The 57,671-nt window shown below is 33.8% G+C and carries 56 protein-coding genes and 2 pseudogenes (1 of these 58 running past the window's edge); 46 read left to right on the top strand and 12 right to left on the bottom strand.

What is annotated here, in order from left to right; all coding sequences use genetic code 11:
* Nucleotides 1-1,037: the 3' portion of an arsenic transporter gene (locus MKY29_RS10795; RefSeq protein WP_340879754.1), read on the top strand. 259 nt of this gene lie to the left of the window's left edge; only the last 1,037 of its 1,296 coding nucleotides appear in the window; the start codon falls outside the window, past its left edge; it ends in the stop codon at nucleotides 1,035-1,037.
* A gap of 11 nt (nucleotides 1,038-1,048) precedes the next feature.
* A complete protein-coding gene (arsC, locus tag MKY29_RS10790) occupies nucleotides 1,049-1,471 on the top strand; it encodes an arsenate reductase (thioredoxin) (RefSeq protein ID WP_340879753.1) in 423 nt (140 codons plus the stop codon).
* 53 nt (nucleotides 1,472-1,524) lie between these two features.
* Here the strand turns inward: arsC and MKY29_RS10785 are convergent, their stop codons facing one another.
* On the bottom strand, nucleotides 1,525-1,749 hold the full coding sequence (locus MKY29_RS10785; protein ID WP_241599626.1) for a hypothetical protein: 225 nt from the start codon (nucleotides 1,747-1,749) through the stop codon (nucleotides 1,525-1,527).
* A gap of 600 nt (nucleotides 1,750-2,349) precedes the next feature.
* On the opposite strand from MKY29_RS10785, the gene MKY29_RS10780 reads away from it, so the two are divergent.
* Nucleotides 2,350-2,652 (top strand): hypothetical protein, encoded by a 303-nt coding sequence (locus tag MKY29_RS10780; protein ID WP_340879752.1) that lies wholly within the window; start codon nucleotides 2,350-2,352, stop codon nucleotides 2,650-2,652.
* Between the two features lie 510 nt (nucleotides 2,653-3,162).
* On the opposite strand, the gene MKY29_RS10775 is transcribed toward MKY29_RS10780, so the two are convergent.
* Nucleotides 3,163-4,020 carry a manganese catalase family protein gene (locus MKY29_RS10775; protein WP_340879751.1) on the bottom strand — a complete coding sequence of 286 codons (858 nt, stop codon included), beginning with the start codon at nucleotides 4,018-4,020 and terminating at the stop codon, nucleotides 3,163-3,165.
* 155 nt (nucleotides 4,021-4,175) lie between these two features.
* Here MKY29_RS10775 and MKY29_RS10770 point away from each other — a divergent pair, with 155 nt between their 5' ends.
* Nucleotides 4,176-6,176, top strand: a complete 2,001-nt coding sequence (locus MKY29_RS10770; protein WP_340879750.1) for an ABC1 kinase family protein — start codon at nucleotides 4,176-4,178, stop codon at nucleotides 6,174-6,176.
* Between the two features lie 42 nt (nucleotides 6,177-6,218).
* Here MKY29_RS10770 and MKY29_RS10765 read toward each other — a convergent pair whose 3' ends face one another.
* Nucleotides 6,219-6,362 carry a hypothetical protein gene (locus tag MKY29_RS10765; protein ID WP_340879749.1) on the bottom strand — a complete coding sequence of 48 codons (144 nt, stop codon included), beginning with the start codon at nucleotides 6,360-6,362 and terminating at the stop codon, nucleotides 6,219-6,221.
* 147 nt (nucleotides 6,363-6,509) lie between these two features.
* On the opposite strand from MKY29_RS10765, the gene MKY29_RS10760 reads away from it, so the two are divergent.
* The 3 genes from MKY29_RS10760 to MKY29_RS10750 are packed head-to-tail and all read left to right on the top strand — an operon-like array spanning nucleotide 6,510 to nucleotide 10,049.
* A complete protein-coding gene (locus MKY29_RS10760) occupies nucleotides 6,510-7,826 on the top strand; it encodes a spore germination protein (RefSeq protein ID WP_241599623.1) in 1,317 nt (438 codons plus the stop codon).
* A 19-nt stretch (nucleotides 7,827-7,845) separates the two neighbouring features.
* Nucleotides 7,846-8,928 (top strand): GerAB/ArcD/ProY family transporter, encoded by a 1,083-nt coding sequence (locus MKY29_RS10755; protein WP_241599621.1) that lies wholly within the window; start codon nucleotides 7,846-7,848, stop codon nucleotides 8,926-8,928.
* Entirely contained in the window at nucleotides 8,928-10,049 is a 1,122-nt protein-coding gene (locus MKY29_RS10750; RefSeq protein ID WP_340879748.1) for a Ger(x)C family spore germination protein, read from the top strand. Before MKY29_RS10755 ends, MKY29_RS10750 begins: the two co-directional genes overlap by 1 nt.
* A gap of 55 nt (nucleotides 10,050-10,104) precedes the next feature.
* Here MKY29_RS10750 and MKY29_RS10745 read toward each other — a convergent pair whose 3' ends face one another.
* On the bottom strand, nucleotides 10,105-10,707 hold the full coding sequence (locus MKY29_RS10745; RefSeq protein ID WP_340879747.1) for a hypothetical protein: 603 nt from the start codon (nucleotides 10,705-10,707) through the stop codon (nucleotides 10,105-10,107).
* Between the two features lie 164 nt (nucleotides 10,708-10,871).
* Here MKY29_RS10745 and MKY29_RS10740 point away from each other — a divergent pair, with 164 nt between their 5' ends.
* The 5 genes and pseudogenes from MKY29_RS10740 (at nucleotide 10,872) to MKY29_RS10720 (ending at nucleotide 14,191) form a co-directional block, all read left to right on the top strand.
* Nucleotides 10,872-11,348 carry a DinB family protein gene (locus tag MKY29_RS10740; RefSeq protein ID WP_241599615.1) on the top strand — a complete coding sequence of 159 codons (477 nt, stop codon included), beginning with the start codon at nucleotides 10,872-10,874 and terminating at the stop codon, nucleotides 11,346-11,348.
* Nucleotides 11,349-11,944: 596 nt separating this feature from the next.
* Nucleotides 11,945-12,510, top strand: a pseudogene (locus MKY29_RS10735) (DUF5694 domain-containing protein).
* 101 nt (nucleotides 12,511-12,611) lie between these two features.
* Nucleotides 12,612-13,079, top strand: coding sequence for a GNAT family N-acetyltransferase (locus MKY29_RS10730; RefSeq protein WP_340879745.1), 468 nt, complete (start codon nucleotides 12,612-12,614; stop codon nucleotides 13,077-13,079).
* Between the two features lie 101 nt (nucleotides 13,080-13,180).
* Nucleotides 13,181-13,657, top strand: a complete 477-nt coding sequence (locus MKY29_RS10725) for a DUF6886 family protein (protein ID WP_340880846.1) — start codon at nucleotides 13,181-13,183, stop codon at nucleotides 13,655-13,657.
* Nucleotides 13,658-13,660: 3 nt separating this feature from the next.
* Entirely contained in the window at nucleotides 13,661-14,191 is a 531-nt protein-coding gene (locus MKY29_RS10720; RefSeq protein ID WP_241599607.1) for a GNAT family N-acetyltransferase, read from the top strand.
* Nucleotides 14,192-14,244: 53 nt separating this feature from the next.
* Here MKY29_RS10720 and MKY29_RS10715 read toward each other — a convergent pair whose 3' ends face one another.
* Nucleotides 14,245-16,032 carry a S9 family peptidase gene (locus MKY29_RS10715; protein ID WP_340879744.1) on the bottom strand — a complete coding sequence of 596 codons (1,788 nt, stop codon included), beginning with the start codon at nucleotides 16,030-16,032 and terminating at the stop codon, nucleotides 14,245-14,247.
* A gap of 431 nt (nucleotides 16,033-16,463) precedes the next feature.
* Between MKY29_RS10715 and MKY29_RS10710 the strand changes: the two genes are divergently transcribed.
* The 7 genes from MKY29_RS10710 (at nucleotide 16,464) to MKY29_RS10680 (ending at nucleotide 23,114) form a co-directional block, all read left to right on the top strand.
* Nucleotides 16,464-16,781: a hypothetical protein gene (locus tag MKY29_RS10710; RefSeq protein ID WP_340879743.1), complete on the top strand. Its 318-nt coding sequence runs from the start codon at nucleotides 16,464-16,466 to the stop codon at nucleotides 16,779-16,781.
* Nucleotides 16,782-16,928: 147 nt separating this feature from the next.
* Nucleotides 16,929-19,409: an ABC transporter permease subunit gene (locus tag MKY29_RS10705; RefSeq protein ID WP_340879742.1), complete on the top strand. Its 2,481-nt coding sequence runs from the start codon at nucleotides 16,929-16,931 to the stop codon at nucleotides 19,407-19,409.
* The gene (locus tag MKY29_RS10700) at nucleotides 19,409-20,302 is read left to right on the top strand and encodes an ABC transporter ATP-binding protein (protein WP_340879741.1); all 894 of its coding nucleotides are present in this window, start codon (nucleotides 19,409-19,411) and stop codon (nucleotides 20,300-20,302) included. Before MKY29_RS10705 ends, MKY29_RS10700 begins: the two co-directional genes overlap by 1 nt.
* Nucleotides 20,303-20,698: 396 nt before the next feature.
* Nucleotides 20,699-21,019 (top strand): PadR family transcriptional regulator, encoded by a 321-nt coding sequence (locus MKY29_RS10695; RefSeq protein WP_340879740.1) that lies wholly within the window; start codon nucleotides 20,699-20,701, stop codon nucleotides 21,017-21,019.
* 71 nt (nucleotides 21,020-21,090) lie between these two features.
* The gene (locus tag MKY29_RS10690) at nucleotides 21,091-21,432 is read left to right on the top strand and encodes a DUF1048 domain-containing protein (protein ID WP_093495832.1); all 342 of its coding nucleotides are present in this window, start codon (nucleotides 21,091-21,093) and stop codon (nucleotides 21,430-21,432) included.
* A gap of 171 nt (nucleotides 21,433-21,603) precedes the next feature.
* The gene (locus tag MKY29_RS10685; protein WP_340879739.1) at nucleotides 21,604-22,368 is read left to right on the top strand and encodes an ABC transporter ATP-binding protein; all 765 of its coding nucleotides are present in this window, start codon (nucleotides 21,604-21,606) and stop codon (nucleotides 22,366-22,368) included.
* Nucleotides 22,365-23,114: an ABC transporter permease gene (locus MKY29_RS10680; RefSeq protein WP_340879738.1), complete on the top strand. Its 750-nt coding sequence runs from the start codon at nucleotides 22,365-22,367 to the stop codon at nucleotides 23,112-23,114. The genes MKY29_RS10685 and MKY29_RS10680 overlap by 4 nt, the downstream gene beginning before the upstream one ends.
* Before the next feature lie 191 nt (nucleotides 23,115-23,305).
* Here the strand turns inward: MKY29_RS10680 and MKY29_RS10675 are convergent, their stop codons facing one another.
* The gene (locus MKY29_RS10675) at nucleotides 23,306-24,070 is read right to left on the bottom strand and encodes a zinc transporter family protein (RefSeq protein ID WP_340879737.1); all 765 of its coding nucleotides are present in this window, start codon (nucleotides 24,068-24,070) and stop codon (nucleotides 23,306-23,308) included.
* Between the two features lie 197 nt (nucleotides 24,071-24,267).
* Here MKY29_RS10675 and MKY29_RS10670 point away from each other — a divergent pair, with 197 nt between their 5' ends.
* Genes MKY29_RS10670 through MKY29_RS10655 form a run of 4 tightly spaced genes read left to right on the top strand, consistent with a single transcriptional unit; the run spans nucleotide 24,268 to nucleotide 29,640 of the window.
* A complete protein-coding gene (locus MKY29_RS10670; protein ID WP_340879736.1) occupies nucleotides 24,268-25,917 on the top strand; it encodes a methylmalonyl-CoA mutase family protein in 1,650 nt (549 codons plus the stop codon).
* Nucleotides 25,904-28,063 carry a methylmalonyl-CoA mutase gene (gene scpA / locus MKY29_RS10665; RefSeq protein ID WP_090569560.1) on the top strand — a complete coding sequence of 720 codons (2,160 nt, stop codon included), beginning with the start codon at nucleotides 25,904-25,906 and terminating at the stop codon, nucleotides 28,061-28,063. Before MKY29_RS10670 ends, scpA begins: the two co-directional genes overlap by 14 nt.
* Nucleotides 28,063-29,157, top strand: a complete 1,095-nt coding sequence (meaB, locus tag MKY29_RS10660) for a methylmalonyl Co-A mutase-associated GTPase MeaB (RefSeq protein ID WP_340879735.1) — start codon at nucleotides 28,063-28,065, stop codon at nucleotides 29,155-29,157. Before scpA ends, meaB begins: the two co-directional genes overlap by 1 nt.
* A 42-nt stretch (nucleotides 29,158-29,199) precedes the next feature.
* Nucleotides 29,200-29,640 (top strand): BrxA/BrxB family bacilliredoxin, encoded by a 441-nt coding sequence (locus MKY29_RS10655; RefSeq protein WP_090569557.1) that lies wholly within the window; start codon nucleotides 29,200-29,202, stop codon nucleotides 29,638-29,640.
* 465 nt (nucleotides 29,641-30,105) lie between these two features.
* Here MKY29_RS10655 and prli42 read toward each other — a convergent pair whose 3' ends face one another.
* The gene (gene prli42, locus MKY29_RS10650; RefSeq protein ID WP_241599582.1) at nucleotides 30,106-30,201 is read right to left on the bottom strand and encodes a stressosome-associated protein Prli42; all 96 of its coding nucleotides are present in this window, start codon (nucleotides 30,199-30,201) and stop codon (nucleotides 30,106-30,108) included.
* Between the two features lie 124 nt (nucleotides 30,202-30,325).
* On the opposite strand from prli42, the gene mce reads away from it, so the two are divergent.
* The 4 genes from mce to MKY29_RS10630 are packed head-to-tail and all read left to right on the top strand — an operon-like array spanning nucleotide 30,326 to nucleotide 33,915.
* A complete protein-coding gene (gene mce, locus MKY29_RS10645) occupies nucleotides 30,326-30,736 on the top strand; it encodes a methylmalonyl-CoA epimerase (RefSeq protein WP_090569554.1) in 411 nt (136 codons plus the stop codon).
* A gap of 2 nt (nucleotides 30,737-30,738) precedes the next feature.
* Complete coding sequence (locus MKY29_RS10640) at nucleotides 30,739-32,286, top strand: acyl-CoA carboxylase subunit beta (protein ID WP_340879734.1); 1,548 nt, start codon at nucleotides 30,739-30,741, stop codon at nucleotides 32,284-32,286.
* Between the two features lie 14 nt (nucleotides 32,287-32,300).
* Nucleotides 32,301-33,413: a M20/M25/M40 family metallo-hydrolase gene (locus tag MKY29_RS10635; protein ID WP_340879733.1), complete on the top strand. Its 1,113-nt coding sequence runs from the start codon at nucleotides 32,301-32,303 to the stop codon at nucleotides 33,411-33,413.
* 16 nt (nucleotides 33,414-33,429) lie between these two features.
* A complete protein-coding gene (locus tag MKY29_RS10630; RefSeq protein WP_340879732.1) occupies nucleotides 33,430-33,915 on the top strand; it encodes a chemotaxis protein CheW in 486 nt (161 codons plus the stop codon).
* 316 nt (nucleotides 33,916-34,231) lie between these two features.
* On the opposite strand, the gene MKY29_RS10625 is transcribed toward MKY29_RS10630, so the two are convergent.
* From MKY29_RS10625 to MKY29_RS10615, 3 genes are read right to left on the bottom strand one after another with little or no spacing between them, the layout of a single operon-like run.
* Complete coding sequence (locus tag MKY29_RS10625; RefSeq protein WP_241599577.1) at nucleotides 34,232-35,101, bottom strand: TIGR03943 family putative permease subunit; 870 nt, start codon at nucleotides 35,099-35,101, stop codon at nucleotides 34,232-34,234.
* An 8-nt stretch (nucleotides 35,102-35,109) separates the two neighbouring features.
* Nucleotides 35,110-36,114, bottom strand: a complete 1,005-nt coding sequence (locus MKY29_RS10620) for a permease (protein ID WP_340879731.1) — start codon at nucleotides 36,112-36,114, stop codon at nucleotides 35,110-35,112.
* A 58-nt stretch (nucleotides 36,115-36,172) separates the two neighbouring features.
* Nucleotides 36,173-37,147: a CobW family GTP-binding protein gene (locus MKY29_RS10615; RefSeq protein ID WP_340879730.1), complete on the bottom strand. Its 975-nt coding sequence runs from the start codon at nucleotides 37,145-37,147 to the stop codon at nucleotides 36,173-36,175.
* Between the two features lie 476 nt (nucleotides 37,148-37,623).
* Between MKY29_RS10615 and MKY29_RS10610 the strand changes: the two are divergent.
* The 10 genes and pseudogenes from MKY29_RS10610 to MKY29_RS10565 form a co-directional block, all read left to right on the top strand.
* A pseudogene (locus MKY29_RS10610) lies at nucleotides 37,624-37,881 on the top strand (Y-family DNA polymerase); the annotation flags it as partial.
* 200 nt (nucleotides 37,882-38,081) lie between these two features.
* Entirely contained in the window at nucleotides 38,082-39,311 is a 1,230-nt protein-coding gene (locus MKY29_RS10605) for a phage integrase N-terminal SAM-like domain-containing protein (RefSeq protein ID WP_241599571.1), read from the top strand.
* Nucleotides 39,312-39,336: 25 nt separating this feature from the next.
* Nucleotides 39,337-40,500 (top strand): helix-turn-helix domain-containing protein, encoded by a 1,164-nt coding sequence (locus MKY29_RS10600; protein WP_340879729.1) that lies wholly within the window; start codon nucleotides 39,337-39,339, stop codon nucleotides 40,498-40,500.
* 73 nt (nucleotides 40,501-40,573) lie between these two features.
* Nucleotides 40,574-41,709 (top strand): IS3 family transposase gene (locus MKY29_RS10595; RefSeq protein ID WP_340879647.1). Its coding sequence is split into 2 segments (ribosomal slippage): nucleotides 40,574-40,799 and nucleotides 40,799-41,709, totalling 1,137 coding nucleotides; the frame shifts between segments, so codons are not numbered across the junction.
* 270 nt (nucleotides 41,710-41,979) lie between these two features.
* Entirely contained in the window at nucleotides 41,980-44,247 is a 2,268-nt protein-coding gene (locus MKY29_RS10590) for a hypothetical protein (RefSeq protein ID WP_340879728.1), read from the top strand.
* Nucleotides 44,248-44,421: 174 nt separating this feature from the next.
* On the top strand, nucleotides 44,422-45,891 hold the full coding sequence (locus MKY29_RS10585) for a tyrosine-type recombinase/integrase (protein WP_340879727.1): 1,470 nt from the start codon (nucleotides 44,422-44,424) through the stop codon (nucleotides 45,889-45,891).
* Complete coding sequence (locus tag MKY29_RS10580; protein ID WP_340879726.1) at nucleotides 45,872-46,510, top strand: hypothetical protein; 639 nt, start codon at nucleotides 45,872-45,874, stop codon at nucleotides 46,508-46,510. Before MKY29_RS10585 ends, MKY29_RS10580 begins: the two co-directional genes overlap by 20 nt.
* Before the next feature lie 642 nt (nucleotides 46,511-47,152).
* Nucleotides 47,153-47,512, top strand: coding sequence for a hypothetical protein (locus MKY29_RS10575; RefSeq protein WP_241599564.1), 360 nt, complete (start codon nucleotides 47,153-47,155; stop codon nucleotides 47,510-47,512).
* 212 nt (nucleotides 47,513-47,724) lie between these two features.
* Entirely contained in the window at nucleotides 47,725-48,192 is a 468-nt protein-coding gene (locus MKY29_RS10570; RefSeq protein ID WP_241599563.1) for a hypothetical protein, read from the top strand.
* 164 nt (nucleotides 48,193-48,356) lie between these two features.
* Complete coding sequence (locus MKY29_RS10565; protein ID WP_241599562.1) at nucleotides 48,357-48,689, top strand: hypothetical protein; 333 nt, start codon at nucleotides 48,357-48,359, stop codon at nucleotides 48,687-48,689.
* Between the two features lie 129 nt (nucleotides 48,690-48,818).
* Here MKY29_RS10565 and MKY29_RS10560 read toward each other — a convergent pair whose 3' ends face one another.
* Entirely contained in the window at nucleotides 48,819-50,042 is a 1,224-nt protein-coding gene (locus tag MKY29_RS10560) for an IS110 family transposase (protein ID WP_340879725.1), read from the bottom strand.
* A 313-nt stretch (nucleotides 50,043-50,355) separates the two neighbouring features.
* Between MKY29_RS10560 and MKY29_RS10555 the strand changes: the two genes are divergently transcribed.
* The 6 genes from MKY29_RS10555 to MKY29_RS10530 all read left to right on the top strand — a co-directional run bounded on the left by MKY29_RS10555 (nucleotide 50,356) and on the right by MKY29_RS10530 (nucleotide 54,606).
* Nucleotides 50,356-50,694, top strand: a complete 339-nt coding sequence (locus tag MKY29_RS10555; RefSeq protein ID WP_241599550.1) for a hypothetical protein — start codon at nucleotides 50,356-50,358, stop codon at nucleotides 50,692-50,694.
* A 298-nt stretch (nucleotides 50,695-50,992) separates the two neighbouring features.
* Nucleotides 50,993-51,124 carry a hypothetical protein gene (locus MKY29_RS10550; RefSeq protein ID WP_276517612.1) on the top strand — a complete coding sequence of 44 codons (132 nt, stop codon included), beginning with the start codon at nucleotides 50,993-50,995 and terminating at the stop codon, nucleotides 51,122-51,124.
* 205 nt (nucleotides 51,125-51,329) lie between these two features.
* Nucleotides 51,330-51,809, top strand: a complete 480-nt coding sequence (locus MKY29_RS10545; protein WP_241599548.1) for a hypothetical protein — start codon at nucleotides 51,330-51,332, stop codon at nucleotides 51,807-51,809.
* A 218-nt stretch (nucleotides 51,810-52,027) separates the two neighbouring features.
* Nucleotides 52,028-52,603 (top strand): hypothetical protein, encoded by a 576-nt coding sequence (locus MKY29_RS10540; RefSeq protein WP_241600803.1) that lies wholly within the window; start codon nucleotides 52,028-52,030, stop codon nucleotides 52,601-52,603.
* A 125-nt stretch (nucleotides 52,604-52,728) separates the two neighbouring features.
* Complete coding sequence (locus MKY29_RS10535) at nucleotides 52,729-53,148, top strand: hypothetical protein (RefSeq protein ID WP_241600799.1); 420 nt, start codon at nucleotides 52,729-52,731, stop codon at nucleotides 53,146-53,148.
* 109 nt (nucleotides 53,149-53,257) lie between these two features.
* Nucleotides 53,258-54,606, top strand: a protein-coding gene (locus MKY29_RS10530) for an IS3 family transposase (protein ID WP_340878759.1) whose coding sequence is annotated in 2 segments (ribosomal slippage) — nucleotides 53,258-53,711 and nucleotides 53,711-54,606 — 1,350 coding nt in all. Because the reading frame shifts where the segments join, the coding sequence is not laid out codon by codon here.
* 57 nt (nucleotides 54,607-54,663) lie between these two features.
* Here MKY29_RS10530 and xerA read toward each other — a convergent pair.
* Nucleotides 54,664-55,503, bottom strand: coding sequence for a site-specific tyrosine recombinase/integron integrase (xerA, locus tag MKY29_RS10525; protein ID WP_340879724.1), 840 nt, complete (start codon nucleotides 55,501-55,503; stop codon nucleotides 54,664-54,666).
* A 232-nt stretch (nucleotides 55,504-55,735) separates the two neighbouring features.
* Here xerA and MKY29_RS10520 point away from each other — a divergent pair, with 232 nt between their 5' ends.
* The 3 genes from MKY29_RS10520 (at nucleotide 55,736) to MKY29_RS10510 (ending at nucleotide 57,427) form a co-directional block, all read left to right on the top strand.
* Nucleotides 55,736-55,957 (top strand): hypothetical protein, encoded by a 222-nt coding sequence (locus MKY29_RS10520; protein ID WP_241600675.1) that lies wholly within the window; start codon nucleotides 55,736-55,738, stop codon nucleotides 55,955-55,957.
* 540 nt (nucleotides 55,958-56,497) lie between these two features.
* Nucleotides 56,498-56,914, top strand: coding sequence for a hypothetical protein (locus MKY29_RS10515; RefSeq protein ID WP_340879723.1), 417 nt, complete (start codon nucleotides 56,498-56,500; stop codon nucleotides 56,912-56,914).
* A gap of 369 nt (nucleotides 56,915-57,283) precedes the next feature.
* The gene (locus MKY29_RS10510) at nucleotides 57,284-57,427 is read left to right on the top strand and encodes a hypothetical protein (RefSeq protein WP_241600776.1); all 144 of its coding nucleotides are present in this window, start codon (nucleotides 57,284-57,286) and stop codon (nucleotides 57,425-57,427) included.
* Nucleotides 57,428-57,671: the final 244 nt, after the last annotated feature.

Genomic DNA, 57,671 nt, shown 5'->3' with positions numbered 1-57,671 from the left:
CAAAAGCAGCGAAAAGTAATGGAGTCAAGATGTTCATTTATGTAAGTATATTAGGGGCAATAGTCGCAGCGTTTTTTGCAAATGATGGAGCAGCATTAATATTGACCCCTATTGTATTGGCAATGGTACGTCATTTGAATTTTAAAGAAGCAATGATCTTTCCATTTATTATGGCAAGCGGATTCATTGCAGATACGACTTCGCTACCATTTGTAGTTAGTAATTTAGTTAATATCGTTTCGGCAGACTTTTTCCAAATTGGTTTTGTGGAATATGCTTCAAAAATGATTATTCCGAACTTATTCTCGTTAATTGCAACGATTAGTGTGTTATTTATATATTTCAGAAAAAGCATTCCAAAAACATATGATTTATCCAGATTAAAAGAACCGAAAGAAGCTATTAAAGATTTAAAAATGTTCCATCTTTCCTGGTACGTATTATTAATACTACTTGTTGGTTATTTTACTAGTGAATTCATAAATCTGCCTGTTTCAATTGTAGCAGGAGTTGTTGCCATATTTTTCATATTAATGGCGAAAAAGAGTCATGTTGTGAATACTAGTAGTGTAATAAAAAATGCACCATGGAATATAGTGTTTTTCTCGATTGGTATGTATGTCGTTGTATATGGATTAGGGAATGCATGGCTTACACATTCGTTAGCAGGTGTAATTCAGTTTGTGTCAGAACAAGGATTATTTGTGGCAACCATGTCCATGGGATTCATTGCAGCCTTTCTATCATCTATTATGAATAATATGCCTACAGTTATGATTGATGCACTTGCGATTGCTGAAACGAATACTTCGGGAGTAATACGAGAAGCACTTATATATGCAAATGTAATTGGTTCCGATCTTGGCCCAAAAATTACGCCAATTGGTTCACTTGCGACATTAGTATGGCTACATGTCCTATCTCAAAAAGGGGTGAAAGTATCCTGGGGCGTATATTTTAAAACAGGCATAATTTTAACGTTACCTATTTTGTTCATAACTTTGTTTGGACTTTACTTAACGTTATTAATTTTTTAAAGGAGAATTTTATGACAAAACAAACGATTTACTTTCTATGTACAGGTAATTCCTGCCGTAGCCAAATAGCTGAGGGGTGGGCAAAGAAATACTTAGGTGATAAATGGATTGTATTTAGTGCTGGGATTGAGGCGCATGGACTTAATCCGAATGCCGTAAAGGCTATGAATGAGGTCGAAATTGATATTTCTAGACAAACTTCTAATATTATTGACTTAGAAATTCTAAACCATGCAGATTTAGTCGTAACGCTTTGTGGAGATGCAGCAGACAAATGCCCGATAACACCACCAAATGTTAAAAGAGAACATTGGGGCTTCGAAGACCCAGCGAAAGCTACTGGAACTGCAGAGGAAAAGTGGAGTGTATTCCAACGAATTCGTGATGAAATCGGAATTAAAATTCAACATTTTGCTTTAGAGAGTACTAAATAGGTCTAATATTAAAAGCACTTTTCACTAATTCGGAGTGAAAAGTGCTTTTTTATTTATTCGTTTGAATCATCCGATGAATCATCTGTGGTATCATCATTCTGTATTTTTTCTTCTTCATCATTCGCTTCGTTTTCAATTCCTGCGTCATTTTCTCCATCATCTTCTATCAATGGATCATTTACTTCAATTTCATCCACATCTGTATCGTCATCACCACATGCTCCGAGAATAAGTAATGAAGATAACGCTAAAGGTAATGCAATCATTTTTCTTTTCATCCTATTTGCCTCCAGTTTATAAGAAATTATTTTATAGACTTAGTTTCTATGTACCTCTTTTTCTAAAACATAAACTTTTAAAATCTGTTTAACAACTAAAAAAGTAGATGGAGAATATTATTCAACTCCATCTACTTTTTAGCAGAAATCTTTATTATACTTTGCTTTTTAAAGCTTATACTTGATTTAAATACCAAAATAATCTTCACTTAAAGTAAAATCAATAAGTAGGTTAAATACTTTCATATAATAGGCCTAGTGTAAAAGGGAGTGGTCGGAATGTTAGTGAGAGAAGTGAGAAGCAAAGGTTTCTGAAGCAATTGGGATAGCTTTAGTGCATGTAGAAAGCAGGAGGACTACCTATAAAAATATTCTTCCTAATAACTTCTTAATGAACTTATCCTATAAAAGGCGAGAAGCATTCTGGGAAGCAAATTGCGGGTGAGAAATTAAATGAACTCATATATGGATGGGATAATATTAACAATATAGTTCATTGAAAGTACTGACTAAAATAAACCACTGTTTTACAAGTTCTAAAAGGGCATTTGCGATATTAAGCTAATAGAATTTGTATTGATGACAAGATAGGAGATTTACATGAGAGTGGTATTTGAGTTAATCCGAATTATTATTATGTTTGCTATTGTGGGAAGTGCTTTAGGTTATTTATTGAAAAACATATATTTAGAAATGGGCATTCATCCAGAAAAGTTAGGTTCGATTGGATTTATTGCTATTTTTGTTTTGTTTTTTGTTCTATATAGAAATAAGTTGCAATTCAGTGGTTGGTACAAGGGGAAAGGGAGAGAAAAACTTCCGAGAAAAGTCTCGCAATTACTTATTTTAAGTTCTATTGTTTTACTATTAATACCACCGGTTTTGAAATTGTTATTAGGGTAAAGCTGGTTGGTCTATGAAAAATTGACAATTACATTACGGAATTCCCTGTCAGAGTATATAAACCTTATAAGTTTACTCTTCTCTCATTTATTTTTACTCTAATTAGAACTAGAAAAATTTTGTTGCATAATATTTATATACAATTGGATACTAAGCAGGAATGTAAAAGGAGAGATACTACTTATGGCCATATGTCCTTTATGTAATTCATTAAAAGTACTCAACATAAATTGTCCCAAATGTAAAACTCAGTTGGAGGACTCAGGAAAAGTATCTGATTTTTTGGATCCATACGGTCATTATAATGATGAAGAGACCGTGAAAATGGGAGATGGGTATCCGAACACAGCTAAAGATAAGATTTGTCCACATTTAATGGTTTGCCAAAATTGTCAATATGATGTGGTAAAGTTTATACAGGAGGAGTAGGGGAGAATTCGCTCATCTAGTCGTGTCTCCGAAAAAAACTCAAGTAATAACTACTTGAGTTTTTTTGTTTCTACTTGATCATTAGAATTGCATATCATTTAGGCCAGGACTGTGTTCATTTGGCATTTCTGGCATCAAGGGAACCGGAAAACCAGCGGGTGGATCAGTGACAGTTAGGTCACCATGATTACGACTAGGGCTAGTACCATTAATGATTTCAGCAATTCTAGTAGGATCTAAACGGAAGTTGAATGTGGAATTATGATAACCCATATCTATATATTTCTTACACTCGGGGTATTTGTTTATATCGTAATTTGGGACAGGGAACAGTTTTCCCCACTGTACACCAAGTGTTTCTAATGCCTTAGCAAACGCATTTTGGTGGGAGTTATCTCTTACGATAAGGAAGGCAAGCGTTTCTCTGAATGTTTTGTTGGAACTCATTTCATAAATTCTAGTTTTTTGGAGGACTCCTGTTGACTCAAGAACAAGGTTGTCAAGTAAATCTCCTATTAAATTTCCGTGACTATAAACCCATGAGCCATTCCAGGGATTTCCTACCGCATCGACAGGTAAGGAAGCTTGCGCACCAATAATGAAATGGTGAGGGTTTGCATGTTTTATTGCTTCATCGAGAGGAGCCCCATCTATACCAGCATTTCCCGGCACTGCGGATTCACCTGACCCATTTAATAACTGATTAATCGTATTTTGTACTAATTCTACATGAGCAATTTCCTCTAGAAACACTCCTCTAAGTAAATCTCTAAATTGTGTTTCCTTTCCTCTAAAGTTAGAGCTTTGAAAAAAATACTGCATCATTGTACGCATCTCACCAAAATGGCCACCTAATATTTCTTGTAATACCTTTGCAGCAGCAGGATCTGGCTGGTCTGGGACTATTTGATTTATCAATTCTTCCTTATAATAATACATTCCTCATCCTCATTTCATTCTTTATTGATACCTAGTATTTGAATCGTAATCACCTTTATACATTAAATATAGTAGATGTTTTTATTTGTGTAAGAAACTGAAGATTAATAAAATGAAAGAAAGGGAATAGTCTTAGTGTGAAAGGGGAGTGCTATATGATTTATTTGAAGATATTAGTTCAAATTTTAGTTATCTCATTCTTCATCTTTTTCGTGAGTGGACGATTAATGGGCTCGCAGATCAACTTTGTAAAACGTATTATGGCGGTTGTCATTAGTGTGTTTTTTACTTCCTTTGTCTATTGGTATGCCTATTTACGTGGAACAGATTTCTTATCAGAAAGTTTTGTGTATACGTATATGGATGTAAGCACAATTATATGGATAGGAAGTATGTTGTTAATATCAATGTTGCTGTATCTTTTCTTTGAATTATTTGATCCAATGGCGATTGGTGAAAAGGGGCAAAGAGTATCTGGGAATAAATCATTATTAATTCGCTTAAGAAATAATTGGCGTAGTCAGAGAAGACTGAGACAGGTTGTCCAAATTGCTATGAAAAATGGTATATCTCGGACGATTAAATATTCGAAGTTCAAGGAAAGTGAGCGAGAACTAGCTAAAGCATTAAAAGATACATTGGAGCAATCTGGTGGTGTTTTTGTGAAGTTTGGTCAAGTTCTTTCTACAAGAGGGGATATATTGCCTGCTGCTTTCGTAAAAGAATTAGAATTTCTACAGCAACATGTTAAGCCTCTAACAAATGAACAAGTGAATTCTATTTTAGTGTCCTTTTTACCTTATAAAATGGAGGATATGTTCGTTGAATTCGATTTAACACCTATTGCTTCGGCATCGATAGGTCAAGTACATAAAGCAATACTTCGTACAAATAATAAAGAAGTAGTAGTGAAAATCCTACGACCCGATATTAAAGATATGATGCGAGATGATTTAAATATATTAGTAGATTTCGCTACATGGTTCTCGGATAAATCTTCATGGGCTGAGAAGCTTGGTTTCCGTGAACTTGCGCTAGGATTCGCGGAAAATCTAAGAGAAGAAGTTGATTTTGAGATTGAAATGCGAAATGCTTTACAAGTAACAACAGCCTTGAAAGATAGTTCGTATACAGTGAAGATACCACATATTTATACGGAACTAAGTAATGATCATTTGATTATTTTCGAGTATGTTCATGGTCAAAGTGTAGCGTATGGGGATACGCTTTTCAGGACACTCGGAGTGGACAGAGAACAGTTTGCCCGTACTGTTCTATATTCATTTTTTGATCAGCTGCTGTATTCTGGAATTTTCCATGCGGATCCACATCCAGGTAATATCTTTATAGATGATGTCGACGGAACCCCGATTTTCTTAGACTTTGGGGCAGTTGGTCGCTTAGCACAGCCCCAGCAAGAGGGAATGAAGTTGTTTTTATTGGGTATTCAACAGAATGATTCGGATATTTTATACGATGCACTATCTCTATTGGTAGAGGATGTAGATCATATTGAGCGGGAGAAATTAGAACATGCTATGGCTCAATTATTGTTAAGAATCTCTTATATTTCTCATATTCCAACGGAGGAATTGATTCAAGCATTTTTTGAAGTCGTTAAGAAATTCGGCTTATCTTTCTATCCATCCGTAGGTATTGCGCTAAGAGCTTTAGTTACACTCGACGGGACATTACACATGATAAAAAGTGATTTTGATATTTTTAATGAGGCAAAAGAGTATTCTACAGAATATATGGCATCGTTATGGAAAAAACCATTTAAAAAACCAAAGCAGACCTTTGAACGTTTAGAAGAAGAATTTGCTTTGCTGTTACCAACGATTCGTAAAATTCCAAGGCGAGTAGATCATCTTATTCAGCGTGTGGAAAGTGGGAAAATAACATTACACCATGATATTTTTTCCGATAAAAGTAATTCTATGTTTATCACACAATTATTCTCTCGCTTCATTCTATTAATGGTAGGCATTACATTTGGAATAATATCGGTTGCATTATTAGCAATAGGGCAGTTTATAGAGGCAGAATTTGCAATATATTTAAACACAGCAGCGTATGTAGGTTTGTTTTTATGCGCTGTGTTACTAGTTAGATTATCTATACAGGCTATAAGATTGATGAAAAGTGATAGGTAAGCTTTTGCTGATAAGATTGCTAAATAGCAGAAAGCCCTTAAATTATACAATTGATCCTTTTACTGCAGATAAATAGCTCATAACTAAACAATTGGGAATTAAAAACGTGAGAAAGCCCATAAGTTCTCCGATATAGCTTATATTCAATGCAATATAGCCCATAAGCAACGTTGTCTTATCTTTCAACGTTAAAAAACCATTTCATTTTTGAAATGGTTTTTTGATCTGAAGGATAAAAACTAGTACATTCGGTAACCCTATGTATATTCAATTTTTTCCTAAAATGGGGTGTATACATTGTGTGCGAACGAGAAGCCGAGTACTCCTAAGCTGATGAAAGAAGTAGTTGAAAAAATGAATAATTCTGAGGATATTTTGACAATACCTTTGCAGCTTGGTGATAATTATGCTTTTGTGCTCTACTTAAAGACAGTTGTAGATGGATTAAAACTACAAAATATAATTATAAAACCCTTTTTTGAGCTCAAATCTACAGAATTTTTCTCTTCTTATATACAGTCCCTCCCAGATATTGCAAAGATGAAAACGGGGGATGAACTTTTAATACAGTTGACGAAAGGGCATGTATTAATAGCGATACAAGAACAATTTTTTCTAGTAGATATAAAAATGATTACTGCAAGTTCACCTCAACCCGCTTTAATGGAGCCCACTATATATGGCCCCCAGCTAGCACTAAGTGAAGCTATTGAATCCAATTTAAATATGATTAGACATCGTTATCTTGAACCTTCACTTACAATTGAAACGGTTCAATTAAAAGATAAATCCCACCAATCAATAGCGCTTATTTATGATAAAAAAATTGTTAAACAATCTGTATTAGATGAAATTCAAAAAAAAATCAAAGAACTGGACAATCCTCTTATAGAATCTTCAGGAGACTTACAACTTTTTTTGAATAGCACGAGATTTTCTCTATTTCCAGTATTACTTTTAACGGAACGACCAGATCGAATTACTTATAATTTGGCAAATGGAAAAGTAGTGATTATGATGGACGGTAGTCCCCAGGCAATAGTGGCACCAGTTGTTTTCTATGACTTTATGGTGTCAATGGAGGATAACTATCATTCATTTTGGATTTCTATTTTTACATTGATCTTACGTTATGTTGGGATATTAACTTGTATACTACTCCCAGCTATGTATGTAGCAATCACTTCTTATACACCAGATATTTTTCGTGTGGAACTTGCACTATCAGTAGCTGGGAGTAGGCTGGGAGTACCGTATCCATCATTTATTGAAGTACTTTTCATGCTGCTTTTTATGGAGTTTTTAATAGAGGCGAGTATCCGATTACCAAAAGCAATAAGTGCGACAGCTACAACCGTTGGGGGATTAATACTAGGTACTGCAGCCACTGAGGCTGCTCTTACATCCAATATAATGATCATCATCGTATCAGCCGTTGCAATAACTAGTTTTGTTATTCCAATAAGTGAAATGAGCTTTGCCATAAGAATATGCAGGTACCTATTATTAGCATTCACGACTCTATTCGGCACGGTTGGTTTAATGCTTGGATTTTTAGGCATCATAATGTTTTTAACAAACAAAGAAAGCTTTGGTGAACCATTTTTAAAGATAAATTGGAAAAGTACGAAGAGGGAAAAAGAGGTGTAAATTTCCGTTGAGCCGCTATATGTATTATTTAATTTTTGTAACTATGGTAGCAAATATAATCGCAACAGTCCCTCGAATATTAGTGATTGAAAGTAAAAATGGAGTAATATTTTCTATGATTGCTGCGCTTTTTGTAGGTGTATTATTTACTTATTTTGTAATTTTATTTTTCAATAAATTCAGCGGACAAAGTTTTCCTGAAATATTGAAAAAACACACCTCAAAGTGGTTTTATATTCCTGTAATAGTTTATTTTGGAATTTCTTGGTTTTTAGCAGGGGCTATTACGCTTATTACTTATGTATTTTTATTTACAACTTTTGTTTCACTAGAAACTCCTTTAATTACAACTACTCTTGCGTTTGTCATAATAGTTTCTTTTGGTATGTTGATGAAGTCTGAAAGTGTATTATTTACTCTTGAAATAGTATTTGTTTTACTGTTGCCGATCCTAATATTTTTATTCGTAAAGATAATTACTGATAATAATTTAGAGTGGAATTTTGTCCAAGTAGCTATGATGAATATTAATATTTCTCCAAGCTATAGGTCTTTTTCAGCGGCATCCTACATTTTTATTGGAGTTGTTAATATTGTTATCTTTAATAGTTTCTTTAAAGAAAAGCTCAAATTTGGATTTAAGCAAATATCTATCATCAGTACTGTAGGCGCAGTTGTACTATTTATAACTTACTTCATACCCATTGGATTTAATGGTTTTGAACAAATTGAACATATGAATTTTCCATGGGTATCTACAAGTGATTCCGTAAGGATGAAATATGGGGTTATTGAGCGTTTGGTTTTCATATTTATTATTATCTTTTTAGGGATTTCTTTCTTGAGTCTATTAGTTCATTGGCATGTGTCGTTAAAGTTATTTGAGAGTATTTTTCATTTTAATAAATTGAAGTGGAAAAATAAAAATCTGACATCCTACTTTTTTGTTGTTCTCTTCGGTGCAATCTCTATTTATTTGGTTACAAAAATAGACGAATTTGAACTGTTCAAATACTCAAGTTATTTCTATAATATTTTTCCACTATTTTATTTTATTTTATTCCTTTCTTTGTTTGTAGCAAAAAGGAGGGCAAAAGTATAATGTACATTCTTGGCAGAAAAAAAGTGGTTTTTCTGTGTATTATTTTCATCCAATGCATAGTTCTAATGGCTGGTTGTGGATTTAAAGATATTGATAATAGATTGTTTATAATTGGAATTGGTGTTGATCCTTCTGAAAAAGAGGAAGGTCATTATAAAGTTACACTTAAATTATCCATTCCAGTAGCTTCGATTAAGCAAGAAAAAAAACCGAGCTATCAGTACCTAGTACATGAAGGAGAAAACATTGAAGAAGCAATACGCATACTAGAAACTCACACAGACAAAACGTTAGAATTTGGGCATACTAAAATCATTATGGTAAATGAAGCATTACTCGAGAATAATATTAAAGACGTGATGGATTATTTTGTTCGAAGAGGTGATATGCAACTAATTTCCTGGATTGGGGTTGCTAAAGAATCCGCAGAAGAGGTTTTAAGAGCTGAGCCTAAAGCGGAAGAAGCTGTGTCTACATCTCTAACAAGGTTTTTCGATAATACTGGAACGGAAAGCCCTTATATTGTTTCCACTTTTTTGTTTGAATTTAGGCGAAACTCCCATAGTTTAGGTATTGATTCTGTTTTACCAATTGTTGAGACAAACGATGATGGCTCTCAGTTAATAGTAAATAAATCATTAATCGTTAAGGAAGGTAGAGCTCCTTTTGAATTGTCGTCTAGGATGACGAGGGAATACAACACTCTTGCAAATGATCTTGGAGGATATAGTTATAAAATTGAGTATGAAGGAAATAATATTGTAGTGAATATTGGAAAAACAAATGTGAAATTTAAAATAGTTACGGAGAATAAAAAGCCAACTATTATAAATATGAAAATCGAAATGGCTGGTGAAATTATTGAGTCCGATAAAGACGTATTATTAAATAATTTAGAAAAATATAATAAACTTGCTGAAGATGAAGTGAAAAAACATGTGTTGGAATTTTTAACGACTGTCCAAAAGGAAAATTTAGATCCAATTGGTTTTGGGTTAAAGTATAGAACAATGCACATAAATAATAAAGATACTATGAGTAAGTGGAATGAAGCTTACCAAGAGCTGCCATTTGATCTTAAAGTGGAAGTAAATCTAAAAAGCACTGGGACAATAGAATGATGAGTCTACCTATTCTTTATTTTTGAAGAGGTATTTAATATTTTATATACTTTGTCTATTCTGAGGACAATGCAGGGTGCTCCCAATAGCTATCTGCCACTGCCGAGAGATTTTCTGCTTTAAAATTGTTGAAGTTAATTTTATTTAATGTTTCTCTACTCATTAGGACTATCATTACATCCCCATTTTTAACATTGCCGTACCGATCTGTAAGTGGGGCTTGTACTATCAAGGTTGCTTGAGTAACTTCTTCTTGTGATTTCATCACTTTCATAAATTCTACTGTGTTGTATAAAAAGGAATGTTTTGTAGATTGTGCAGATATAATTCTTTCTTCTAATGCAATAGTTTCCAATATCCCACTTTCAAATCTAGATGATACCACAGCGTTTTCCTTTTCGATGTATGTTGTTCCGAAGTTCTTCATAATTATTTCCGCAGCAATCACTTCGGGATTCTTATGGTTTTGCATCATTTTTTCTTTTAGTTCTTCTTTTTCCATTTTCTTGTAAAACATAGTATCGGCAACATCTATGCTAACTATTTCTGTTATTTCTGTATGGATTACTGAATATAAAATGATTCCTATACCCAAAAATACTATGAACAAAATGAACCACCATCGCTGATAAATAGGTTTCTGCGTCTCATCTATCAAAGTAAATCTCCTTTCATACTTGAAATGTATTCTACTATTTTATGCAAACTTAAAAGGAAATTATGTCTAGTAGCTTATAATTTCTCGGTTTACAAAAGTTGAATATGCCAATGATAATATTTACAATGAAAAAGAAACTAATAATGAAGTGGAGTCGTTGTAGAATGTATAGAACGGTAAATGATTTTATAGTAGATTGGTCTGTAGCAGCAGAGGGTACACTTCGAGTACTACAATCTTTATCTGATGAAAAATTAGATCAGGCAATTGTAGAAGGACATAGTACTCTTGGGTGGCTAGGATGGCACTTAGCGACGAGTCCAGCATTTTTCTCTGGATTAGTGGGTTTAAATGTTGAATCAGCTATTGGTGGAAATAAAGAAGAAATTAAAGTTAGAGAAATTGTGGAAACGTATAAAAAAGTCGTTGAAGCTGTAAAGAGTGAAGCAGAAAGCAATCTAACAGATGAGAAATTGGTTGAGAAGATAGAAAGCTTTGCTGGAGAGACAACAAGAGGAACATTGCTACGTAAATTAATCGATCATCAAACTCACCACCGTGGTCAAATGACTGTTCTTCTACGACAAGCAGGACTGCCTGTACCTGGTGTAATGGGACCAACAAAAGAAGAGCAGTTATAAAGTTGTCCCTGTGTGAGACACAACTTGGAAACAATTCTGAATAGTGTCTGATAAAAGATTTTTAAATACCATACTTGAAATAGAATGAAATATACATAATAAGACTGCTTATTATAAAATCTTCTGATTAAAGTATGATGACAGCAAGAATAAAACAATAAAAAACAATGCCTGATACCCTGTTAGTTAGGGTTTTAGGTATTGTTTTTCATTTTCAATGAAGTTAAGTTTCATAAACTAGAAACAAAAGGGGTGGAATTATACAAGGAATTATAAATGTATGCACGTATGTGAAGTTTGAAATCCACGAATGTCTGTTTCGAGTTGAAGAGGGGATTGAACTACCAGCTGTCTAAACAAAGAATAGAAGTTAGCTTTCTCGTTTTAAAGGTTATAATACAAAATCCAAAAAGGATTTTAAGAGCGTAGTGAAGAATATTATATGAATGAAATATAGTTTGTAAGTAAATATGTATTAAGAGGAAATAGAAATGGGGTGTTATTTAATATGAAGCCGAAGATCCTACTAGTTGGAATTAGAAGATGTCATTCGAAAACTAAAAGCATTTAAACCGAATAAGATTGCTGTCGAAGCAGTGAAAGAAGCTGATAGGGAGATAAATAATACATATCATCAATATATAAATAATTCCTTGAAATTAAATAAGAACGAAATACAACAGATTGGATTTCGACTTAGTGCAGTGATGGAGAATGAGAGAATTTATCCTGTCGATTGGATGGGGGATGTAGGTCAAAGAAATATTGAAGAAGTCTTAGAATGGGCAAAAACCAATCAATACGAATTATATAGTTCGATTATGGAAGAATATATTCCGAAAATAGTGGAACCTCCAACAACCGGGCATACAATTGGTGACATGTTAATCCATCTTAATCAAGAAAAAAAGTACAGCAAGACCATGCACTTTATATGCAAATCGCACGTATTGGGACAGGAACCGATTATATCGGGGTGGATTGGGTGAGATGGTGGTATCAGCGAAATTTAACCATTTTCTCTAATCTTTCAGGTTTAGTCTCAGATTCAAATGATCGAATAATATTGCTGATCGGAGCAGCGCATATATATTTAGTTAGGCAATTTCTGCTGGAAAGCGGGGTTTTTGAAGTGGAATCTACATTACACTATTTGCAGTAGAGGAAAATAGCTGGATTTAGTTATTAATTCAAAAACCACCAACAAATGATGCGCTCTTTCATTTAATAGAAAAATTGTGAATTTTATGAGGGGGATTAAAGATGCAATTTAGGCTAGCAGAAAATAAAGATATTGACCAGTTAATTCAAATGAGATGGAATTTCACGCTTGAAGATAATCAATCAAAAACGTATACAGAGGATGATTTAAAAACATTTAAATTAGAATGTCGATCTTTTTTAGAGACTGCCACCAAAAGTGAAAGTTGGTTTATTTGGGTTGCAGAGAAAGAAGGGGAAATCGTATCTCACATTTATATACAATTAATACATAAGGTACCGCGTCCTGGTAGAATAACTAAACCATTTGCATATATGACCAATGTCTTTACTATAGAAAAATACAGAAACCGAGGTATCGGCAGTCAATTAATCACTACTATTAATAAATGGGTGAAAAGTAAAAGTTATGAATTTATAATCGTTTGGCCGAGTGAAGATAGTGTCGATTACTATAAAAAGAATGGTTATATACATTGCAAGGAACCTATGGAATTTTTCCCATCTTAGAAGAAAATAAACAAAATGCAGAGAGGAGCTTTAATATAAGACTCTTTCATGTTAGCGAAGAATCTAATATAGAATCATTTGTACCTAGAATACCAACACGGATGGATTTAGATCCGTCAAAAAAACTTGTATGGTCCATTAATGAAAAGTGCCTCCCGAACTTTTTAACTCCCAGAAACTGTCCACGTGTTTGCTATCATATTGGAGTCAATACTTCCGAGGTAGATAAGAGGACTTATTTTTCATCCAAATTTAGCTCTCATGTAGTAGTAATAGAACGTAACTGGTTTGATGTGATGCAAAATACGACATTATATTTATATGAATTTAACACTACTCATTTTACTCTTATAGATGAAAATGCAGGTTATTACATAAGCGAACAAAAGCAGAATCCTATTAAGAAAATTGTAATATCTAACCCATCTAAAGAGCTAAGCAGAAGGAATGTCGAATTACTGCTGGTCGACAACTTATGGGATATATCTGATGAAATTCAACAGACATCATTGAATTGGTCCATGTGTAGAATGAGCTTTGCGCAGCATAGGGATTCCTTTAATGAAAAAAGGAGGTAAATAATGTATTCGTATAACCTTGAAGGTCTTGTCATTAAAATTGCAACTAGTAGTGATACCCCAAGAATAATTAATATGTTAAAAGGGTTAGCTATATGGATGAGAGATAATGAAATTAATCAATGGGGATTTCTTTTAGAGGGTGGTGATGACGAGGAAATTGAACAAGCAATATCTGATCAGGAAACGTATATTATCTTGAGGGATGATGAACTAATAGCCACATTCACACTTTTATCTAAACAAAGTGAGTGGGATAAACATATCTGGGGAGATGATTTAACTTCCAATACTTATTACTTACATAGACTAGCAATTATTCCTTCTTATATGAATAAAGGAGTAGGTAGTAGTATATTGACCTGGATACAAAACAATCATAGCTACCCTAAAGATTATTTAAAGCTAGATTGTGTTGCAAACAATAGAAAGTTAAATGCTTTTTATATAAACAATAACTTTGAATTTATCAATTTACATGATGGACATAATAAATATCAAAAAAGCTTGCGTCCCTGTGTAAGAAACAATTAAACTCTATTCGGAATACTTCCGGAACTTCTTCTAACACAGGGATCGCTTATTATTTAGATAAACCGGTCTAAGAATTCCAACATTTTTCCATAAACTAATATTTCATTTTGCTTTTTAGAAAAGCCATGGCCTTCGTCTGGTAGAACAATATATTCTACGTCTCTACCTTTTTCCTTTAAAGCTGCGACAATTTGGTCAGATTCTTTTTGTACAACCCGTGGATCATTAGCCCCTTGAATAACTAGCATAGGTTTCGTCATTCCATCTAAATAAGTAATTGGGGAATCTTCTATAAACTTTTCTTTATCTTTTACTGGATCACCTACCCATTGAATCATGAAAGACTTCCAAAACTCTGGTACTGATTCCACAAAGGAAAATAGATTACTCGGACCAAATATATCTACGACTGCTTTAAAATACTCTGCATGCCGTCCGTGAAGTAAGAGGGACATATAGCCTCCATAGCTGCCGCCTAAGAGTAGAATTTTATCTCTTTCAACATATCCTTCTTTAATCAACCATTCTAAACCCTCCAAATTATCAAGTCGAGGGCCGTGACCCCAGTCTCCTTCAACTAGTTTCATGAACTTTAAGCCATAGTTTGAAGAACCCCGGAAGTTGGGAGCGAATATGGAATACCCTCTATTGAGCAGGAATTGGAACATCGAACGGAACCATTTTCTTTCCAACGATTGAGGACCTCCATGTGGCCATAAAATGACATGCCCATTGGAGTATTCTTCTTTTGCTTTGAAAAGTAGTGCTTCAATCTCTAGTCCATCAAAAGAAGGGTAAGTTAGTATGGTAGGTTCTACCAGCATTTCATCTGGAACGCCTGGAATTCGGAATTTAGTTAATTCCTCCCATGATTCACCATTATTTTTTGAAACAAAGACATTGTTTGGTCTTGTAGAAGACCGCCCTTGAATATATAGATTACCGGATGGCATCACGATTACTTTTTCTATTACATTTGTTGGTGTTTTCACTTTGTTAATTTTTTCACTTTTTAAATGGTATTCATAAAGACGATCTTCTACACCGTATGATCCAATTAAATAAAGACTTTGGCTTTTCTTAGAAAAATATATACTAGAAAAATCCTCTTTATTAATTTCTAAAACTTTTTTAAATTCCTTCGCTTCTAAATCGAACTTCGCCAAATAAGTCAAATCTGAATTATAGTTTGTTAAAAAATATATATCTGTTTCCGAAGTATATAGGGTGTCTGTAACTGTATGTTGTTCCTTTGTCTCAGGAGTTAATAATATAGTCTCGTCACCGAGATGAACATAGGCAAGAGAGTAAGTATTTCCAAATTGTTTACCGGAAACAAAAGATTTTTCAGCTGGGGAGACAGCTTCTATAGATGTCGGTGCAATGCTACCTTCCAGTAAGAGTTTATCTTCACCAGTTTCAATGTCATATATATAGTTATTAAGGAAGGTTGCATTACCTGCTGTTGTAGAATAATAAAGACGTTTTCCATCTTTAGTCAAGTAGTTGAAGAAATGCCGTTCTCCTTCATTTCTTCTGATCGAGACAAGTTTTCCACCTTTAGGAGCAAGAGCATATATTTGTGTATTCTCATCTCCGTCTTGATCAAAACCAGCAACCATAAACTCACCAGTTTTTGCATAGGTTAAAAAATCTACACTCTGATTATTAAATGTAAGTGGATAAGGAAACTGATTAGGCAAATCCATTGCCCAAATATTAAAGTGACCGTTCAGGTTTGAACTAATTACCAGTTGTTTTTCATCAGGACTAACAGTGAAATTCTCCACAGTTAATGTTTGAAAAAATTGTTCTACTTCTGGTTTATCAAATTTGACCATTTAAACTCCCCAATTCTTGTAAGATACTTTCATTTTATCATAATAATTTGTTAGTTTAAGATGTTTTAACTTAATATTAAATATAATCAAAATATTAAGTGTTCTATTAAAATATATCCTATGATAAATGGGTAAGAATTAGAATTTTTTTTGTGTAGAGGTAATAAAAATAAAAAGGTCTCTTTAAAAGAACTAACAGGTTTCTTAAGTGTACAATTCCAACGGATCTAGAAATATAAACTTACACAAGTCAATCATGAAAACATGAGAAAAATAGGGAGTTTCTTTAAGTAAATGTGTAACAAAAAGAGTTGGACAAAGCTATATGGATATGAAAAAATTTAATAGTAAGAATTATCGGCCGATTTTCTTCGTAAGTATTTAATTTTCCTGTTAAATAAAATAATTATGGATACGGAGGAACTTTCTATATGAAAAAAATTATTATTTTAACATTAAGTTTAGTTGTTGTTTTAAGTTTAGGATTCGCAGTTCAAGTTGAAAATGTACAAGCGGCTCAAAGCAAAGAAACAATGATTAGTGTAGCTTCTGAAGAAATATTTGTTACAAAAGTAGTTCCTTTTACAAGGCAACAATCTATGTGGGTTACTGAAACTAGAAATGGCAAAACTTATTCAGGATATATTTATAATAGAGGTTTTTCAGATGGGACTGGAAACTATTCATTTTTCTCAGGTTATTTAAAAACAGGACCTTATGCGCCAACTGTACTTCAAGTTGAAGACTAATAAAATATAATAGAGTAGATGAAATAATGGCCAAGTTTGACCCCTTCCCTTTAAGTAGTTGTTTAAACTGCAGTTTTCTGTAGATTTCACTATTTAAAGGGTTGTTTTCTTTTCTGAAATATACGAACGGTTTTCAAGGAGGAACTCATGAAAGAAGTTACAAGTTTCGTTATGAAGGGGAACTTGAAAAGTAAACATATATTATTAGTTCCTATTATTCTCATTGTTTTTATGGTTACTTTGTTGACTATCAATAGTCAACAATCAGGAGCAACTTCACAAGAGTTACAAGATACGTTTGATCATCGCAAAGAAACTGTTAATTTTTTGATTGGTAACCTATTAAATAAAAAAAGTCATCTTGGTTTACCTGAAGAGCAGCAAATAGCACTTGATAGTTTACTCGTTCAAGAAGAGTATTTGAAAGACATATCAACTAAGTTAGGAATAGGAGATTTAAACATTTCTACCGAAAACCTAGCATATCTCAAAGAATATAACCTATATGAAAATTATGACTTTATAAATTATAATAATACAAAGCTTTTAGAAGTTGAGCAGCTGAAAGCAGCCACTTTACAGAGGCATGATTTAACTTATACAGAACAAGAAACGCCTTATAACACAGCACTATTTTCAAAACAATTATTTCAAATTGTATTCAGTCCATTTACTGCATTTCTTTTCTTACTCATTTTTATTTATAAATTGATATCCGATGACCAGAATAGAACATTCGAATTTTTTAAAGTCATCTCACTTTCAAATATAACAGTCTATTATGGCTACTTGATGCCATTTTTAATACTCTTATTAACGTATACAATCCTAGCTAGTTTCTTATCATTGTTGCCCCCAATAGTGACAGGGAATTTGGGTATGATTCACTATCCAATTGAAGTAGTCATTGATACAGATACTTTATTGGTGCCGGTGTGGAAATGGCTACTATACCTTCCTATCGGTTGGGGGATATTTGTTTCATTAATGCTGGTACTAGCAATATGTTTGTTCAAATACCGAATCTCTTTTAGCTTTCTGATAGCAATCATTGCATTTCCAATCGTAATTGCTTACATTTGGTCCGTTCACTTTGGATTTCATGCGGTAAATCCAATTCATTTAATAGTTTTATATGAAAAACAATTACTAGATCCGAATCGTTTTATAACCTATTTAGTTGGAATGCTGATCTTGCTTATAATATGTTTTGCTGCTTGTTATCCGGTATTTAAATCTAAACGGACTGTTCTAAGAACTTCTTTTTTTTCTCACGCTCGCAAGAGGTATGTTCCAAAACCTAAGTGGAAGTTGCTTCAATTTGAACAAATTAAAAAGAAGCGCAAAGGTCATGTAATCTTCACGTTTATCATGTTGGTTGGGATTATTGGGGGTACATTTGTTGTTGTAAATCAAGCCTTTCAAAAACTACCGACAATATACTTGGATGTCATTGAAGACTTCCAAAATATACTTATTGATCAACAAGTGCAGTGGAAAGTAATTGAAGAAGAGTTTGATTTGGAAGCTGAAAAAATGAAGTCTAGTTCTGAGGAATCAAAAGATAAGTCAACTGAGTTTCCTGAAGAAAATCCATACTCGATAATGATCAAAGACATCGAAAACAAATATAACAATTTAGAGGGATTGAAGGATGAAATTGGTTCTATAGATTTCTCTAAAAAGTATAGAGAAATCATGGAATATTCTCAGTCATACAAAGAATTAGATCCTTCCATGTGGAATGTAACCGTAATGGCTTCCGAGGAGCAACAGCGTATTTTAGATGAGAAAAATATTACACCTTGGCCAATCGGGTATCAGTGGATATCTCATTTCAATGACCCAAGTTATGCAGTGGATAGCGTGCATTACAATTTAATGAAATCGTCACAAGAGAGAAATACGAAATACGGAAATAGCGGCTTGTTCTCTCTTTATAAATTTTTAGATTGGAATATGATGCTGATTGTCTTGGGTATTTTTATTCTGCTGTTATGGACGAGTCTTTCTGAGGAGCAGAGGCCGAATCCATCCATTCATTTTTTGACCACTAAGCCGATTACTTTCAGGTCAATTTACGCAAGCAAATGGGCGTACAATCTAGTGAATGCTTATAGTATGCTGCTGATTAGTGGAGGTGTCGTATTCATAATCAGTTTATTAATAGGCGGTTTGGGTGAATCAAACTATCCGATTTTAGTCTATGCAACAGGAATTACGGATGATGAAATGTTTTTTTCAAATGTCGATAATGTCCACTTTTTCTTTGAAAATTTAATCGTGCTGATCGTAAAAAATGGAGTTCTTATCGTAGCTCAAATATTCTTCTTGAATAGCTTATTCAGTCTAATTGGTAAGTGGGTGAAAAATCATTATGTGACTATAATCATCACGGTACTAGTCTCAGTGGCAGGTTATTATTTAGCAAACCAATACATTACTGCATCATTTATACATCTGAATCCATTCATTTATTTTGATACATGGCATATTGTCGATGGTTGGAAGTCAGTATTATCGAACTCTCCTACTGTCAACTTCAATAATGGTTGGATGATTCTGTTGTCTAGTGGATTGTTGTTGTTCCTCATAGGGTTCATACCAAAAAGGAAGAGGGTGTCATGATGTCCTTATTACAAGTTCATCAGCTCAGAAAAAAGTATGGGAACCTACTTATATTGCAAGATATTTCATTTAATATTAATGAAGGTGAAATCGTCGGTCTCGTTGGTCCAAATGGGGCGGGGAAATCTACTTTGTTACGATCTATTTTGGCAATAGAGGAGGTAGAAAGTGGATCAGTGAAGGTTAAAAATATTTCTAATCAGAATTCCGATTTTTACAAATTAGTTTCATTTATACCAAGCGACAACTACTTATATATGCAGTTAACTGGGTACGACCATTTAGCTTTTGTCGCAAACATTTATCAGTTAGGAAAATCAGCGATTGAAGAGGTCATTGATCAAATTGGAATCAGCACTTATGTCGACCAACCTGTAAAAACCTACTCATATGGGATGAGACAGCATTTGCTTATTGCACTAAGCATATTAACAAAGCCTTCTATTATATTAATGGATGAACCTTTCAACGGTTTGGATCCGACAAGTACAATCGAATTGAAGGAATTAATCCGTAAATTACATGCCCAACGGATTAGCTTTATCATCTCCACACATAATTTGGATATTTTAGAGGATTTAACGAAAACAATTTGGTTCATCAGGGAAGGAATGTTGTTTAAAGACGATATTAAATTAGAGATGAAGCTGCCTTATCAAATTGAGGTTAAAGTTACTGATGTAACCATATTAGAAAATCTAATGACGGACTGTCAATTGCCACACCAAATATCGGAAAACATCGTAATTACAAATCACAATTACGATGTTGGTAAATACTTGGAGTGGCTTCTAATGAATAAGGTGCAAATTCAATCGGTCAATCAAATTAAACCAAATCTGGAGGAAAGATATAAGCATTTTTATGAAGTTTTAAAAAAAGAACAGGCTTAATAACTTTAAGCGGTAAAGGCGTTTTACTGTAATATGAAGCGACTAATAATCCGAGATATAAAAGTAATTCGCTACGAAGGATAAATCTTCGAAAAATAAGGGGCGTTGGTCGGGGCAATATTTAATTGTAAGGGGGTGTTATAAGACCGTAGTTTAAAAACCTTGGACATAAACTTTTCTATGTGCAATGGACAATTATAAATAATCTAGAATTGTCCTGGAATTGTTTCTTACACTGGGCACTATTACTATTGACTTCCCGACTACTACGTGTTACGATGTACTTGTAGTAAGCGATACTTAATAGCTTATATCACAAAAGCTATTAAGTAAAAATTATCCTTAGTACTAAGTTGTACTGAATATAAGCCATACAGATTAGAGGAGGCTCTGAACATGGAAAATTTAACTGAAATGCTGAAGGGTTCCCTGGAGGGCTGCGTTCTAGAAATCATCAGCCGCCATGAAACATATGGCTACGAGATTACTCGCAGCCTGAACGAACTTGGATTTACCGAAGTCGTGGAAGGGACAGTTTACACCATTCTTGTGCGATTAGAAAAGAAAAAACTTGTAAACATAGAAAAGAAGCCGTCGGATATGGGGCCGCCTCGCAAATTTTATTCACTTAATGAGGCCGGTCAGCTGGAACTAGAATTATTTTGGAAAAAATGGGATTTCGTATCCTCAAAAATCAATATCTTGAAGTCACACTAGCTTCATAAGATAAACAGAATAATATTTTGGACTGTCTTTTTCAGCTATATAATAAGAGGAGGAAATATAACATGATGGAAATGTTCAAAAAATTGATTGGTGATAAGAAAGAGTACAAGGTGATGATGGCACGAGTTGAAGTCTTGCCAGAGGACTACAAGTTTGTATTTAAGAAAATCCAAAATTACATGTGGAATTTCTCAGCGGGCAACGGGATGGATATGCTACACATACAGTATGAACTAATCGATTTGTTTGAAGCCGGTGCTGCGGATGGCAGGCAAGTGTTAGAAATCACTGGGAACGATGTGGCATCCTTTGCTGATGAATTAGTGGCAAATGCTAAAACTTATGTCGCAAAGTATCGTGAGGATTTGAATCTGAGTATCATGAAGCAATTAGGAAAAAAATAAATTCAATAAATATTACCGACTGAATAGCTCGATGCAAACGTGAACTGTCACCTTCGTTATTCAGTTAATTTTACGCACGGTAGTAAGTAGTACAGATTATCAGTCAGACTATATAGGGGTTTAAAGAAAATCTTGCTTTGCGAAGCGTTTATTAAAAAGGAGGAAAAAAGTATGGGGAATGCAACGATTATTGTGAAAGGTTTAAAAAAATCCTTTAAAGAAAAGGAAGTTTTAAAAGGGGTGAATTTTGAGGTGCAGCGTGGTGAAATCTTTGCACTACTGGGCTCAAATGGGGCGGGTAAGACGACTACGGTTAACATACTGTCAACGTTGATGAAAGCTGATGGAGGTGAAGCAGTTATTTGTGGCTTTGACGTTTATGGGCAACCAGAACACATACGTCAGAACATCAGCCTCACTGGGCAATTTGCAGCATTGGACGGAGTGCTCACAGGGAGGGAAAACCTGCTGATGATCGCTAAGTTGAGGGGAGTCTCCAATCCAAATCAAGTCGTAGACAATTTGCTTACACGTTTCAGCCTACTTGATGCAGCCAACCGCCGGGCGGACCAATATTCTGGTGGGATGAAGCGCCGGCTCGACATCGCCATGAGTCTGATAGGGACGCCAGCAGTCATTTTTCTTGATGAACCGACGACAGGACTAGACCCCGAAGCCCGGATTGAAGTCTGGGATACAGTCAAGGAGCTTGCCGGAGGTGGCACTACCGTCTTACTGACGACTCAGTACTTAGAGGAAGCTGAACAATTGGCGGACCGTATCGCCATCCTACATGGTGGAAAAATTATTACGACGGGTACTCTTAATGAACTTAAAGAGATGTTCCCACCAGCCAAAGTGGAATACATCGAGAAGCAGCCGACATTAGAGGAAATTTTCCTTGCGATCATCAGTAAAAAGGAGGTAAGTAAATGAAAAGCAAAACAGGTGTTTTACTTGGGCGATTAATGCGTAATATCATGCGCAGTCCAGATACGATTATCACTGTGGCGATTACGCCGATGATGATGATGCTGCTATTTGTTTATGTATTTGGAGGAGCTATAGAAACAGGCACGGACAACTACGTTAATTATTTATTACCGGGAATTCTGCTGATGGCTATTTCATCCGGTGTGGCTTACACTTCCGTGCGGCTGTTTACGGATGTAAAGAGCGGATTAATGGCGCGTTTCATTACCATGCCTATCAAGCGCTCGTCCATATTGTGGGCTCACGTGTTAACCTCGCTCGTTTCCAATGCACTTACTATTGGGGTTGTTATTCTCGTCGCGCTCCTGATGGGCTTCCGTTCCAGCGCTGATATTCTGGATTGGCTCATGGTAGCCGGAATACTCGGCTTGTTTACATTGGCGCTTACATGGCTAGCGGTCATTCCGGGATTAACAGCAAAGTCTATGGAAGGTTCGTATGCCTACTCGTACCCGCTAATTTTCTTGCCGTTTATCAGTTCGGCCTTTGTCCCAACTGAAACTATGCCTAAAATTGTCCGTGCGTTCGCTGAGAACCAACCCGTAACTTCAATTGTTAATGCGATTCGTTCCTTATTGTATAAAGGGGAAGTTGGCAATGATATCTGGACTGCACTTGCCTGGTGTGTTTGCATTATGCTCATCGCTTACTTTTTCGCCATTAAAGAATTTAAACGCAAGTTAGGGTAGTGTCCCTGTGTAAGATACAATTAGAAACAATTCTGAATTATCCTGAAATCACTACAATAGATAGATAACGATAATTACTCATATAATGTGCAAATACTAAATAATGTTACCTAATTCATAAAAAACGACAGAAGAAAAATAAACTTTTCTTCTGTCGTTTTTATTGATTGGTTGCTAAACAGACTTTTGCTTTAGAACACCATATGAAACACGAAACTGATAACAAATCCCATAGTTACAAAAGTAGTGGATGTCCTAATTGATAAAGCTCGAACATTTTGTAAAATGAATTCTTTTATACTCGTAACTGCTATTAGACCAATAGAGACACCTAAAAGAACACTTTGAGCCTTTATACCAAGATGTATGTGATTACCAATCCATATAAACAAACTAAAGCAGAATGACAAACCGATAAAACAAAGGATTAAACCGATTAGTTTCTGCCCCTGTGAAAGAAATATAGAAGTAAGAACGAATCCTTCTGGTATATGATGCAAAATGGTAGACATTGTTAAAGAGTGATTGAAAAGGGAATCACCAAGTAAGCTTCCAATCGTTAAACTTAAAGGAATTGTATGTATAACAAGTGCGATAGTAAGTAGATAACCAGATGGTCTAATTGAAGAATGAAGTGATTTCTTAACTAAAAGTAAAAACATATAACCTAACAATATTCCAAGAGCCATACCAGGAGTTTTATATGAGTTTAATGCCGACGGAATGATGTCTAGTGTTAGAAGGCCAATCAAAAATCCACCGCATATAAGAGCCAAACCTTCATTAGAATGTTGAAATATTTTAGATACTATCCCTGCAATTACTGCCCCTACAGTTACACTTAAAAAAAGTAATCCCCCAAGAACTAATGCACTCAAATTTATCATTTCCTCTGCATACAAATTAGATGGATGTTGTTTAAGTGTATGTGTTCTTCTCGCAAAACTTTCATACATCTGACGATAATTTTTTGAGGTGTCCCTGTGTAGGACACAATTCAGAATCGTTTCTAATTGTGTCCTACACAGGGAGCAACTAAAAGAGCAACTGGAGATACTGAGTAAAAAGGAAGTTTCCCTTTCTAATGCAATTAGAGTCAGTTAAAATATAATTAGTATTACTTTTATACATAGGGGGAAGCGAAAGCGTTCATATGACAATAGATAAAATGAAACAAACTTCGTTTAATAGAGCAACACTTGACCAATGGGAGCAAGTAGCACTTAAATCACTCAAGGGGAAAACTTTGGAGTCACTATCAACTAGAACATTAGAAGATATTATTTTGAAACCGCTTTATTCTTTAGAAGATATGGAAAATATTCCAGAATCACAAACCGCTATTGTTCGTGATGCAAAAAAGTCTTCTGGCTGGTTGACCGCACAAGTTGTAGAAGGTTCTTCAAGTAAGGAGATACTTGAGGGAATCAAAGAGTCACTTAAAAAAGGTAATGATGTTGTTCATTTTAAAATAGAAAAAGAACATAATTGGCAAACAGATGAAAAAGATGAGCTAGCAGAGCTATTGAAGAAGCACACTGCTATTTTAGATGTTACAAATGATCCAGCTTTTTTAACTTATTTCTCAGACCTAAAAGGATTAGTAAAAGGTGTAGAGGATGTAGAACTTTTGAATGCTAGAACATATTTCTTAAATGGCTCTACCATCCATCAAGAAGGTGGAGATGCTATTAGTGAGCTAGCTAGCGTATTAGTACAAGCAGATAAGTTTGCTAAAAATTCGGGGATAGAGAAGCTTGTTTCAAACGCATTTGTACAATTTTCGATTGAAAATAATTTCTTTATGGAAATAGCGAAAATTCGAGCATTTCGTATTCTATGGCAAGCTTTCGGACAAGCATATGGGAAATCTAATATAGCAGCAATTCCTGTACATACCGAAACCTCTTTAAGGTCTTACTCCGTATTAGATGCAAACGTTAATATTTTGCGTTCTGGTAATAGTGCGCTAGCTGCCGTTCTTGGTGGAGCGGATAGTTTGACAACGTATCCACATGATTATCTGACTGGAGCAACACCGACATCCAATCGAATCGCAAGAAATATGCAACTCGTATTAAAAGAAGAAACGCATACCCAGCGTATTGTAGATGCAGCAGGTGGTTCTTACTATGTAGACACACTAACGAATGAACTTGTCGAAAAAACGTGGGCATACTTTTTAACTTTAATGAAAGAAGCAACTGTTGAGAATAGAGAAGCAATACTTTTAGAAAGAGCAGAAGTGAAATGGAACGAGCAACTTGCTCAACTCTCTACACGTAAAAAATCGTTAATTGGAACGAATACTTATGCAAATCCAGATGATATTCTAGGAGTTTCTATTAAACAAACAGATTATAAACGACTAGCAGAACCTTTTGAACGATTAAGAAAATCATTCCAAGATAATCCATTAAACACTGCAATTATTCCCTTTGGCATTTTAAAAGAATATAAGGCTCGGATGGATTTTGTTAACGGTTATTTAATCGCATTAGGGATTTCACCAATTGTAGCTCCTGAAAATTTAAAACCATTTGATCTACAAAAATGGATAAATGAAAAAAATATTAACTATGTTGTATTTGTTGGTAACGATGAGCAAACGGCTGGTTTAGTACCTGCAATACTAAATGAAAATCTGTCCGTTCCAATGGATGTTGCCGGGAAATTTGAGGAGTATGAAGACTGGTTAGATGCCGGGTTATATGGAAGTATCTATGCTGGACAATCACTTCTTAAAAAAGGGCAACAATTACTTGCCCTTGCTAAAAAGGAGGATTCAAATGACAATGCCTAATTACGATAATGTATCTATTAAAGAAGTGTTATTAAATGAAGGACATCCAAAAATGGCAGCGGTAGATTCCTTTTTAACGAATGAAGGAATTCATTTAAAACAAATGTATATCAAGGAAGATACGTCTGAATTCCCACATCTAAATGATCTACCAGGTATCGCACCGAACACGAGGGGACCTTATCCAACGATGTATGTTGCGAAACCTTGGACTGTTCGTCAGTATGCTGGTTTTTCAACTGCGGAAGAAAGTAATGCTTTTTATAGAAGAAACCTGGCTATGGGACAAAAGGGATTATCGGTTGCATTTGATCTTGCTACACATCGTGGCTACGATTCTGATCATGAACGAGTTACCGGGGATGTAGGAAAAGCAGGAGTTGCAATTGACTCTGTTGAAGATATGAAGATATTATTTAATGGAATTCCATTAGACCAAATGTCTGTATCAATGACGATGAATGGTGCAGTACTTCCAATACTAGCCTTCTATATTGTGACTGCAGAAGAGCAAGGCGTTACTACAGAGCAGTTAGCTGGTACGATTCAAAATGATATCTTAAAGGAATATATGGTTCGTAACACATATATTTATACACCGGAAATGTCTATGAAAATTATTGCAGATATTTTTGCTTATACAGCTCAAAAGATGCCGAAATTTAATTCTATTTCAATATCCGGTTATCATATGCAAGAAGCTGGAGCAACAGCTGATATTGAACTAGCTTACACTTTAGCTGATGGCTTAGAATATGTTCGAACAGGGTTAGCTGCCGGAATAGATATTGATGCATTTGCGCCAAGACTTTCATTCTTTTGGGCAATCGGAATGAATTATTTTATGGAAATCGCTAAAATGCGTGCAGCTCGTAGAATATGGGCGCAAATGATGCAAAGCTTTAATCCGAAAAATCCGAAATCATTAGCTCTTCGTACACATTCTCAAACGTCTGGATGGAGTTTAACCGAGCAAGATCCATTTAACAATGTTACAAGAACTTTAGTAGAGGCAAACGCAGCTGCAATGGGGCATACACAATCACTTCATACAAATGCTCTAGATGAAGCAATTGCCTTGCCGACAGATTTCTCAGCTCGAATAGCTCGTAACACTCAACTTTTTCTACAGGAAGAAACGAATATGACAAAGGTAATAGATCCATGGGGTGGGTCTTACTATGTCGAGACACTAACACACGAATTAATGGAAAAAGCATGGACTTTGATTGAAGAAATTGAAGAACTTGGAGGTATGGCAAAAGCGATAGAAACCGGTCTTCCTAAAATGAAGATAGAAGAAGCAGCTGCTAAAAAACAAGCACAAATTGACTCTTCTAAAGAAGTTATCATTGGAGTAAACAAATACCGTTTAGAGCAAGAAGATGCTATTGATATTTTAAATATAGACAATACTGTCGTTCGTCAAAAACAAATGGAACGCTTAGAAAAAGTTAAAGCTGACCGTGATGAAAAAGCAGTACAAAAAGCGTTAACTAAATTAACTGATGCAGCAAGAACTGGTGAAACAAATCTGTTAGAAGCTGCTGTTGTTGCTGCTAGGGAACGTGCAACTATTGGTGAAATTTCAGATGCAATCGAAGTGGTAGCAGGCAGACATAAGGCGGTGATTCGTTCTGTGAGTGGTGTATATAGTGCAAACTTTAATGATGCTGAAGAGATTGATGCAGTGAAACAAATGGCAGAGGATTTCCGGGAAAACGAAGGTCGTCGCCCACGTATTTTAATCGCCAAAATGGGTCAAGATGGGCATGATCGCGGAGCTAAGGTTATTGCAACTGCATTTGCTGATTTAGGATTTGACGTTGATATTAGTCCACTTTTCCAAACACCTGCAGAAACTGCACTACAGGCGGTAGAAAATGATGTTCATGTTGTCGGAGTAAGTTCATTAGCTGCTGGACATATGACGTTAGTACCTTCATTGAAAGAGGAGTTAGCTAAGCTTGGTAGAGAAGATATATTAATCGTTGTTGGTGGTGTTATCCCAGCACAGGATTATTCTTTCCTGCGTGACAACGGCGCTTCCGCTATTTTCGGACCAGGAACAGTTATTCCAGTAGCAGCACAAAAAGTTATTGAAGAGATTTATAAGCGCCTTGGCTACGAGGAAGTGGAAGATTAATGTCAAAAACGGATAATAATAACGATTCTACTATGCATGTGATGAGTGGTATTAAATCGCAACATGATGGTGTGGGGAAGGCTTCTATTAAAAAGTTCTCCAAAAAAAAGCCTCTTCAAATCAATGAAGAGGAATATATCCGAAATATACAAAATGGCTCCAGGTTACATTTAGCAAAAGCGATAACATTTATAGAAAGTACTGTATTTGATCAGCAGCATATCGGACAGCAATTATTGAAAAACTTACTTTCATTTACTGGTAACAGTGTTCGTATCGGAATAACTGGAGTTCCTGGAGTAGGAAAAAGTACCTTTATCGAGTCATTTGGTAAAATGCTATGCGATCAGGGATATAGAGTAGCAGTACTAGCTATAGACCCTAGTTCCTCCTTGACAGGTGGAAGTATTCTAGGGGACAAAACAAGAATGGAAGAACTCTCCAGACATCCGAACGCATTTATTAGACCATCCCCAACTGCAGGTACACTTGGAGGCGTACACAAAAAGTCTCGTGAGACGATGCTTCTTTGTGAGGCTGCCGGTTACGATGTGATTTTAGTTGAAACGGTTGGTGTAGGTCAAAGTGAAACGATTGTACGAGGAATGGTCGATTTCTTTTTATTGTTAGCGCTTACAGGTGCAGGAGATGAACTTCAAGGGATGAAAAAAGGAATAATGGAGCTTGCTGATGCTATTATTGTTCATAAAGCAGACGGATCAAATGAAAAGCTAGCCAAAAAAACAGTTGCTGAGTATAAGCAAATACTTCACTTTCTAGCACCTTCCTCACCATATTGGAAGACTCCCGCACTAGCAGTATCTTCGCTACAAAAAATTGGCTTAGATATCGTTTGGGAAAATATACTTCATTTCCAGCAAGTGATGAAGGAAAAAACTGTATGGCAACAAAGAAGAAAAGAACAAACAGTTGAATGGTTTAAATCAATGATTGTCGATCGATTATATGATGACTTTTTTTCTTCTAATGAAAGAAAACAATCAATGGCAAAATTAGAGCAATTAGTGCGGAACGAAAAAATAACGGTTTCGCAAGCGGTTGACGATCTTTTTTCCTCGAATCCAAACCTATAATCTGATAAGATAAATATAGTTTAAAAAAGGAGAGTGGCATAAATGAATATGGATTTCAATCTATATATGAATGATATACTGGTACAAGCTCGTGGAGAAATGGAAGCAGCAGGCTATGAGCAACTTGAAACACCTGAAGATGTAGACGCTGCATTTGCTCGAAAAGGAACAACATTAGTAATGGTAAACTCAGTATGCGGATGTGCTGGAGGTATTGCTCGCCCTGCTGCAGCAAACTCTGTACATTATGATAAACGTCCGGACCATTTAGTTACTGTTTTTGCTGGTCAAGACAAATTAGCAACTCAACAAGCACGTAATCTATTCGGTGATGATCACTTACCTTCCTCTCCATCATTTGTACTGTTGAAAGATGGACAACCAGTAGCAGAAATTGGTCGTCATGAGATAGAAGGCCATGCTCCAACTTCAGTAATCACACATCTTCAAGGATTATTTGAAGAATATTGTGAAGAAGTATAAAAAAATAAAAACCAGCGGAAGCATTTTGAAATGCATTCGCTGGTTTTTGTCATTTCAAGATAGAGCATAGCCTATCACTTAGATGATAAGATTGGACAAATTTTAGATCGTGATAAAATTAATTAGAATAGAATCCCTTTTAAGTTAGAAATGCTATTATCCAATGATAGATAAGAATGCAGATTTTCTTTTATCTAGTGGAAATAAAGAGAAAAAGTAAGTATTTACTAAATAAAGAAGTAAGATTGCGATCGAAATTGTATCTTCGTGAGCTTGCTCTATATATAGGGAAGTATCTATTCTCTAGTTATCCAAAATGCATTTATCCTGTTTAAAAGAGTTGCAGGAGGGCGACGGACAGGGAAACGTAATAAGATAACCGAAAAAAAGAGATGCTAGTTGGTTGTGACGTCCGACACAACTAACCAGCATCTCTAAAATTCACTTGGTAATAGGGTTTTGACATTAAAGAACGAAGCTGATTCCCATTAGTAATGTAGACACTACCATTACTAAAATCATTAAATAAACAATAACTTTACGAAATTTTTGATTTTGCATAATTTCTCTCCTTTAGCTTGTACCTTTATTTTAACAAAAACATAAAAATGCACAAGAGGTAGAGATTTTTTTTTGAAATAGGTACAATAGGAAAAGGTAAGCGTTTTACAAAAGGGGTGTAAAAATGGAGAAAATTGATCATATTGGTATTGCTGTAAAAAGTATTGAAGACTCTCTTCCATATTACATAGATACATTGGGGTTAAAACTAGTACATATTGAAGATGTTGTATCAGAAAAAGTTCGTGTAGCTTTTATTGATAGCGGCAATGTCCATTTAGAATTGCTTCAACCAATCGATGATACAAGTACGATTCATTCATTTATCGAAAAAAAAGGTGAAGGTATTCATCATATAGCTTTTGGCGTTACAAGTATACAGCAGCGTTTGGATGAGCTGAAAGACAAGGGAGTTCGGCTTATACAAGAGACTGCAAAAGCTGGTGCCCATGGTGCTCAGGTAGCTTTTATACATCCAAAAGCATCTCATGGAGTACTTTATGAATTAGTCGACAAAACCGGGGGAGAGAAGTAATTATGGATATTTATGAAAAAATCAATGACTTATATGATCGTAAACGTAAAATCGAACTTGGTGGCGGAGATGAACGGATTGAAAAGCAGCATGAAAAAGGGAAGTTGACTGCTCGTGAACGTATTGAATTACTAGTAGACAAAGATTCATTTGTAGAGTTAAACCCTTTTATCAAGCACCGTACAGTTGACTTCGGAATGGACAAGCAAGAAGGTCCTGGAGATGGGGTCGTAACTGGTTACGGGAAAGTGAATGGTCGTCCAATTTATTTATTCTCACAAGATTTCACAGTTTTTGGTGGAGCTTTGGGAGAAATGCATGCACTTAAAATTGCGAACGTAATGGACTTAGCAGCAAAAAATGGAGCGCCGTTTATTGGGTTAAACGATTCCGGTGGTGCTCGTATTCAAGAAGGCGTTGTTTCACTAGATGGATACGGACAAATTTTTTATCGTAATGCCATATATTCCGGCGTTATACCTCAAATTTCTGTGATTTTAGGTCCATGTGCTGGTGGAGCTGTGTATTCGCCTGCTATAACTGATTTTGTGTTTATGACAGATGAAACTAGCCAAATGTTTATCACAGGTCCTAAAGTTATAGAAACAGTTACCGGAGAAAAAATTTCTGCCGAAGACCTGGGTGGATCGAAAGTACATAACACTATAAGTGGAAATGCACATTTCCGTGGGGAGACGGAAGAGGTAGTATTAGAAAGTGTCCGTCTGCTATTAAGTTATTTACCACAAAGCTTTGAAGAAAAAGCTCCTTTAGCTGTTGTTGAAGATGAGGATGATTATCGTTCTGAATTAGCAGATATCGTTCCTTATGAGGCAATCCGTCCTTATGATGTTCGAAAGGTTATTGAACAGATAGTTGATACAGATTCTTTCTTGGAAGTGCAAAAGGAGTTTGCTAAAAATATAGTTATTGGTCTAGCTCGTATTAAAGGCGAGGTAGTTGGTCTAGTTTGTAACCAACCAAAAGTAATGGCTGGAGGATTAGATATAGACTCTTCAGACAAAGCTGCACGTTTTATTCGTTTTTGTGATTCCTTCAATATCCCTATCATTACGTTTGAAGATGTAACTGGATTCTTCCCAGGTATTAAACAGGAACATGGTGGAATTATTCGCCATGGAGCTAAAATATTATTTGCTTATTCAGAGGCAACCGTTCCTAAAATAACAGTTATTTTACGAAAAGCATACGGAGGTGCTTATGTTGCTCTAAACTCCAAGTCAATTGGGGCAGATGTTGTTTTTGCATGGCCTAATGCGGAAATAGCAGTTATGGGGCCAAACGGAGCTGCCAATATAATTTTTGCACGTGAAATTGCTCAAAGTGAAGATCCTGAAGTAGTACGTGCGGAAAAGATTGAGGAATACCGTGAAAAATTTGCAAATCCATATGTAGCGGCCTCAATGGGAATGGTCGATGATGTTATTGACCCTCGAGAAACACGTATTAAGTTAATTCAGTCATTAGAAATGATGCGGAATAAGAAAGAAACTAGACCAAACAAAAAACATGGTAATATTCCATTATAAAAGGAGACTTTTAAATGAGTCGATTAATAGATGAATTTTTAGAGCTAGTTCAAATAGATTCTGAAACAAAGTATGAGGGAGTAATTGCACCTATTTTAAAAAGTAAATTAGAACAGCTTGAATTTACTGTTATTGAAGATGATTCTGCTTCTAGAAATGGTCACGGAGCTGGAAATTTAATCGGAACTTTAAAGGGATCTATTCCAAACGTAGACCCAATATACTTTACGGTTCATATGGATACTGTTGTACCAGGTAAAGGGATTAAACCCGTTATAAAAGAAGATGGTTATATATACTCGGATGGAACAACAATTTTAGGAGCTGATGATAAAGCTGGAATAGCAGCATTATTTGAAGCTATTCGTCGATTGAAAGAGCAATCTATAGAGCACGGGGATATACAGGTTGTTATTACCGCTGGAGAAGAAAGTGGTCTAGTAGGAGCAAAAGAATTAGATGCTTCTTTGCTAACTGCAAAATATGGCTATGCGATTGATAGTGATGGGACTGTCGGTGGAATTGTAACAGCTGCTCCTTTCCAATCTAAGCTGTGGACAACTATTACTGGAAAAACTGCTCATGCTGGAGTGGCTCCTGAAAAAGGTATTTCTGCTATAACTTTAGCTGCAAAAGCTATTTCTGCTATGAAGTTAGGAAGATTAGATGCTGAAACGACTGCTAATATCGGTCGATTTGAAGGTGGACAAGCAACTAATATCGTCTGTGATGAAGTGCATATTCTTTCTGAGGCACGCTCGATCAATAAAGATAAACTTAATGCGCAAGTTGCACATATGGTAGCAACATTTGCAGAAACAGCTGAAAAATTTGGAGGTAAAGCGGTAACTGAAACACAATTAATGTACCCAGGCTTCCATTTTGAAGAACACCATTCTGTTGTACAGGTTGCTAAACGTGCAGTAGAGCGAATTGGAAGGACTGCTGAGATTAAGACTAGTGGCGGTGGCAGTGATGCAAATGTTATTGCTGGATTTGGTATTCCTACTGTTATCTTATCTGTAGGGTATGAAGAAATTCATACAACAAATGAACGCATGCCTATTGAAGAATTAGAGAAACTAGCCGATTTAATAGTAGAGATCGTTTTAGTAGCGGCAGAATAAATAGGAGGTGACTGTGTTGAGCAATGAAAAAGTAGTAGTATTTCAATGTGGAAATGAAGATTATGCAGTTTCAATTGAACATGTAGTCTCCATTGAGAAATTAGAGCATGTAAACCCAATACCGCACTTGCCAGATTATTTAATTGGTTTGATGAAAATTCGAGGAGAGCTAGTGCCAATAATCGATTTTGAACAAGTTTTGTATAACCGTAGTGGTATTGATCAAGAATTAGCAAGAGTAATTACTATTCATACTGAAGATATGACGGTTGGTCTTCTTGTGAAAGAAGCGAAAGAAATTTTAGATATTGATCAGGATAATCTAAAGCAAATTGGTCTAGTAAATTATACGAAAACACGTTATTTCACAGCTGTTGCAAACTTAGAAAATCGAATGATTACAATTGTAGATGCTTCTATATTAGTTAGTTCATTAGAAGGTTTTGAAGATATTCAAACATATGTTGAAGAAGTAAAGAAAGAAGAGACTATTAATAACTAGTTTCATGTTTTAGTTAAGGGAGGTAGCTTATATAGCTACCTTTTTTTATTGATAAGAAAGTATATAAAAATTCTCCTTGAATACTGGTTTCATGGGTCTCTAAAGCACGAATAATCCAGTGATTTCTGTTTCATGTGGGCGCATTCACGGGCGAGTTTTTGCGACGAGCTTGCGTAGGAGCAAAGGAAGCGGCTGAAGCCGTGCCCACGGAAAGCGTCCGACCTTTGATACAATCAACAGCATATCTAGGTTCTGTTGAGAGAGAACTAGGCGTCTTTTAACCAATCTTTATTAAGTGCAGAGAACCCCTCATGTGTTAGTAGGGAATGTATACATATGGGTCCTCTGGCTGTTCAATTCGTTCAATTTTGTTTATTTGTAAATTTGGTAAATATTGGCCATCTACATTTGTTTTCGCCAAGATTCCAGTTGCTTTAATCCATTCATCCATGACTACTGGGTGAGATATATCCGTTGTGGCTATAGTTCCAAATACAGAAGAATCGGCTACACAACAAGCAATTGCCACTCGTGATATAACAAATTGATCTGGTTTTAAGTCAGGCTCCTTATAGACAAAACCCATAATCTCAATTTCTCTTCCGATAAATGAATTTAAATCATTAACAAAAATATCTAAAGTATCCAAATAAAATTCATCTTTTACAATGATTTTCGGGTTATTAAGTAGTTCATTCTTTAGCTCTAATCTATTATTATAAACCGTGTTTCCTTCATCCAAATAGCTTATGTCACTATTTTCAGAAAGTGCTGAAGAATCCCCGCCAAATTCTGTCTGCTGTAAGGACGAATTTAAACCATAGTTGATGCCTCTATTTGCGACAATGGAACTATCCATAATCGTATCTGGAAACCAAAATCCAATTAGTATAGGTAAAAAAAATAAAGAATAAATAAAACCACTTTGGAGGAACGAGCTATTATTATGATCAAAACCACAATTACAGAAAAGATCCATCTTATTCTTGGAACCACTTCTCCAAATTTGTATAACCGCTAATATCAACAAAACACCTATAGCAAAGTAAGAGAAGGGTATCATTTTTGGTGCAATATAGTATTCGATATCTCCAGTCAAAGCCAACTTAAAAGTAAGCAGAAAAAAACCAATCAATATAATACCTCTTAATAATATATGAAAACTATAATCTCTCTCTTTTTGCATACTCCACCTCACAAAAATAAATATTGGAAAACTAAAATTATCGTATACACGGATAATGTAATAATAATCATATAGCCAATCACAAATTTAGTTCTGAAGTATGCAAATAGCATTAAAGAACTTTTAATATCTAACATTGGTCCGTATACTAGAAATGCCAGTAGAGACCCTGTAGAAAATGTATGTGCAAAAGAAGAGGCCACAAACGCATCCGCTTCTGAACATAGAGATAAAATAAATCCAAGACCCATCATTACTAGAGGGGCTACTATATCGTTTGCCCCAAGACTAACCAAAATCTCTCTATCGAAAAATGTCTGAAATAGACTAGCTAAAATTGTTCCGAAAATTAAGTATTTCCCCATATCGAAAAATTCATCGCTTGCATTAAACATTAATATTTTTAATTTTGAGCTTTTCTTTTCGTTTACCCAAACTGAATCATTCAAAAATTCATTTTTTGTCCATTTTAATTGATTGTTATTACGGTAAAAGAGATGAATTAAGAAACCAATTAGAATAGCTAATATTAGAGCTAGAAACATTCGGGCATACGCAATACCTGGTGTAGATTGGAATGCATAATAAGTAGATGCAAAAACAATTGGATTTAATATAGGGGATCCAACTATAAAAATAACACCCAAGTGTAATGGCATCCCTTTTTTTATCAATCTTCTTACAACTGGAATAATAGCACATTCACATACTGGAAATAATGCGCTTAATAATGCAACAGGTATAATTGCAATTAAAGGATTTTTGGGAATTAATTTCTGAATAGTATTTTCAGAAACAAAAGTTTGAATTAAAGCTGATGCAAATACACCTAAAAAGACAAAAGGTAATGCTTCTAAAACTATACTTAAAAAAATTGTAGCAGCATTAAGCCAAACCTTAGGAATTTCAAAATGTATTTGTATATAATCTGCAGCTATAAAAGAAAAAACAATTACGCCAAATATTACTGTAATCGCAGTTTCCTTCCATGTTGAAATTCCTTGACCCCTCATGGTTTATCCTCCGAATCTCTAAAAATCTGTAAGTGCCGTAAAAATTTATAGAGGATCTTTAAAATACTCCCTCTAATAAATGTTTAAAATGACTGTTCAAATTTTCATTATGAAGGTCTGTTCCAATCAAAATGATGACGGTTTTTTTATTTTTAGAGAAAGGTACAGGTATAAATTTAACTTTCTTTGATGCAAGTTGAAAACTCAGTAGCTCACTAGAGTTTTCTATTTGAATGTACCCTTTCCCTCTTAGAACGTTGCTTGGAAGTTCTTTAAACCATTTTTCAAAAGTTTTTTTGGGTAATGATGGGATACCCTCCAACTTAAATGCAACCACAGTAGAATGATGATCATGATGATGAGAGTTAATATCTGTTTGAAGCGGATTGATAGAGAATAACTGAAACCTCTTATCAAAAAGTATTTTCGGGTCGACTATACCATTTGTACAAGGTATTATTTCTTTGTCTTTTCCGGCTATTTCTTCTATTTTGTTTATAACTTTCTCAAGTTGTTTAAAGTGGATCAGGTCTGTTTTGTTTAAGAGTAAGAGACTTCCACAAATAATCTGTTCTTTCATTAAGTTCCTGACTTCTGCTGAACTCGTAAAATAACTTTGATACTCCAAATAATTACTGGCATCAAGTACCGTTATAGTAGACATGATTTCAAACTGATCTATATATGGATTACTTAACAGGACTTCTTGTATTTCCAGTGGGTTTGCCACACCGGTTCCTTCAATGAATAAAACGTCCAAGGAACTTCTGTTCATTTCTTCTATTAACATATTCATTGTTTCTTTTAAATCATCTTGAATGGTACAGCAAATACAACCATCTAAGAGTTCAAATACTTTTCTGCCTTCAAACAAATGTCCCTCTACGTTTTCGCTGCCTAATTCGTTTAGTATAATCCCAGGTTTTTGCCCTTTGTCTTTACAATGTTCTAGCATTTTCAGCAATACAGTGGTCTTTCCACTTCCAAGAAATCCACCTAAAATGTAAACAGGAATTTTAGTAGGGGTTCCCATTAAACCTCTCCCTTCCTTGTTAAAGCATCTTATCTTGTAATTGTTAATTATATGCTTTTATCCTGTGTTGCATTAGTATTTACATACTGACTGAAATTTTCAGTTATAATTTGTATAGAATTAGAAAAATGTAAAGTCTCTAATATAATTTATATTATTATCTTTGTGAACTTATGTACTGAGATTACTAAATTTTTTAAACACATCGATGTTTTATAAATATCTACTTTCAAAATTGCAAGGTAGTCATTGTTATTCTTATAATAAATTCATATTTACTTTTTTTCTCTTTCACTAAACTTTCCATATCAGTAAGTGAAGAAGTAGGAATTTCTGTACGAAGAATTCACAATTCATTCGAGTAGAATTTATAATATTAAATTGTATACTGTTGTCATTCTAAGTTTAAATCTATAGATAAAGAAAAGGAGGGGAGTAAATTGTCGGGAAAACATAGGATTATATTTCATTTAGACATGAATAGCTTTTATGCATCAGTCGAACAAGCACATGACCCCTCGTTAAAAGGGAAAGCAATTGCAATTGCAGGTAATCCTAAAGAGAGAAGGGGAATACTAGTTACATGCTCTTATGAAGCAAGGGCTAGAGGTGTGTATACAACAATGTCCGTGTGGGAGGCTAAACGAAAATGTCCTGAACTGATATTATTACCTCCAAATTTTGAACGTTACCGAATCGCTTCTAAAGCAATATATCATATAATAAATGCACATATTAAAAATGCACATATTTAAAAATAATACAATCAGATAACTGAATTTTGCTAAAGTACTATTGGTTTTAACAATAGTACTTTTTTTATTTTTTATTTGATGAGGTTTAAGCTAATTATGGAAATTAATGAGTATATTTCTGAACGTTTTGTCTAATAATAGTAATAATTATTTTAGATAATAGTTAGGTGGATCAAGTTTTGAATGACAATATAATTGAAATTGGGAACACATCTAAATATGAATTTGCATTTATAAGTGTGTGGTCTCCTTCAAATTTATTTAAAAATGGAGAGAGGCAAAAAAAACAACAGGCAGTAATTGTACTTCGAAATAAAGAGAAAAAAGTTCATGTTGTTCATCCTTTTGCAAATTTTATTAATCATTGGAAATGGGCATACAATTCTTATAATACGCAGAAAAAACATGCAGGAAATATAACTCAATTTCTAAACTTTGTATTGGCGCGTAAACATTATTATAAAATTAAAAGCTTTAAAGAATTGAGTAATAATATGGCCATTGATTATTTAAATATGTTAAATGTTAAGGAATTGAAGAGATCAACAATAGTAGATTATAGAAGAACTATCATAGAATTTTATAGGTGGATGGAGGAAAATGATCTTATTAAAAATGTTAAAATACCGACTGAAGAAATGAACGCAAACAATACCTTTAATGTTATTTTACCGGAGAAAGAAAAGCTAAATAAGCTTCATAATTTGCCAATAAATTATATACCATTATTTTTAGAAATTGCACAGAGTATTGCTCATCCTATAGCTCTAGGAATTTACATGCAGATATTTGGTGGGGTAAGATGCGGTGAAGCAGTAAATATAGTTAGAACTTCGATAAAAAGAAGTATTGATGGGAAAAGTATGACAATACATTTAAAAGAAAATAATTTCCGAACAGATTTAAAGGATTTAATGGGAAGTAACTACGTGAAAAAGAATAGAAAGCAATTAATATTGCCTGTGAATAACTGGGGGAATGAATTATATAATAATCATATTAAAAGCTATTCAGAGCAAGATATTGATAATACAGGAGCATTATTTATTAATAGAGATGGAAGACCAATGTCAGGGAGTTCATACAGTTATTATTTTAGAAAAGTAAAGAATGCTTTTATCCGTTTTTTAGAAGAATCTGACGAGGTTAATGATAGGATACTCGCTTTAAATTTAAGGAATTCTAATTGGTTAACTCATATTGGTCGTGGTACATTTACCAACCTAATCGCAGAAGAAATTGAAAATCCAGCCGAACTTATGTTTTTAAGAGGTGACTCAAGCTTAGAGTCTGCTTTGCCATACTTGACGAAAACTGAAAGAGTACGTTCGAAAGTCGAAGAAAAGATGAATGAAATGCAGTCTATATACATTCCTAAAACACTTAATAATAACACTAATTTAACATAATTAATATTTTTTAACGGAGGAAAAAATGGATGAGATAAATAGTACAAATGAAGAATTTAACACACAACAAAACCGTGGGAAATTTATGAGTATTTCTGAATTATCTAAGTTATACAACATACCTAAATTCCAATTTTATAGATGGCTAAATAAAGGTTCTTTAAAAGCGGAGAAAACACCTAGCAATAATTGGGTTATTCTTGAAGAAGATTTTAATAAATTTATACTCAGACTATCTGATAAGAAAGATCTTGAGAATTTAACGAAATTATCTTTAATATATGGTGTATCATATAACAAATTAAAAAAGTTGATTAATGAGAATGTTTTTAAGTCTGCTCAGAAGATTAATAATATCTGGTATATAGAAGTAAAGGAAATTGAGGTATATTTTGAGTCTGGTGCTGAAAATCTTGTGTCACTTTCGGAAATGACTCAAATACTGCAGTTGCCTTTAGATTATTTGCAATTTTTCGCTTTAATGGGCGAGTTTAAATCTGCTATCCTCATGAAAAGACAATGGAAAGTTAGTTTTAAAGAGGTAAAGGACTACTTTAATAATTATGAAATCTATAATAATGGAAATGAAATTGATTTCACTACAAAAGAATTTAGTGAGTTATTAAATATTTCTGATAAAAAATTAAGATATTATATTGAAAAAAATTATATACCTGGTGTATATCGAATACATAATTCAATATATTTCAAAAGGAAACATGCAAATAAATATCTGGAGTTTATAGAGTATTTGAAGATTAATTATTGTACTGCTATAGTTGCAGCTGAAATAGTTAATACGACAAATGAAAGACTTTATATATTAATAAAAGAAGGATTTTTTCCTAACTCAATAAAGTTTTTAAATAAATGGTACATACAAAAAAATGATATTGAGAAATTTAATAACCCATCTAAAAATGAAAGTGATAGATTATTTACTTTAGAGGAAGTCTCTGAGTTAGTAGGGAAATCTTATAAATCAATACAATCATTAGTCCAAGAAAATGTATTTTCCGAAGTAGAATTAATAAGAGGGAGAAAGTACTTACGACAAAGCGTAATAGATCAATATTTATCAGACCAAGTAGAAAGTAAAGCTAGGTATGAGGGGCTTATTACAGTTAAAGAGGCCTCTGATATTAGTAATTTAACACCTCACTTAATATCAAGAAGAATTAACAATTGAATGTAGTATAGATGTATGGACACATCTTGGTTAAGTCAATAAAATTGAACTAACGAAAGGTCGTGTCTGTATTATGAGTCAAAAACGTTATAACCAAGAATTTAAACAAACAGTAGTGGAGCTTCACAGCTCAGGTACCCCGGTCAGCCAACTATCTAGCGAATATGGTGTTTCAGAAGTAACTATCTATAAATGGATTAAACAACTCTCTACAATCGAAGGGACAAAGGAATTAACTGTATCCGATGTAGAAATGATTCAAAAAGAAAACCTACGGTTAAAACAGGAACTTGAAATCCTAAAAAAGGCTATGACCATATTCGCGAGAAAATAGAGGATGAAGAACTGATCGACTACATTACAAATGAAAGCGGGCATCATCCAGTACAAGTGATGTGTCGCATTTTAAAGATGCCTAAAAGTACCTATTATCAATCATTTCATAAGAAACCGAACAGCTACCACGTGGCCAATGAGGCAATATTGGATCGTATAATAGCCATTCATAAAGTAAGTAAAGGTATCTATGGCGCCCCCAAAATACATCGAGTACTTTTAAAAGAAGGCTATTCTTGCAGTATAAAAAGAGTCCAACGTCTGATGAAACAAGCAGGCATCCAGTCAAACATTGTGAAGAAATACCGTCCAGCAAGCACACAGGCACTAGTAGAAGAACGAGAAAATGTGTTGAAGCAAGATTTTACAACAACCACAATCAATGAAAAATGGGTGGCAGATATCACGTATATCCATACGCTTCGAGATGGCTGGTGTTATCTAGCGTCTGTCCTCGATTTGCATTCAAAGAAAATAGTAGGCTACAAGTTTTCCCGTACGATGACCACAGAAATCGTGTTGGATGCTTTAAAATGTGCCGTCGAATTCCAAAATCCTTCACCGGGATTGATCATGCATACGGATCTGGGTACTCAATATACAAGTGAGGCATTTCAAGAACAGTTAAAAAAATATGGAATGATTGCATCATTCAGTCGTAAAGGATGCCCTTATGACAATGCATGCATCGAGTCCTTTCATGCGACACTCAAAAAAGAAGAAGTCTATCAAAAACGATATGAATACTTTGAGAATGCGAGAATCTCGCTATTTCAATATATAGAAGGTTGGTATAATCGCAAACGAATTCATGGAAGCATCGGCTTTGTAACGCCAGAGGCGTATGAAATAATGTGTCGCGCAGCAGCCTGAGTCTTAGGGGTAAAAGCCAATCCCCCCTCCACATTTTTCAGGCACAACATCCATGGGTTAATCTCTCCACGTCCCGAGTAGATTGTCAAAGGCTCTTTTCACTTTGACGATTTACTTGGGATGTGGAACACTTCCTGAATGGTGGTTGTGCAGAAAAAAACTTAATCTTTTTGTGTCCAGAATCTTGACGTAGATCCAAATGGTGTTTTTAAGACAGCCAAAAAAATTAATTATATTTGGTATATTAACCGAGCAGAAATTGAAGATTTATTGAATTCGGGATATTTTAAAAATGATGCTATTGACAAAGCATTTATTAGTTTAATTGACTTAAATAAAAAACTAAAAAAAATTAATCCTAATTTTACAGGTTATATAAATAAAGAATCGTTTGAAGAAACTTTTTTTAAACGTTCAAGGCATTATATAAGAACTGAAGTAGCAGAAAATATAATAAATGCCGAAAAAAATATTATGAGTAATGAATATATTACTTTAAAAAAATTCAAAGAAATAATTGCAAATATTAATCCTGAATTCAATGGAACTATATCAGTAGGAATTTTTAAAACTGCCAAAAAAATCAATAAGAGATGGCACATTAAGAAAAATGAAATAGATGAAATTCTAACAAAGCCAATATTCTCTAGTAGTTTTAGTGAGAAATATCTCAGTCTTATCCAAGCAGAAGAAAAGTATCATTTAACTAATAATAAACTGTTTACACTTATAAAAAATAATGAGGTTTTATATACAAATTTAGGAATAATTAATAAATTCTTTATAGAAGATGCAAGCTTAGAATTGTACTTAGAAAATGAAAAAAACAAAAAAGTGAATTTTACTAAAATGGACTTGTTTGAAAAACTCTGCACTAATATAAATGCAATATCATTAAATAATACTTATTTTTCTGGTAATAGAAAATTATTTTTAGAATTTAGTCTAATTAAGATTCAAGCCACCAAAGGTCAACCTAAAAATTGGAATTTGGTTTATTCCAGATTAAATAGAATTTTTTTAGATATAATTTCAAAAATTAAAATAAAAATGATTGATTGTAAATCAGAAGATATGCTAAGTATGCTTCAAAATTATAAAGGAGGGAGAAGTTTACACGATTTGGCATTTAAATTTTTGCAATATGTTTATAATAAATATAATAAAATACTAGAAAATAAAATGAGAGTAAATTTTAAACCGGAGTTTAAAAAATTTGGAATAGATGATATATATACACCACAAGAATATTATATTTGGCAGGATTACTTAAACCAAATAGAAAAACATGTCCCCATTGCAATAAAATCAAGAGAATACTCTAATATTTGGGTATATCTGATTATGCTAATGTCTAATTCATGGAGACCATCCGATATTGTAAGGATAATCCCTAGGATAGAAACAAAGAACCTAAATATTTTAAGCCTTGATTGGTTTATAGATAATCAACTTTCCAATGAGCAAATAAAAGAAGTTGTGGATCAATTAAATATGTTACTCATTGGTGAAAAAGCGAGTAAAACTGAGGGATTTCTAAATTATATAACGCCCATATTTTATCTAAATTCTTTCATAACAGCAATAGTTATTTCTGAGTTACATTTAAGGAATAAAAAAGAAAGTAAGCTAACTCAAAAGAATTTTCAACTAAGTAGTTTGTATATTGGAGAAACAAATCTAACTATAGGATTAGTATCAGTTCTTGACACAGAACATAAAAAATTTATTTCACATGATGAACTTCCTTATTTTAGTGCTACAAAAATGAGAAGTAGTACAATTACTTATCTTTTTAACTACATTCAAGATGTAGACTCTGAAGCCATGGAATTAGCAGTTGATATGACCCAGTGGTTGAGAGCCCATAAATCAGCAAATACTACTGCAATATACATTAAAGCAATCAACAAAGACGGTGATATTAACAGAATATCATTGAATTTATTTGAAAGAGGTCATTTTGGATGGATGTATAATTTTATAATAAGGTTAGCATTTAATGAGTCTAAAGAAATTCATACTTTAGAAGAAAGAACAATTAAAATTTCTAAATTGAAAAATAAGCTATCGACATTAGAACTTGAATTACTAGCAATGGAAGATTTACGTACAGATAATCGATTTAAATCAGCTATAAAGCATTTGCAGAATATGAATCAATCAGATTTAAAGTGGCTATTACAAAATATTTTTTCAAATAGAATGCCTTCTAAAGATGGAAATGGTCAATGTATAGTATACAAAAATTGCGAATTTGAAAATAGAACAACTTGTTTTGGATGTCCTTACTTTATTCCGCACATTCAATCCCTTATTTCTGATGCAACAACTGAATTTAAAAGATTAATAGGCGCTATCCGAAATCAAAGATCAACAAATCTTATTATAAGAGATAGTCAATTCTTAATGAATATTCTATTTTTGTTTGCTGAGGTGGTTGAAAGTTTTGGTGCTTCAGTTTTAGACACCATAATAAACGAAAAAGAAAGAAAAGAGTTAATTATTTCTGTTGCTGATAAATTAATTGTAAATTAAAAAGGGGATGCTGATATTAAATCTAATAAATTTCAAATTGAGCGAAGTCATGTAATTATTACTGATAAAAAATTTTCTATAGAAGAACTACCAGATTATAGAAAGAAACTACAGGTTTTAATTAGTGAAAAAATACTTGAAAAACATACTAATATTGATTTATTTTATTGGAAAGTGAATGATAGAACTACTAATAATAAAAGAGGACTAAAATTTCCTGTTCTTGCTTCAAGAGAAATGGAAATAGCACTTAAATGTCATATTATAGAATTTTTATATAACGGTTATGCACCAGCTACAGTAGCAGATAAATTAAGTAAAATTAGAAAAGAAATTGTAGCATCTAAATCATTTACAGATCTTGAAGAGCTGCAAATAAATTTATTTAATAGTAAATCTAGTTATTTAATTGCTTATTATATAAAAGAATTTATTGATTTTTATCAAATAGATGCCAAAAAAGAAATTATTAACATCTTGAAATTATATAAAAATAGTGTTTATGAAAATAGAAAGTTACCAGATTATTTACATTTTATTATGTTTCATGAAATACTTAATGATTATTTTAATCAACAATTTCAAGATTCAGGTACGCTAAAATATAAACCGTTATTATTATGGTGGAATTTAACTACGATACTTCCAATGCGACCCTCTGCATTTACTCGACTAGAAAGTGATTGCGTTTATCAAACTAAGGATAGTAGGTATTGGATAAAAATCCCACAAATTAAAGATGTAAAAAGTAATAGGATTGAGAAATTGCCAATTCACATGGAGATTAATAAAGTAGTTTATGAAATGATAATTTCTCTTCGAAATGAAATATATAAGGAATTTGGAGAACAAATGTTTTTAATACCTAAAGAGTTTACCATTTATATTGGAAAACAGTTTAAATCGAAAATGGTTGCTAGCGTAGAGAATCGTTTAACTACCAAACAATTTGCAGAATATGTAATACAATTTCAAGAAGAAGTAATAAAAAAAGAATATGTAGAATTTAAATTAGAAACAATTCTGCCAATTCATTCTAGACATATTGCTATTATTAATTTGTTTTTACAAGGATTCAATTTATACACTATATCGAGAATCGCTGGTCACAAGGAAATAGAGACACCTTCTAATTATTATGCACACGCTGAAAGCTTTGTTACTTCAAATATCTATGTGCTCGTTAATAATCAAATTTCAAACAATATTTCTAATCGAATATCTACCGGTCTCATGGGAAATAAGAGGAAAGCAATAGATAAGGGGAAATTATACACTGAATATGAGGCTAGCTTATTATTCAAAAAAGTAGACTATGGTTATTGTGGTGATACTGTAAATTTCCCAAATAATTGTTGTGAAGATTGTAGGTCTTGTGGACATTTTATTTTTAAGCCATCAATTAATGATTTGGATGAAGGTATAGAATGGCTACAAAATTATTCTGAAAAACTTTCAACCCGAATATCACAAATTATAAAAGAAATATTAGAAATAAATTCCAAAATTACTATAGATGAAATAGATGCTTTTGATTCAGTTTTAAAAAAGAATGCTAAAATATTACAAATGTTAATAGATCATAAAATTTCAGTAGAAGTCAAAATATTAGAGGGAAATCCTAATGGACCAATTACCAAATAAAAAGCCAGGACCTAATCTGAAATTTAGTGATTTTGAGATGAAGGAAATTGCATTGAGGTTAAAAAATGAGAATGGAGATAAACCTTTAACTTTTGTTTATTTAGAGGAACATTCTAATTTAAACATAAGTAGGATTACTTGGAAACGAAGAATTGGAAAGTTTGTTGATGAATTGAATGCACCAATTAAACGAAGTATTAGGCTTGAAGATACAGAAGAAATCTTCTTTCCAAACATTGAATCAATTGTAAATCGCTATTCAAATAAGCAACATTTAATTAATGAATTGCATAAATTTGAACAGATTTTTCAGGATTCTTATCAAATGAATATAAAGAATACTCTAGAAATAGATAAAATTAAACAAGAAAATAGGCTATTGAAAAATCGATTAAAAGAGACTGTCCAACAAGTAGAACATTATAAAAATCTATACGAAAAAATAGTAGTTTCAAGTATTGAACCTGCATTAAGAAAAGCATTTGGTACTAAAGATAACCTTATTAAAATAAATGGAAATGATTTAGAAATGAGGCAATTCGATAAACAATTTACGGATGATGAAACTTCCAGTAAAATAAATGAATTAAAAAAGAAATTCCCAGGCTTATTTCTATAAAAGTAACTAACTTCATTTCCTTCTTGTTTCATATGTTTCTACGGAATTACTAGGAGTATAACCAGTTATTATATCTCCGCAACACTTTTCTAAGTGAAAGCAGGATTGACTCCCGCCGTCTCCACATATAATAACTAAGTTAGAAAATACGTTTTTGTGTGACTTAAAGCATAAAGATGTCAGATTACATCTTTATGCTTTATTATTTAGTTGACAATATTATGCTTTAGAAAGTAAAGTGAGTTTTTTAAAACTTGTGCTCTCAAATGTTTTAAGTATATTTAAAGCCCGTAAAATTAAGTGTGGCACTGCTATAGTGGCTTTATTTTAGAAAACTTTATAGTTAATTCTATTGCGACTTTAAGTATATCTTTGCCATAGTGGCAAGGGTATACTTAATTTTGTTTTAGGGACTCTGGAAGGAAAGGATTAACGTTTGTTTTGTTGAATTTATTATACTAATAGATCAAAATACAAAAAAATTGATTGTAGTAAGACCTATAAATAGGTAGTCAGAAACCATTTGTTAGAGGAGTTTGTGAAATGTTTCACTTAAACTAACGCAGCAGTTTAGTTGAATAAGCAGGGTTTTTTTATGGGGTGTCGAATTAGTATCTAGTAAAGCAAAAGAGGAGGGTCAGCATGAAAAATAATTATAAAAAGTTATTGATATACTTATCTTCAATCGGGGTCATTCTTATTATTTCTTTTGGTATTTATGAATATTCAACCCACTTTTCAACTCGGGATGAAGCAATTGCGGAATATATAACAACAGTGTTCGATAATGATTCTACACAGTTAATAGATGTAGTTGAAACAGATATTTCTAATACTTATTATTTGTTATTAAGAACAAAAGGTTCAGCTGTTATTAATACGACATCAAACGTGAAAATCCAAAATAACATATTTGGTTGGAAAGTTACTGCTGGATATGAAATAGCAAATGCAGATTTAGGTAAACATCTAATAGATAGAGAAACTAACACACGAAAATAATTTGTAACACTAATTGTTAAATACATATTGTGCTAACGGGTGCTTTACTTCGAGATGGAGTAAAGCCTTTTTTCTTATTGAACTAAAGACGCAGTTTAGTTGAATAAGAAGGATTTTTTGCGACTGTGTTGAATAAGTTAATGTATGTAATAAGTAAATTATCGAACTATAGGGGCTTTTCTTTAAGTTTTGGGGTGGCACTTATTGAAAGGATGTTGAAAATAAGACATTATGGAGGGGTAGATTTTACTAAGATTAATAAGAGGTTTTTACCGCTATTTATTTATATTTCTTTGATAACAATACTTCTTTTAACATTGAAGACCAACTTCAATTTTACTGGTTATAATTATTACTTGGATGAAGAAACGATGATGCTAACGATTGAAGAGGGTTTCGTAAAAAAAGAAACGTACAATGTTCAAGATTCTCCAATCCAAGCTATAAAAGTAATGTTACCAATTAACAAAGCACATGACATGTGGGGACTTACTATCTTTTTATCCTCGCTTTTTATTACTGGCATTTTTTTATTATTTTTTAAACCTTCGATACCAAGAAAAAATTTGAAATTGTATGGCACAGTATATTTTATATTTCTTTCCATCTTTATTATTTGGGATATTTACGTACACAAAGAAATTATTAAGGAAATATCAAATGCTCTAAATAGTTTATAAAGATAGAATGACCTTTATTTTTCAAAGTGGGCTTCCTTATTTTGTTAAGTAACGGATGCTTTAGTTAAACAAGACCATCAAAAAAATGATGGTCTATTTTTATGTAGAAAGTGAAATGTTACACTTAAACTAATGCAGCAGAATAATGAAGGAAGGAGAATTTTATGAAGAGTAAAAGAATTTTATTGTCGGCGATAACAATTTCTGTTGCCTTTTTGATTGTTTTTATAATTTATAATTCTTTTTCGTCTGTGTTAACTGTAACTGATTTTACTGTCACTGAAAAAGGGTATTCTAACGATAACAATGAAGCATGGATAAAGGGATTTAACCCCAATGCCCCAGTGGGACATCAAGAAGAGATTAAAGTAATTGTTAGGGAACCAATGGTAATGAACTTAATTCAGAAAGATAAGACATACTTCGTAAGATACATGATAAAAAGAAATGGTTTAATTTCTCTTAGTGATATTGAAACTATTAAGAATCACAAATAAGCTTAGTTATTCAACTCCCATGAAAATTAAAATCTTCGATTTATAGAAAAAGGCAATACGAAATCGGACGCAGCTCAATAATTTTTTAAAAAGTGCAGCGCCTAAATGAGAATTAAATTATGGGTTGGACTAGGAGGCATTTGGTTCAGTGATTGTAACGTTGTAACCTAAGTTTTCAAGTCTTCGAACAGAATATCGTACAATCGATTGTTCTTTTTGTTTGTCAAAGTAATCTTCCCCTAAGTCTACGTACATTTCTTTGCGTGTTAGGAGATAATAGCAGATTCTTAAAATGGCATGAGCGACTGATATCCCTGCACGCTTTTTACCCTTTCTTGATGCAGTACGCCTATACAGGGCTCCCAAGTAGGTTTTGGATCCTCTAACAGAATGAGCCGCTTCAATTAATGCCGATTTCAAGTACTTGTTTCCTTTTTTCATGTTGGTTGATTTCCTCTTGCCCGCACTTTCATTATGTCCAGGTACTATTCCTGCCCAGGAACATAAGTGCGCTGAACTGGGAAATTGCTTCTCCACATCTGTACCGACTTCGGCTAAGATTTGTTCAGCCATTCGAGTGGCGATGCCAGGAATGGAATCCAATCGTTCTATATCTTCTTGATGGGATGATAACCTAGTAGCCACCTCTTCGTTTAATAGCTCAATCTGCTCAGTTAGAAATTCTATATGGACCAGAATGGTTTTCAACATGAGACGTTGATGTGGATTGATATACCCTCGAAGAGCTAGTTCTAGTTCACTCTTTTTCTTCTTCATTGATCGGCGGGCAAAGCTGGCTAATTTCTTAGGATCATTTTCGCCATCGGCGATAGCACGAAGCATATCAAGCGACGAAACACCCATGATGTCGGAGACAACGGAACCGAGTTTGATATTCGCTCCTTCTAAAACCTTTTGAATCCGATTATGTTGTCTCGCACGCTCTTCAATAATACTTCGACGGTATCGAACTAACTCTCTTAATTCCCGCTGATTTCGGTCTGGAATAAAACTTGCTTTAAGTAGACCGTGACGAAGAAGTTTGGCAATCCATTCTGCATCTTTTACATCGGTCTTACGACCTGGTACTGCTTTCATATGTTGAGCGTTCACTACTAAAAACTCAATGCTCTCGGCTTCTAGCAAGTTAACAATAGGCTTCCAAAATACACCTGTACTTTCCATTGCTACGTGAGTACAATCATGCTCCTTAATCCAGTCAATTAACTGTAATAGAAATACAGTTTTAGTGGAAAACGTTTGAATCTCCTTTCCTTTTGGGGTAATAATACAAGCAGTAATGGAATCCTTATGGACATCCATTCCACAAGCACGTTCAATGATTACTTCCATTGTAATCATCCTTTCTACGGCAAATAGTATTGGAGGCTGGTGCAATAACCAGAGTAGGATTAATCTCCCATGAGTGCTTCCCGTAAGGGAGCGACAGTCTGTGATGCACCGTGGTCGTTGGAGTCAGACTAACGGATGGGCTCTATGGCACCATAGTTCATCGACCTTCTTCGCCAGCCATACGAATCTATACCCGTTCTGAACCAATTTTCATCCTCTGTGGTGCAGCGTTTTTTTTGCTGCATGGATGGCTAACGGGGCAGTTAGTTGAAGAACGAGCTGGGTATTTGCGGTATATTAGGGGGGGAGTTAAATGCTAAAGAAGTCATCTTTATTGGGGCTAGTTGCTGCAATTATTTCCATTGTTTTATGGATGTTATTAAACTTCTTTAATCCTTATTCGAATGGAACAAGTAATGATACAACATTAATTACTTTATTTATGTTAGTTTTACCTGCAACTTTGGCAATAATCTCTTCTTTTACAGCAAGAAAATCATTAATGCTTATTGCCTTCATATGGTCTTTACCAATAAGTCTATACATGCTAATGACTCCAGGAATTTTTCTTTTGTTTGGAATCACCAGTTTCTGTTATTTATTAAGTTATATCCTTATGTGGAAAAAACAAGGGTTATGGAATAAAGGGTAACTAAATTGTGTTTTCTAAGCCTTCTTCAACTAACGGGTGCTTTACTTCAAGAAAAAGCCTTTTTCTTATTGAACTAAAGAAGCAGTTTAGTTCAACAACTAGTAAGTCTTATTCTGAAACGTAATTAATTATGAACTTCCAATTCTTTTTGTTTTTAAGAAATATATTTATTTGGATTTTTTAAATTAAAGATTGAAAAGGAGGAAGAATAGTTGAGCCAAAACAAACGAGATAAAATCCAAATGCAAAAAAAGTTCAAGGTTTATATAGAAAGAAGAAAAAACAGCTTAGGAAAGATATGGACCATATGAATGAATATAGTGATATGGATGATTTGGTTGATAACAAAATCGCTATAATCATTTTACGTATTTGTGTTGTATTAGCGATTATACTTCTTGTACTGGATGCATTTATTAAAGATTTTTAGATTGTTTTACTGGGGAAATTTTGAGCGTAGAAAATTGCGAAAAAATGTACTTAAACTAACGTCGTGATTTAGTTAAACAAGTGGCTGCCTGTAAGGGTAGCTTTAACTTATTGAACTAACGAAGCAGGTTAGTGGAAGAAGGAGTTATCATGCAGCAGGTTAGTGGAAAGGGTTAAGCAAAAGATAAATAAGGGGTGGGTATGGAATGGCAAAAGAAATTATTAAAGTTGATTTCACTCAGGAAACATATGATACAAGTAAAATGGATACGTGGACTAAAGAACAGTGGAAGACATGGGTTGGGGAACCAGAGGACCATAGAGGAATTCAAATACCGTTGATTAATGACAATAATTTTTATTTAAAAATAATGGGGATTTATTACGACGAAGAAACAGGAAACATGTTTTTTGGTTTTGATACACAAAACAAACTTGAACGAGACATAAATATTCAATTCAGCAGATGGGAAATTGATGAAAGTATTTATAATTTATCCCATGAAAATCCCCAATATATGGAGAAACATTCTGTAGTAAGAGGTTTTCAAAAGTTTGTAAAGCGTACTCATTTGGAAAGTTGGGATACGATAACAATTGAAATAAGTATCCTCGATGCAGAAACTAATTTAAGCATTAGAGAATTAGAATTTATAATAAAAAAGCGTTTCATCCAGGTTTTTTAGTAAAGTGTAATTCAACTAACGGTGTGCTTTAGCAAAATATGGCCATCATTTCGATGGTCTATTTTTATGTCTAAAATATTAAGTTGATCTCAGATATGCAATGTGAAATGTTACACTTAAACTAAAGCAGCAGTTTAGTTGAACAAGTTACCAGGTAACTTGTTGAAACGAATGCTAATTCATCATCGTCTAATTTATATAAAGAAAGTGGGATGATATTGAAAAAACATAGTTTAATTGTGTCTTTAATACTTTTATCAATAGGATTATTGGGCTGTCAACAAAACAATAACGAAAAGGTTGCTAACGAACTGCCTGCTACTCAACCCTTAGAAACAAAAGCCGAGGTCATAGAAGGTGATTTTGTATATCGACTTGTGACAGAAAAAGCAGAATACGGTAAGAATGAACCTATAAAAATTTATGCGGAATTAGAATATACAGGGGATAAAGAAGAAGTTGAAATTTTTCATTCAGCATCGCCATTCTCTTTTCCAATGGTTGAGACTACGAGAAATTATGAAATTGGATACGGTATGAATGAACCGTTATTAAGCACGAAACTAATTAAAGGGGAACCACTTCGTGAAGAATATAGGGGAAGTGGCGGGTACGGTTCAGAGGATAATAAAGAATATATAGATTTTATGAGGCGAATTATGAATCATGAATTTCCAGAAGGACATTATGTTGTAAATGGCAGTGCAGACTTTTATGTTATAGCTAACAAGGAAACTGAACAAGAGAAAAAATATAATATAAAAGCACAGGTTGAATTTAGGGTCAAAAAATAGGAATTAGATAATTGACTTTTTTCACTAACGGGTGCTTTACTTCAATAAGGAGTAAAGCACCCGTTAGTTCAAGTAATACAGCAGGTTGTATAACAAAGTTATTGTACATAAAAGGGGGAGAATGGTTGATTAAAAGGAAAGCTATAACTTTTTTCTTTGCGACAATTTTATCGATTACTTTCATCTTAATTTTTATTTTCGGCGAATGGGAAAAACCATTTGAATTGATACCTATGATTGGAATTTATAGCTTACTATTTTCACCGATTATATTAATTTATGGTGTTCCTGTAACTTTTTTATCTGATTATTTATCCAAACGATTCAAAGGATTTAAAAGAGTGATTTTAGCACTAATAATTCATTTATTTTTTGGTATGTCTTTTGCATTTGTCTATGGAATAATCTTTGAATCAAGTGATTTCTTTTCAAACTTTAATAACTATTGGGTAGGAGAAGGAGAACTAAATTTTATTGCTGGAATTATGACTTCATTTTTCTTTTGGGCGGTGGATGAAGCCCTAAGACGTATCCGACCCGAATAAAAAATTTTCTTATTCAACTAATGGGTGCGTTAGTCAAAATAGAGCAACGTCATTATGAAGTGCACCCCAATTGTTAGACACAATCTAACAATTGGAGGTGTATTTTTTTATGTCTAAATTTACATTTGAAGAAAAATTATTTGCAGTACAGAGCTATTTGAACAACGAAGGTGGATATAAGACAATTGCCAAACAAATTGGCACGGTTCAATCAACAGTAGTTAAGTGGGTGATGCTCTACAAGCAACATGGGATAGATGGGCTTATGAAAAGCTATACAAATTATAGTGCAGAGTTTAAACTAAACGTACTAAATTATATGAACGAACATAGGACGTCTTTGTATGAAACTGCTGCCATTTTTAAAATCCTTTCTCCTTATACGATTACAAAATGGAAAAACACACTCGAAAAAGCTGGAGTAGACGCCCTAGAATCAAAAACAAAGGGGCGTCCATCTATGAAAAAAGAAACAAAGAAAGCAACACCAACTGAAGGGTCATTTGAAGCATTACAAGCAGAAAACGAGCGTTTACGCATGGAGAATGCCTATTTAAAAAAGCTGAACGCCTTAGTTCAGGAAAAGGATGCACTACAACGAAAGACAAAGCGCAAGTAGTGTATGAACTAAGGGAAGAATTCGCTGTTAAAAAGCTAATCAAAGTTGCGGGGATAGCACGTAGTACCTACTATTACTGGATAAATACCTTTGGGCGTGGAGATAAGTATGAGGAAGTAAAATCAGTTATCTCTTCGATTTTCCACGAACATAAAGGTAGATACGGATACCGTCGTATTACATTCGAACTGCGCAATCGTGGATATCAAATCAATCACAAAACGGTTCTTCGCTTAATGAAGCAGCTTGGTTTAAAATGCCTTGTGCGCATGAAGAAATATCGTTCGTACAAAGGGCCTGTCGGAAAAATTGCGCCTAATATCTTAAAGCGTGATTTTGTAGCAACGAAGCCGAACGAGAAATGGGTAACGGATGTGACTGAATTTCATTTATTTGGTGAAAAACTCTATCTCTCGCCCATACTTGATTTATTCAATGGCGAAATTATTGCATATAACCTAGAGTCACGACCAGTATATCCACTCGTTTCGAAGATGTTAGACCAAGCTTTGATGCGTTTATACGATGGAGACGCTCCAATTCTCCACTCAGATCAAGGATGGCATTACCAAATGAAACAGTATTCTAAAAGTTTAAAAGCACATGGGATCACGCAAAGTATGTCCCGTAAGGGAAATTGTCTTGATAATGCGGTAATTGAAAACTTCTTTGGGTTACTAAAATCCGAATTACTTTACCTACAAGAGTTTGAAAGTATGGCTCACTTCAAGCAAGAGCTTGAACAATATATTGATTACTATAATCACAAACGAATCAAGACAAAATTAAAAGGTCTGAGCCCGGTACAATACCGGACTCAGACCATAGAAGCGGCTTAACTAAATAAAGTGTCTAACTTTTCGGGTTCACTTCATTATGACGTTGCTCCTTTATATTTAAAAGTATTTCTGATAATACTCTTTCCTTAACCTTCCGCTTAATTGAGCGTAGATCCTAGTTGTTTCACTTTTCTCATGCCCCATAAGACTTTGTATGACTTCAATAGGAGCTCCATTATTCATCAAATGAGTTGCGTAACTGTGTCTAAGTTGGTGTGGGTGAATCTCTTTATTAATTTCCGCACGATTGGAGATCCGCTTGATGATATATCTCATTTGGGCGACGCTCATTTTATGTGGCTGTCTGGAAGTTACAAAGATTGCTGGATTATGGTCATTACGGCTTTCCATATAGCGTTTAAGCCATATATCACAACGTGTATTAAAATAAACTTCCCTTTCCTTATCGCCCTTACCTCTCACGATGGCGGATTGATTGGACCAATTAATATGATTCTTTTCTAAGGAAACTATTTCGCCAATTCGACAACCGGTAGAAAACATGAATTCAAAAATTGCTTTTTCTATTGGGGAATGACAGGATTCACGAAGGTGTTCAATCTCCCGTTCGGTTAAATACTTAGGTATCCGCTTCCCTACTTTGGGTTCTTTAATCTTGGAAGTTGGATTCTTACTAAGAAGGCCTTCTTCATGGGACCAACGAAAAAATGATTTCATAAAGCGAATACGATGTGCAAGACTGGCTGGTTTTAAATGCTTACAGGATATAGCAAGATATTCCTTTAGTTGATTTGTATCCAGCAATGCCATCTCTACATCTTTAAAATAACCAATTAGTAAAGAAGACTGTAACTGGTAGGCTTTCAATGTTTGTGGCGAAAAGCCCTCTATTCGCTTATCAGCTTCAAACGAAGCCCATGCTTTTGACAGTAACAATCCGATTCCCCCTAAAATAGTAATATTAAAAGGATTATTGCCAACTTAATAGAATTATAGACATAAGGAGTGTTTTTACTAACGAAGCAGTTTAGTTCAATAAGCAATATAGATTTTCACTTATTATAAATGGAAAATTTATATAAAATTGGAACATCTATTTGTTTCAAACGTATTAAAGTAAAGCAGAAGATTGAAAGGAAAGTAATTCATAAAAAAGGAGGTATAGAAGATGGACTTATTACTCTGGATAACTACTGGTTTCATGCTAATCGGATTTGTTGTTCTCGTTTCTATGAAAAAAGGTATGGAAAGAAAGGTCGCTTTTATAAAAGCAAATGTGGAAGACGAGGAAAATTTATCAAAAGCTAAATCTGTAATTTGGTGGATATGTGGTGCCACTGCTTGGGGAGTAGGGGCTATATCTCTTGTTGGTTGGTGGTTTCATGGATAACTGTCGGTTTCGAATGTACTTAAAGTAACGGTGTGCTTTACTTCAAGAAGGAGTAAAGCCTTTTTCTTATTGAACTAAAGACGCAGTTTAGTTTAAGTGTGTTGTATAATAAATGGATATCTTTAGTTTGAAAATCACATGTTGGTACAGGGAGGATTGTATGTGGAGTTTTAGCACTTATAAAGACAAACGTTACTGGATACTTTTGATTACAGCTATAATTATCTTGGTCTTGTTCGCTGTTTTTACCCCTGATTATATTCTTGAAAAAACTTACTTTGTACCATTTTCAATGCTTATATTTATAGTTTTATTCTGGTCGACATACCATCTTTGGAAGTATTTTGGTGATAAAAAGAAGAGGAATAATACGAATGACAGTTGCGATTTGTAACTTGCTTGTTCAAGTAACGGGTGCTTTAGCAGAACAAGGCTGACAGTAGACAACCTTGTTTCTTATTGAACTAACGAAGCAGGCTAGTTTAATAATAATAGATAATGTGGGAAGAATAAGGAGTAAACATAAATATGGGGTGAATCATGATGGTTAAGCGATATTTAGTCTTATTAGGATTTTTATTTATTGTCTTTACTCTAACGCAAGTTGTTGTTAAATCAGAAACCAATTCAGTAGAAGAAGGGATGTATGTCACAACAGAGGACATCATTTTGGACATTGTATTCCCAGTTATTGATAAAAGAGTTATAAAGGAGTATGGACAGAATACCCTTTTTTACTGGGAATGGAAAGGGATTGTTGATATAGCTTACAATGACAATCATTCCTACGATGTTACTGTAAAAATTGAAATCCCTTCGAAAAAACTTGATGATGCTAAAGAAGATTTAGTTAAGGTTAGGATATTCCCTTCATGTGATAGTGGCAAGATTAATAAGCAGAAATGTAATCACGAGTTCAAAATTGAAATATTAGATTACAAACATTTATCTCAATAAAAATTATTACCATTATTTCAACTAACGGGTGCTTTACTTCAAGAAGGAGTAAAGCCTTTTTTCTTATTGAAAATAACAAAACATTGCGTTCAATAATGGGGCATTTCTGCAAAAGGCAGGAATGCCCTTATATTAAATTATAAGAAATTTTAAAGTTTCAAAGTATCATAAAATAGAAAAAGAAGAGCTTAAGAAAATTCAAGTGAAATTGTTGGAGATTTTGGAATCAATAATTGACGAGCTTAAGTTTAAAATGATGTCTTAAAAGAAATAGGAAAGTCACGAGCATTTATTAAGTATTTCTCTGACATATTTATTAATAAGATTGTCGAAAAAAATAAAGAAGTGGAGGCTAGAAATCGAGAGAAAATGCTTCAACACAGTAAAGAATTAATAAAAGAAACTATTATTCACCTTCACTCTAATGGGATATATCCAGGTATTAAACCAGTAGAAAGGCATGTAGATTTATTCTTGATAAAAAAATACTTGAATTTAGGAGAAATGCTCTAAAAGAATTGAATATTGAAAAGAAGATGTTTCCCAAGTAATGGATGATTTGAATATATTACTCTGTATTTAATATTCTAATTCTATATCTTACTAGGTTTTAGAGGATAATTATTCAAGGAATTCATATGTTGCTGTGAAAGTTTAGTTAAAAGTGTATTAAAGCAAATAAATGTTAGAAGTTAGAATATAAAACAAAAGAATGTAAGGAGTTAAATATTCTAACGTATTTTCTTTATCCACCCTC

The organism is Psychrobacillus sp. FSL K6-2365 (assembly GCF_038003165.1).
In the GTDB taxonomy this organism is placed as follows: domain Bacteria; phylum Bacillota; class Bacilli; order Bacillales_A; family Planococcaceae; genus Psychrobacillus; species Psychrobacillus psychrodurans.
The sequence above is the reverse complement of the archived record's forward strand: the minus strand, read 5'-3'. Positions and strand labels throughout refer to the sequence as shown.

Excerpts from the sequence above, each read along its gene's own strand:
- arsC (WP_340879753.1), top strand. The coding sequence starts at position 1,049 with ATGACAAAACAAACGATTTACTTTCTATGTACAGGTAATTCCTGCCGT.
- MKY29_RS10785 (WP_241599626.1), bottom strand. The coding sequence starts at position 1,749 with ATGAAAAGAAAAATGATTGCATTACCTTTAGCGTTATCTTCATTACTT.
- MKY29_RS10780 (WP_340879752.1), top strand. The coding sequence starts at position 2,350 with ATGAGAGTGGTATTTGAGTTAATCCGAATTATTATTATGTTTGCTATT.
- MKY29_RS10775 (WP_340879751.1), bottom strand. The coding sequence starts at position 4,020 with ATGTATTATTATAAGGAAGAATTGATAAATCAAATAGTCCCAGACCAG.
- MKY29_RS10770 (WP_340879750.1), top strand. The coding sequence starts at position 4,176 with ATGATTTATTTGAAGATATTAGTTCAAATTTTAGTTATCTCATTCTTC.
- MKY29_RS10760 (WP_241599623.1), top strand. The coding sequence starts at position 6,510 with ATGAAAGAAGTAGTTGAAAAAATGAATAATTCTGAGGATATTTTGACA.
- MKY29_RS10755 (WP_241599621.1), top strand. The coding sequence starts at position 7,846 with ATGTATTATTTAATTTTTGTAACTATGGTAGCAAATATAATCGCAACA.
- MKY29_RS10750 (WP_340879748.1), top strand. The coding sequence starts at position 8,928 with ATGTACATTCTTGGCAGAAAAAAAGTGGTTTTTCTGTGTATTATTTTC.
- MKY29_RS10740 (WP_241599615.1), top strand. The coding sequence starts at position 10,872 with ATGTATAGAACGGTAAATGATTTTATAGTAGATTGGTCTGTAGCAGCA.
- MKY29_RS10730 (WP_340879745.1), top strand. The coding sequence starts at position 12,612 with ATGCAATTTAGGCTAGCAGAAAATAAAGATATTGACCAGTTAATTCAA.
- MKY29_RS10725 (WP_340880846.1), top strand. The coding sequence starts at position 13,181 with ATGGATTTAGATCCGTCAAAAAAACTTGTATGGTCCATTAATGAAAAG.
- MKY29_RS10720 (WP_241599607.1), top strand. The coding sequence starts at position 13,661 with ATGTATTCGTATAACCTTGAAGGTCTTGTCATTAAAATTGCAACTAGT.
- MKY29_RS10715 (WP_340879744.1), bottom strand. The coding sequence starts at position 16,032 with ATGGTCAAATTTGATAAACCAGAAGTAGAACAATTTTTTCAAACATTA.
- MKY29_RS10710 (WP_340879743.1), top strand. The coding sequence starts at position 16,464 with ATGAAAAAAATTATTATTTTAACATTAAGTTTAGTTGTTGTTTTAAGT.
- MKY29_RS10705 (WP_340879742.1), top strand. The coding sequence starts at position 16,929 with ATGAAAGAAGTTACAAGTTTCGTTATGAAGGGGAACTTGAAAAGTAAA.
- MKY29_RS10700 (WP_340879741.1), top strand. The coding sequence starts at position 19,409 with ATGTCCTTATTACAAGTTCATCAGCTCAGAAAAAAGTATGGGAACCTA.
- MKY29_RS10695 (WP_340879740.1), top strand. The coding sequence starts at position 20,699 with ATGGAAAATTTAACTGAAATGCTGAAGGGTTCCCTGGAGGGCTGCGTT.
- MKY29_RS10690 (WP_093495832.1), top strand. The coding sequence starts at position 21,091 with ATGATGGAAATGTTCAAAAAATTGATTGGTGATAAGAAAGAGTACAAG.
- MKY29_RS10685 (WP_340879739.1), top strand. The coding sequence starts at position 21,604 with ATGGGGAATGCAACGATTATTGTGAAAGGTTTAAAAAAATCCTTTAAA.
- MKY29_RS10680 (WP_340879738.1), top strand. The coding sequence starts at position 22,365 with ATGAAAAGCAAAACAGGTGTTTTACTTGGGCGATTAATGCGTAATATC.
- MKY29_RS10675 (WP_340879737.1), bottom strand. The coding sequence starts at position 24,070 with ATGTATGAAAGTTTTGCGAGAAGAACACATACACTTAAACAACATCCA.
- MKY29_RS10670 (WP_340879736.1), top strand. The coding sequence starts at position 24,268 with ATGACAATAGATAAAATGAAACAAACTTCGTTTAATAGAGCAACACTT.
- scpA (WP_090569560.1), top strand. The coding sequence starts at position 25,904 with ATGACAATGCCTAATTACGATAATGTATCTATTAAAGAAGTGTTATTA.
- meaB (WP_340879735.1), top strand. The coding sequence starts at position 28,063 with ATGTCAAAAACGGATAATAATAACGATTCTACTATGCATGTGATGAGT.
- MKY29_RS10655 (WP_090569557.1), top strand. The coding sequence starts at position 29,200 with ATGAATATGGATTTCAATCTATATATGAATGATATACTGGTACAAGCT.
- prli42 (WP_241599582.1), bottom strand. The coding sequence starts at position 30,201 with ATGCAAAATCAAAAATTTCGTAAAGTTATTGTTTATTTAATGATTTTA.
- mce (WP_090569554.1), top strand. The coding sequence starts at position 30,326 with ATGGAGAAAATTGATCATATTGGTATTGCTGTAAAAAGTATTGAAGAC.
- MKY29_RS10640 (WP_340879734.1), top strand. The coding sequence starts at position 30,739 with ATGGATATTTATGAAAAAATCAATGACTTATATGATCGTAAACGTAAA.
- MKY29_RS10635 (WP_340879733.1), top strand. The coding sequence starts at position 32,301 with ATGAGTCGATTAATAGATGAATTTTTAGAGCTAGTTCAAATAGATTCT.
- MKY29_RS10625 (WP_241599577.1), bottom strand. The coding sequence starts at position 35,101 with ATGCAAAAAGAGAGAGATTATAGTTTTCATATATTATTAAGAGGTATT.
- MKY29_RS10620 (WP_340879731.1), bottom strand. The coding sequence starts at position 36,114 with ATGAGGGGTCAAGGAATTTCAACATGGAAGGAAACTGCGATTACAGTA.
- MKY29_RS10615 (WP_340879730.1), bottom strand. The coding sequence starts at position 37,147 with ATGGGAACCCCTACTAAAATTCCTGTTTACATTTTAGGTGGATTTCTT.
- MKY29_RS10600 (WP_340879729.1), top strand. The coding sequence starts at position 39,337 with ATGGATGAGATAAATAGTACAAATGAAGAATTTAACACACAACAAAAC.
- MKY29_RS10580 (WP_340879726.1), top strand. The coding sequence starts at position 45,872 with ATGGACCAATTACCAAATAAAAAGCCAGGACCTAATCTGAAATTTAGT.
- MKY29_RS10575 (WP_241599564.1), top strand. The coding sequence starts at position 47,153 with ATGAAAAATAATTATAAAAAGTTATTGATATACTTATCTTCAATCGGG.
- MKY29_RS10570 (WP_241599563.1), top strand. The coding sequence starts at position 47,725 with ATGTTGAAAATAAGACATTATGGAGGGGTAGATTTTACTAAGATTAAT.
- MKY29_RS10565 (WP_241599562.1), top strand. The coding sequence starts at position 48,357 with ATGAAGAGTAAAAGAATTTTATTGTCGGCGATAACAATTTCTGTTGCC.
- MKY29_RS10560 (WP_340879725.1), bottom strand. The coding sequence starts at position 50,042 with ATGGAAGTAATCATTGAACGTGCTTGTGGAATGGATGTCCATAAGGAT.
- MKY29_RS10555 (WP_241599550.1), top strand. The coding sequence starts at position 50,356 with ATGCTAAAGAAGTCATCTTTATTGGGGCTAGTTGCTGCAATTATTTCC.
- MKY29_RS10550 (WP_276517612.1), top strand. The coding sequence starts at position 50,993 with ATGGACCATATGAATGAATATAGTGATATGGATGATTTGGTTGATAAC.
- MKY29_RS10545 (WP_241599548.1), top strand. The coding sequence starts at position 51,330 with ATGGCAAAAGAAATTATTAAAGTTGATTTCACTCAGGAAACATATGAT.
- MKY29_RS10520 (WP_241600675.1), top strand. The coding sequence starts at position 55,736 with ATGGACTTATTACTCTGGATAACTACTGGTTTCATGCTAATCGGATTT.
- MKY29_RS10515 (WP_340879723.1), top strand. The coding sequence starts at position 56,498 with ATGATGGTTAAGCGATATTTAGTCTTATTAGGATTTTTATTTATTGTC.
- MKY29_RS10510 (WP_241600776.1), top strand. The coding sequence starts at position 57,284 with ATGCTTCAACACAGTAAAGAATTAATAAAAGAAACTATTATTCACCTT.